48 protein-coding genes are annotated in these 46,681 nt (G+C 72.7%); 19 read left to right on the forward strand and 29 right to left on the reverse strand.

Going from position 1 to position 46,681, the window contains the following annotated elements; translation table 11 throughout:
- The 5 genes from ACFWYW_RS54445 to ACFWYW_RS54465 all read right to left on the reverse strand — a co-directional run.
- Positions 1-87, reverse strand: an 87-nt coding sequence (locus ACFWYW_RS54445; RefSeq protein ID WP_379641383.1) for an RNA repair domain-containing protein, incomplete at its 3' end; no start/stop codon positions are given.
- Positions 87-1,892 carry an RNA ligase family protein gene (locus tag ACFWYW_RS54450; RefSeq protein WP_379624838.1) on the reverse strand — a complete coding sequence of 602 codons (1,806 nt, stop codon included), beginning with the start codon at positions 1,890-1,892 and terminating at the stop codon, positions 87-89. The genes ACFWYW_RS54450 and ACFWYW_RS54445, both read right to left, overlap by 1 nt.
- 66 nt (positions 1,893-1,958) lie before the next feature.
- Positions 1,959-3,134, reverse strand: coding sequence for an RNA polymerase sigma factor (locus ACFWYW_RS54455; RefSeq protein WP_379624840.1), 1,176 nt, complete (start codon positions 3,132-3,134; stop codon positions 1,959-1,961).
- The gene (locus ACFWYW_RS54460; protein WP_379624842.1) at positions 3,131-3,469 is read right to left on the reverse strand and encodes a YciI family protein; all 339 of its coding nucleotides are present in this window, start codon (positions 3,467-3,469) and stop codon (positions 3,131-3,133) included. Before ACFWYW_RS54460 ends, ACFWYW_RS54455 begins: the two co-directional genes overlap by 4 nt.
- Positions 3,470-3,645: 176 nt before the next feature.
- On the reverse strand, positions 3,646-4,539 hold the full coding sequence (locus tag ACFWYW_RS54465; RefSeq protein WP_379624844.1) for an NAD(P)-dependent oxidoreductase: 894 nt from the start codon (positions 4,537-4,539) through the stop codon (positions 3,646-3,648).
- A gap of 44 nt (positions 4,540-4,583) precedes the next feature.
- Here ACFWYW_RS54465 and ACFWYW_RS54470 point away from each other — a divergent pair, with 44 nt between their 5' ends.
- A complete protein-coding gene (locus ACFWYW_RS54470; protein ID WP_379624846.1) occupies positions 4,584-4,973 on the forward strand; it encodes a MerR family transcriptional regulator in 390 nt (129 codons plus the stop codon).
- Here ACFWYW_RS54470 and ACFWYW_RS54475 read toward each other — a convergent pair.
- Positions 4,945-6,921 (reverse strand): PIG-L family deacetylase, encoded by a 1,977-nt coding sequence (locus ACFWYW_RS54475; protein ID WP_379624848.1) that lies wholly within the window; start codon positions 6,919-6,921, stop codon positions 4,945-4,947. The two genes, ACFWYW_RS54470 and ACFWYW_RS54475, sit on opposite strands and share 29 nt — an antisense overlap.
- A 182-nt stretch (positions 6,922-7,103) precedes the next feature.
- The gene (locus ACFWYW_RS54480; protein ID WP_379624850.1) at positions 7,104-7,571 is read right to left on the reverse strand and encodes a MarR family winged helix-turn-helix transcriptional regulator; all 468 of its coding nucleotides are present in this window, start codon (positions 7,569-7,571) and stop codon (positions 7,104-7,106) included.
- Between the two features lie 60 nt (positions 7,572-7,631).
- Between ACFWYW_RS54480 and ACFWYW_RS54485 the strand changes: the two genes are divergently transcribed.
- Positions 7,632-8,159 carry a GNAT family N-acetyltransferase gene (locus ACFWYW_RS54485; protein WP_379624852.1) on the forward strand — a complete coding sequence of 176 codons (528 nt, stop codon included), beginning with the start codon at positions 7,632-7,634 and terminating at the stop codon, positions 8,157-8,159.
- 134 nt (positions 8,160-8,293) lie between these two features.
- On the opposite strand, the gene ACFWYW_RS54490 is transcribed toward ACFWYW_RS54485, so the two are convergent.
- Positions 8,294-8,614 (reverse strand): antibiotic biosynthesis monooxygenase family protein, encoded by a 321-nt coding sequence (locus tag ACFWYW_RS54490; protein ID WP_379624854.1) that lies wholly within the window; start codon positions 8,612-8,614, stop codon positions 8,294-8,296.
- A gap of 58 nt (positions 8,615-8,672) precedes the next feature.
- Here ACFWYW_RS54490 and ACFWYW_RS54495 point away from each other — a divergent pair, with 58 nt between their 5' ends.
- Positions 8,673-9,569 (forward strand): phosphotransferase, encoded by an 897-nt coding sequence (locus ACFWYW_RS54495; RefSeq protein ID WP_379624857.1) that lies wholly within the window; start codon positions 8,673-8,675, stop codon positions 9,567-9,569.
- 60 nt (positions 9,570-9,629) lie between these two features.
- Here the strand turns inward: ACFWYW_RS54495 and ACFWYW_RS54500 are convergent, their stop codons facing one another.
- From ACFWYW_RS54500 to ACFWYW_RS54555, 12 genes are all read right to left on the reverse strand, one after another.
- On the reverse strand, positions 9,630-10,601 hold the full coding sequence (locus ACFWYW_RS54500) for a CU044_5270 family protein (RefSeq protein WP_379624859.1): 972 nt from the start codon (positions 10,599-10,601) through the stop codon (positions 9,630-9,632).
- Positions 10,594-11,154, reverse strand: a complete 561-nt coding sequence (locus ACFWYW_RS54505; RefSeq protein WP_379624862.1) for an RNA polymerase sigma factor — start codon at positions 11,152-11,154, stop codon at positions 10,594-10,596. The genes ACFWYW_RS54500 and ACFWYW_RS54505 overlap by 8 nt, the downstream gene beginning before the upstream one ends.
- 74 nt (positions 11,155-11,228) lie before the next feature.
- Entirely contained in the window at positions 11,229-11,612 is a 384-nt protein-coding gene (locus tag ACFWYW_RS54510; protein ID WP_379624864.1) for a hypothetical protein, read from the reverse strand.
- Positions 11,597-12,451 (reverse strand): hypothetical protein, encoded by an 855-nt coding sequence (locus ACFWYW_RS54515; protein WP_379624866.1) that lies wholly within the window; start codon positions 12,449-12,451, stop codon positions 11,597-11,599. Before ACFWYW_RS54515 ends, ACFWYW_RS54510 begins: the two co-directional genes overlap by 16 nt.
- Positions 12,448-13,869 (reverse strand): amidase, encoded by a 1,422-nt coding sequence (locus ACFWYW_RS54520; RefSeq protein WP_379624868.1) that lies wholly within the window; start codon positions 13,867-13,869, stop codon positions 12,448-12,450. The genes ACFWYW_RS54515 and ACFWYW_RS54520 overlap by 4 nt, the downstream gene beginning before the upstream one ends.
- Positions 13,866-14,918: a C45 family autoproteolytic acyltransferase/hydolase gene (locus ACFWYW_RS54525; RefSeq protein WP_379624870.1), complete on the reverse strand. Its 1,053-nt coding sequence runs from the start codon at positions 14,916-14,918 to the stop codon at positions 13,866-13,868. Before ACFWYW_RS54525 ends, ACFWYW_RS54520 begins: the two co-directional genes overlap by 4 nt.
- The gene (locus ACFWYW_RS54530; protein ID WP_379624872.1) at positions 14,915-15,703 is read right to left on the reverse strand and encodes an ABC transporter ATP-binding protein; all 789 of its coding nucleotides are present in this window, start codon (positions 15,701-15,703) and stop codon (positions 14,915-14,917) included. The genes ACFWYW_RS54525 and ACFWYW_RS54530 overlap by 4 nt, the downstream gene beginning before the upstream one ends.
- Positions 15,700-16,689 carry an ABC transporter ATP-binding protein gene (locus ACFWYW_RS54535; protein ID WP_379624874.1) on the reverse strand — a complete coding sequence of 330 codons (990 nt, stop codon included), beginning with the start codon at positions 16,687-16,689 and terminating at the stop codon, positions 15,700-15,702. The genes ACFWYW_RS54530 and ACFWYW_RS54535 overlap by 4 nt, the downstream gene beginning before the upstream one ends.
- The gene (locus tag ACFWYW_RS54540) at positions 16,686-17,519 is read right to left on the reverse strand and encodes an ABC transporter permease (protein ID WP_379624876.1); all 834 of its coding nucleotides are present in this window, start codon (positions 17,517-17,519) and stop codon (positions 16,686-16,688) included. The genes ACFWYW_RS54535 and ACFWYW_RS54540 overlap by 4 nt, the downstream gene beginning before the upstream one ends.
- Complete coding sequence (locus ACFWYW_RS54545) at positions 17,516-18,457, reverse strand: ABC transporter permease (protein ID WP_379624878.1); 942 nt, start codon at positions 18,455-18,457, stop codon at positions 17,516-17,518. Before ACFWYW_RS54545 ends, ACFWYW_RS54540 begins: the two co-directional genes overlap by 4 nt.
- Before the next feature lie 6 nt (positions 18,458-18,463).
- Complete coding sequence (locus tag ACFWYW_RS54550; protein WP_379624880.1) at positions 18,464-19,996, reverse strand: ABC transporter substrate-binding protein; 1,533 nt, start codon at positions 19,994-19,996, stop codon at positions 18,464-18,466.
- A gap of 10 nt (positions 19,997-20,006) precedes the next feature.
- The gene (locus tag ACFWYW_RS54555; RefSeq protein ID WP_379624882.1) at positions 20,007-20,870 is read right to left on the reverse strand and encodes a serine hydrolase; all 864 of its coding nucleotides are present in this window, start codon (positions 20,868-20,870) and stop codon (positions 20,007-20,009) included.
- A gap of 82 nt (positions 20,871-20,952) precedes the next feature.
- On the opposite strand from ACFWYW_RS54555, the gene ACFWYW_RS54560 reads away from it, so the two are divergent.
- From ACFWYW_RS54560 to ppk2, 4 genes are all read left to right on the forward strand, one after another.
- On the forward strand, positions 20,953-21,993 hold the full coding sequence (locus ACFWYW_RS54560) for a LacI family DNA-binding transcriptional regulator (protein WP_379624884.1): 1,041 nt from the start codon (positions 20,953-20,955) through the stop codon (positions 21,991-21,993).
- 88 nt (positions 21,994-22,081) lie between these two features.
- A complete protein-coding gene (locus ACFWYW_RS54565) occupies positions 22,082-23,500 on the forward strand; it encodes an LCP family protein (protein WP_379624886.1) in 1,419 nt (472 codons plus the stop codon).
- 49 nt (positions 23,501-23,549) lie between these two features.
- Positions 23,550-24,029, forward strand: a complete 480-nt coding sequence (locus ACFWYW_RS54570; protein WP_379624888.1) for a hypothetical protein — start codon at positions 23,550-23,552, stop codon at positions 24,027-24,029.
- Between the two features lie 67 nt (positions 24,030-24,096).
- The gene (ppk2, locus tag ACFWYW_RS54575; protein WP_379624890.1) at positions 24,097-25,050 is read left to right on the forward strand and encodes a polyphosphate kinase 2; all 954 of its coding nucleotides are present in this window, start codon (positions 24,097-24,099) and stop codon (positions 25,048-25,050) included.
- A 6-nt stretch (positions 25,051-25,056) separates the two neighbouring features.
- On the opposite strand, the gene ACFWYW_RS54580 is transcribed toward ppk2, so the two are convergent.
- Positions 25,057-26,091, reverse strand: a complete 1,035-nt coding sequence (locus tag ACFWYW_RS54580) for a dipeptidase (protein WP_379624892.1) — start codon at positions 26,089-26,091, stop codon at positions 25,057-25,059.
- Positions 26,092-26,262: 171 nt separating this feature from the next.
- Between ACFWYW_RS54580 and ACFWYW_RS54585 the strand changes: the two genes are divergently transcribed.
- Genes ACFWYW_RS54585 through ACFWYW_RS54595 form a run of 3 tightly spaced genes read left to right on the forward strand, consistent with a single transcriptional unit; the run spans position 26,263 to position 29,633 of the window.
- The gene (locus tag ACFWYW_RS54585) at positions 26,263-27,792 is read left to right on the forward strand and encodes a gamma-glutamyltransferase (RefSeq protein ID WP_379624894.1); all 1,530 of its coding nucleotides are present in this window, start codon (positions 26,263-26,265) and stop codon (positions 27,790-27,792) included.
- A 16-nt stretch (positions 27,793-27,808) separates the two neighbouring features.
- Positions 27,809-28,480, forward strand: a complete 672-nt coding sequence (locus ACFWYW_RS54590; protein ID WP_379624896.1) for a pyridoxamine 5'-phosphate oxidase family protein — start codon at positions 27,809-27,811, stop codon at positions 28,478-28,480.
- Positions 28,470-29,633 carry a dipeptidase gene (locus ACFWYW_RS54595; RefSeq protein ID WP_379624898.1) on the forward strand — a complete coding sequence of 388 codons (1,164 nt, stop codon included), beginning with the start codon at positions 28,470-28,472 and terminating at the stop codon, positions 29,631-29,633. Before ACFWYW_RS54590 ends, ACFWYW_RS54595 begins: the two co-directional genes overlap by 11 nt.
- On the opposite strand, the gene ACFWYW_RS54600 is transcribed toward ACFWYW_RS54595, so the two are convergent.
- Positions 29,623-30,486, reverse strand: coding sequence for a proline racemase family protein (locus ACFWYW_RS54600; protein ID WP_379624900.1), 864 nt, complete (start codon positions 30,484-30,486; stop codon positions 29,623-29,625). The two genes, ACFWYW_RS54595 and ACFWYW_RS54600, sit on opposite strands and share 11 nt — an antisense overlap.
- Before the next feature lie 220 nt (positions 30,487-30,706).
- Here ACFWYW_RS54600 and ACFWYW_RS54605 point away from each other — a divergent pair, with 220 nt between their 5' ends.
- The 6 genes from ACFWYW_RS54605 to ACFWYW_RS54630 all read left to right on the forward strand — a co-directional run bounded on the left by ACFWYW_RS54605 (position 30,707) and on the right by ACFWYW_RS54630 (position 37,617).
- The gene (locus tag ACFWYW_RS54605; protein ID WP_379624902.1) at positions 30,707-31,936 is read left to right on the forward strand and encodes a PucR family transcriptional regulator; all 1,230 of its coding nucleotides are present in this window, start codon (positions 30,707-30,709) and stop codon (positions 31,934-31,936) included.
- Positions 31,937-32,066: 130 nt separating this feature from the next.
- Entirely contained in the window at positions 32,067-33,650 is a 1,584-nt protein-coding gene (locus tag ACFWYW_RS54610) for an ABC transporter substrate-binding protein (protein WP_379624904.1), read from the forward strand.
- Positions 33,647-34,597, forward strand: coding sequence for an ABC transporter permease (locus ACFWYW_RS54615; RefSeq protein WP_379624906.1), 951 nt, complete (start codon positions 33,647-33,649; stop codon positions 34,595-34,597). The genes ACFWYW_RS54610 and ACFWYW_RS54615 overlap by 4 nt, the downstream gene beginning before the upstream one ends.
- Entirely contained in the window at positions 34,597-36,429 is a 1,833-nt protein-coding gene (locus ACFWYW_RS54620; RefSeq protein WP_379624908.1) for a dipeptide/oligopeptide/nickel ABC transporter permease/ATP-binding protein, read from the forward strand. The genes ACFWYW_RS54615 and ACFWYW_RS54620 overlap by 1 nt, the downstream gene beginning before the upstream one ends.
- Complete coding sequence (locus ACFWYW_RS54625) at positions 36,422-37,147, forward strand: ABC transporter ATP-binding protein (protein ID WP_379624910.1); 726 nt, start codon at positions 36,422-36,424, stop codon at positions 37,145-37,147. The genes ACFWYW_RS54620 and ACFWYW_RS54625 overlap by 8 nt, the downstream gene beginning before the upstream one ends.
- Before the next feature lie 95 nt (positions 37,148-37,242).
- Positions 37,243-37,617 carry a thiol-disulfide oxidoreductase DCC family protein gene (locus tag ACFWYW_RS54630; RefSeq protein WP_379624912.1) on the forward strand — a complete coding sequence of 125 codons (375 nt, stop codon included), beginning with the start codon at positions 37,243-37,245 and terminating at the stop codon, positions 37,615-37,617.
- Here the strand turns inward: ACFWYW_RS54630 and ACFWYW_RS54635 are convergent.
- Together ACFWYW_RS54635 and ACFWYW_RS54640 are read right to left on the reverse strand one after the other, a co-directional pair.
- A complete protein-coding gene (locus ACFWYW_RS54635) occupies positions 37,522-38,421 on the reverse strand; it encodes an HTTM domain-containing protein (RefSeq protein WP_379624914.1) in 900 nt (299 codons plus the stop codon). The genes ACFWYW_RS54630 and ACFWYW_RS54635 overlap by 96 nt on opposite strands.
- Complete coding sequence (locus tag ACFWYW_RS54640; protein ID WP_379624916.1) at positions 38,406-38,819, reverse strand: hypothetical protein; 414 nt, start codon at positions 38,817-38,819, stop codon at positions 38,406-38,408. Before ACFWYW_RS54640 ends, ACFWYW_RS54635 begins: the two co-directional genes overlap by 16 nt.
- Positions 38,820-39,050: 231 nt before the next feature.
- Here ACFWYW_RS54640 and ACFWYW_RS54645 point away from each other — a divergent pair, with 231 nt between their 5' ends.
- On the forward strand, positions 39,051-41,300 hold the full coding sequence (locus ACFWYW_RS54645) for a LuxR C-terminal-related transcriptional regulator (RefSeq protein ID WP_379624918.1): 2,250 nt from the start codon (positions 39,051-39,053) through the stop codon (positions 41,298-41,300).
- Between the two features lie 40 nt (positions 41,301-41,340).
- Here ACFWYW_RS54645 and ACFWYW_RS54650 read toward each other — a convergent pair whose 3' ends face one another.
- The 3 genes from ACFWYW_RS54650 to ACFWYW_RS54660 form a co-directional block, all read right to left on the reverse strand.
- Positions 41,341-42,597 (reverse strand): hypothetical protein, encoded by a 1,257-nt coding sequence (locus ACFWYW_RS54650; protein WP_379624920.1) that lies wholly within the window; start codon positions 42,595-42,597, stop codon positions 41,341-41,343.
- 172 nt (positions 42,598-42,769) lie between these two features.
- On the reverse strand, positions 42,770-43,315 hold the full coding sequence (locus ACFWYW_RS54655; protein ID WP_379624922.1) for a TetR/AcrR family transcriptional regulator: 546 nt from the start codon (positions 43,313-43,315) through the stop codon (positions 42,770-42,772).
- A gap of 36 nt (positions 43,316-43,351) precedes the next feature.
- Positions 43,352-44,572 (reverse strand): MFS transporter, encoded by a 1,221-nt coding sequence (locus ACFWYW_RS54660; protein WP_379624924.1) that lies wholly within the window; start codon positions 44,570-44,572, stop codon positions 43,352-43,354.
- A gap of 90 nt (positions 44,573-44,662) precedes the next feature.
- On the opposite strand from ACFWYW_RS54660, the gene ACFWYW_RS54665 reads away from it, so the two are divergent.
- Complete coding sequence (locus ACFWYW_RS54665) at positions 44,663-45,304, forward strand: TetR/AcrR family transcriptional regulator (protein ID WP_379624926.1); 642 nt, start codon at positions 44,663-44,665, stop codon at positions 45,302-45,304.
- A 7-nt stretch (positions 45,305-45,311) separates the two neighbouring features.
- Positions 45,312-45,863, forward strand: a complete 552-nt coding sequence (locus ACFWYW_RS54670; protein WP_379624928.1) for a hypothetical protein — start codon at positions 45,312-45,314, stop codon at positions 45,861-45,863.
- Here ACFWYW_RS54670 and ACFWYW_RS54675 read toward each other — a convergent pair.
- Both ACFWYW_RS54675 and ACFWYW_RS54680 read right to left on the reverse strand, forming a co-directional pair.
- The gene (locus tag ACFWYW_RS54675; protein WP_379624930.1) at positions 45,838-46,224 is read right to left on the reverse strand and encodes an RrF2 family transcriptional regulator; all 387 of its coding nucleotides are present in this window, start codon (positions 46,222-46,224) and stop codon (positions 45,838-45,840) included. The genes ACFWYW_RS54670 and ACFWYW_RS54675 overlap by 26 nt on opposite strands.
- Positions 46,225-46,330: 106 nt before the next feature.
- On the reverse strand, positions 46,331-46,681 hold a 351-nt coding region (locus tag ACFWYW_RS54680; RefSeq protein WP_379641382.1), incomplete at its 5' end, for a sulfite exporter TauE/SafE family protein.

Genomic DNA, 46,681 nt, shown 5'->3' on the forward strand with positions numbered 1-46,681 from the left:
GCGCTGGCCGACGCCCAGGACGAAACGGGACGGGTCGAAGCGCGGATCCCAGCGGACCCGGTGGTAGATCTCCTCGCTGGTACGCATCACAGGTGCCCGTCCTTGTCGTCCACGGTCCCGCGCTCACCGACGTACCAGGTGCGATGGGCCTGACCCGGATACGGCGGGACGTAGCGCCGCATCTGCGCGTCCAGCACGTGCGCGGGCACCGCGGCGGCGCGGGCGGCGTTGCGCCGGTGCAGCTCGTCCTCCTCCAGCAGGACGACCACGTGCGTCGTCAGCGCGTCGCGGCGGCGCGCCACGGCGTGGACCAGGCTGCGCTGGTGGTGGTTGAGCGAGGTGGCGTCCCACACCACCGTCCCGCCCGCGGCCAGGGCGGCGTCGAGCCGATCCAGCCCCTCCCCGAGCACGGCCCCGTTGTCCCGCTGGTCGGCCCGCGACCCCCGCGCGGCGCGAAGCTCGTCCAGCGACACCCGGACGGCGTCCGCCAGCCCGGCGGCGAACGTGCTCTTCCCGCTGCCCGACGGCCCGACGAGATGCACCAGCCGGGGGAAGGTCCCCGCCCGCCACCGCCACGTCGCGGCCACGGCCTCCTCGGGCGTGACGATCCTTCCCGCCGCCCAGGCGGCGCGGGCCTCGGCCCAGCACCGGCCGGCCGCCTCGTCGTCGAGCCCGGCCAGACGCTCACGCAGCCCGGCCCGCAACGGCTCCAGCGGGTCCGGTCCCAGCAGCCCGGCGTCCTCGGCGTGCAGGGCCGACCAGGCGACCTGCTCCCCGGCCTCCTCCGCCGACCCGGCCGGCACCACCGCGGCGACGGCGTGCAGCACGCCCAGGTCGGCGGCCAGCGCCATCCGGCCCAGCCCCGCCCGCCGCTCCTCATCGGGGTACGGCCGGCGCAACGCGTCCTGCAGCCCGGCCAGGTCCGCGATCCGCCGGGCCAGCGGCATCCCCAGGGGCCGGGCCAGCCGCGCCGCCAGCACGGCCCGGGGCACCGGCCGCAGCGCCACGGCCAGCACCCCCGCCAGCCGCGCGTCCCCGCCTCGGCCGATCGCGTCCAGCCGAGCCGCCACCTCGGCCACCGCCTCCGCAGCCGCGCCTTCCACCGCCCCAGGCCCGAGATCCACCGCCGTCGGTGCCGAGCCTGCCGTTACCCGAGGTCCGGGATCCACCGCCGCCGGGGCCGAGCCTCCGACCGCCCCAGCCCCGAAACCCACCGCTGCCAGCAGCGCCGTGACGTCCGCCTCCGCGCCCGAGCGCACCGACCACAGCGCCGCACGGGGGCCGAGCCCGTTCGGCACCACCGGCGCGTGCATCCAGTGCGTGTCCGTCCGCACGTGGTCGCGGCGCACCCACTTCGCCACCCGCCCCGCGAAGTCCGCCAGCACGAACCCCTCGGCGGCCCGCACCACGTAGCCCTCCTGCCGCTCCGGATCCAGCCGCAGCCCCCGCAGCGCCCGCTCGTCGAAGACCCCGCGCCACAGCACGGGCGGGACGGGAATCCCCAGCTCACGCAGAAAGCCGACCGTGCGATCCCAGCCCAGGCACCGCTCGCCGTCCCACACGGAGAACCCGTAGAACCAGCTCTCCAGCTCCTCGTAGGCGATGGAGTGCCGGGCGTACACGTTCTCCCCGCACACCCGCAGCCCCGCCGGAATCCGCGCCCCGATCCGCCCCTGCAGCCCCTTGACCCAGGCCCGCGAAGGATGGTGGGCGGAGTCCAGCGACCGGGCGTGCAGGCCGTCCGGGTACAGGGTCGTGTTCTCCCCGTCGAGCTTCTCCGTCACCACGACCTCGCGCCCGCGCAGCCCGGACAGCTCGCCCGCGCGCACGTCGTCCGGGGTCACGCCCGGCGACCAGGGCAGGTGAGGGGTACGCGGATAGTGCACGCGCATGATCCCTCCCCCGGTCGGCTGGGGGCCACTGTACAAGCGGGGAGAAAGCGCCCTCCATCCAATAAATCAAGGCCGGGCGAGCCGATCCAGCCGCCGCCGGAGCAGCCGCCGTTCCGCGTCGTCGTGGACGAGGGCGAGCGCGCGCTCGTAGGCCGCGCGGGCCTCCACGGTACGGCCGGCGCGATCCAGCAGCTCGCCACGGGCGGCGTGCAGGTAGTGGAAGTCCTGGAGCGGCAGCCGGTCGATGATCTCGAGCCCGGCCTCCGGCCCCTGCGTCTGGGCGATCGCGATGGCGCGGTTCAGCTCGACCACCGGGGAAGCGGTCAGCCGGGCGAGCTCGCCGTACAGCATGGCGATCTGCGGCCAGTCGGCCGGCTCCTCGGTGTGCAGGGCGGCGATCGCCGCCTGGACGACGTATGGCCCGCGCCCGTGCAGAGCCAGCGCCCGCGCCAGCGTCCGCCGCCCGTCGGCGATCATGGCGGCGTCCCACAGCGACCGGTCCTGCTCGGCCAGCAGCACCAGCTCGCCGTCGCGGAAGCGGGCCCGGCGGCGCGAGTCGTGCAGCAGCATGAGGGCCAGCAGCCCGTGCGCCTCGGCCTCGTCGGGCATGAGCTCGGTCAGGGCCCGGCCGAGCCGGATCGCCTCACCCGCCAGGTCCACCCGCCCCGTGTACCCCTCGTTGAAGATCAGATACGCCACCGCGAGCACCGCCGCCAGCCGGTCGGGCAGCAGATGGTCGGCCGGCACGCGGAACGGGATCCCGGACACCCTGATCTTCCGCTTGGCCCGCACCAGGCGCTGCGCCATCGTCGGCTCCGGCACCAGGAACGCGTGCGCGATGTCGCCGGTGCTGAGCCCGCCGAGCGCCCGCAGCGTCAGGGCGACCTGCGCCTCCATGGACAGCGCGGGATGGCAGCAGGTGAAGATGAGCTCGAGCCGCTCGTCGCGGAACACGGCGTCGTCCATCTCGTCCTCCCGGGACCGCCGGACCGCGAGCAGGCGGGTCTTCTCGGCCAGCGTGCGCTCGCGGCGGACGCGGTTGAGCGCCCGGTTGCGCGCGGTCGTGATCAGCCAGGCGCCCGGATGGGCCGGCGTCCCGTCGCGCGGCCACCGGTCGGCGGCGATCGCGAAGGCCTCCTGCGCGGCCTCCTCGGCGAGGTCGAAGTCGCCGAGGAAGCCGATCAGCGCGGCCAGAACACGTCCCCACTGCTCGCGGAAGACCCGCTCCAGCACATCGGTCACGGGTTCAGCGGGCGTATCTCGACCGCGCCGCCCATGCGGGCCGCCGGGATCCGCCCGGCCAGCTCGATCGCCGCGTCGAGGTCGTCGGCCTCGTAGAACAGGTAGCCGCCGATCGCCTCCTTCATCTCCACGAACGGGCCGTCGGTCGTCAGCGTCCTGCCGTCCTGCACCCGCACCGTGGTGGCGGTGTCCGGCGGCTGCATCCACTGTCCCGGCGTCACCCCCGGGGTGTTCTCGATCGCCTGGTACGCCGCGGGCAGAGCCTTCTGCTCCTCCTCCGACAGGTTCTCCCACGCGGCCGGATCGCCGTGGCTGATCAGCAGCATGTACTTCATCGTGTCCTCCTGGGTTCTCGGGAAGGGTCGTGTCATAGACAAACGGGCCGCGGCGAAATCGACACCCCGGCCCGGCCGGTTTTCTCCCTCGCTCAGGAGTACCCGCTTCCCGGCACACCGGAGCATCATCCCCTCCCAGGGAGGAGCCCGTCAGCCGGCGACCTGGAGCGCGTGCGCTACGCCGGCTCCTGAGGCGGCGTGCGGAACTGCTCGATCATCGCCGCGTAGCCGCTGCCTCCGTGACCGGCGGCCGCGGCCCGGTCGGCCAGGGCCTTGACGAACCTCGGCAGCTCGGCGCTGACGCCCAGCGCGTCGCTCTCCTGGACGATGTGCGCCATCGCCGCCCGCTGGGTGTCGATGGTGGCGTCGAGCGCCGGGTACGCGCCGTCGTCGATCTGCCGCGCGTACCCCTCCAGCCAGCCGGCCACCGCGCCGAGGCCCTCCTTCGCGAACGCGGCGAACGTCGTGGCGTCCACCCCCGCGGTGCCCAGCAGCGCGACGCCCTGCAGGAAGCCGTTCAGGACGCTCCACGACAGGCTCAGCGAGGCCACGTCGTAGAGCGAGGACAGCCCGGGGTCCGTGCCGAGGTAGGTGGCCTGCGCGCCGAGGACGCGCAGCGCGGGCTCGTACCGGTCGAAGAGCGGCCGGGGCCCGCTGTAGAGGATGAGGCCGTCGGCGGTGCCGATGGTCTGGGGCACGGCCAGGATCGCGCCGTCGAGGTAGCCGGCGCCCCGGCCCGCGGCCCAGGAGGCGGCCTCCCGCGCGGCCCGGGAGGTGCCGGAGGTCAGGTTCACCAGGACCCGGCCGTCAAGGACTTCCTCCAGCGGGCCGAGCAGGTCGTGGACGGCGTCGTACCCGGTGAGGCAGACGACCACGAGCGGGCTCGCGGCGACGGCCTCGGCCGCCGAGCCGGCGAGCCGGGCGCCCTCGGCGACGAGGCGGTCCGCCTTGCCGGGTGAACGGTTCCACACGGTCGTGGGGTGGCCGGCGCGCAGGAAGGCGCGGGCCAGAGCTTCGCCCATCAGCCCGAGGCCGAGGACCGTCACGGCGTCCTGCCGGTTGGTGTTCATGGCAGAATCGTCAACGTTCACACCGATATGAATGTCAAGGAGCCGTGACCGTGCACATCGGTGAGCTGAGCCGGCGGACCGGGGTCAACACGCACCAGCTGCGCTACTACGAGTCGCAGGGCCTGCTGGAGCCGGGCCGCGGCGCCAACGGCTACCGCGAGTACCCCGACGCCGCCGTGCTGACCGTGACCCAGATCAGGAGGCTGCTCGCGGCCGGGCTGTCGACGCGGGAGATCGGCTACGTGCTGCCCTGCGCCAGCGGCGCGCGCCCCGACCTCGAGCCCTGCCCCGAGCTGGTGGACGGCCTGCGCGAGCGCCTGACCAGGCTCGACGAGAGCATCGACGCGCTGGTCGGCACCCGCCAGGTCCTCCACGAGTACCTCGACCTCACCGAACGGCGCGTGCTCACCACCCCAGGATCCGCCACGGCGTGAACCGCGCACCGCCCACCTCCTCCTGCCAGCAGGCGAACAGCTGGCCCTTGACGCCGAGGCTGAAGACCATGACGCGGCCGGAGCGGTCGGCGGACACGGCGGGCACGCCGATGATCTTCCCGCCGAGGTCCTGCCAGGGGCCGTAGGCGCCGTTCGCCTCCTGCTGCACGGCCACCGAGACGCCCATGGCCGGGTTGCGGACGGCCAGCACCACCCGGGAGGCGGGGATGGAGGCGTTCGGCCCGCGGGCGGCCTGGACGTTTCCCACGCCGCCGGGAGCCGGGAGGGTGGAGGCCGCGGACCATCCGTAGGAGGGCGGTTCCTGCCGGGTTCTGACGACGTCGCCGACGGTGACCGTACCGGTGTCGAGGTCGCCCTGGCGGTAGAGGAGCTCCAGGCGCGCGTCCGCGTTGAGCACGAGCGTCGGCGGGCTGCCGGGCGTGGTGGAGCCGATGGGGGCCGCGCGGAAGCCGCCGTTGGGCTTGGTCTGCCGCCAGCGCAGGATGCGCGCGGAGTCGCACCGGGTCCTGGCCGGATCCGCGCGGGCGCACAACGTGGCGAACAGCTCGATCCGCCCGAACCGGTCGCGCATGGCGGTGATGCCGCTGCGCAGGCCCCGCTCCGACAGCGTCCACCACGGCGACCACCTGCCGTTGCCGTAGTGGGTCCGGTAGCTGATCTGGTGGGTGCCGGTCTGGACGAAGACGTTGATCCGGCCCAGCTGGTCCAGCGCGAGCGCGGGCGTGCCGGTGCGGTTGCCCCCGTACGGCGGCCGGCCGAGGTCGGTCCATTGGCCGGTCCACGGGCCGCCGGGCCTGCGCTGCGCGGTCGTGATGATCGCGTCGGTCAGCCCGTTCTCGCGCAGCCGGATGGCGAACGCGCGCAGCCTGCCGTCGCGGTCACGCTCGACGGCGACGCCGGGGGCGAGCCACGAACCGGCGTACCCGAGCGAGCTGGGCCCCCGCCAGCGGCCGTCGGCGCCCTGGTCCCAGGAGACCACGCGGCGCCCCTGCACGGACAGGACGCTCAGCCGCTTGTCGGCGTTGGCGGCCACGCGCAGCAGCTCGCCGGTCCAGCGGTAGACCATCCGGTTCATCCGCCAGACGTAGGCCGGATAGTTGAGGTCGGAGTCCCTGGCCAGCGGGTCGTGCGGGGCGTACGCGTCGAAGATCTCCTTCTTCGTGTCCCGCTCGGCCGGGCCCAGGTTGGCCGGCACGTCCTGGATGAAGTAGTCGCGGAAGTTGATCTCGACCAGCCGCGGGTTCGCGTCTCGGTGCTGGCGGGCGGCCTCGGCGGTGAAGCGGGCCGTCTGGACGTGGTCGGGGTGGTCGTGCGTGCGGTAGAGGTCCGGCTGGGGGTCCTGCGTACGGATCGCGTGCGGGGTGAACATCTCCATGAGCCTGCGCAGCGTGCCGACGAGCCCGCCGTAGGTGTAGCACTGTTCGTACGGCGAGCCGCGCTCGGTGAACGTCGGCAGGCAGCCCGCCTTCCCCTGATCGTCCCAGAGCCGGACCAGCGCGCCGCGCCCGCGCGCGTCCTGGCGGCGCTTGTTCCCGCCGTCGGACAGGCGCAGGAACAGCAGGTGCACCCCGGTGCCGCGCAGATGGTTGTGCTCGACGACCTGCGTGCCCACCCGCAGGGCTTCGGTGTCCCAGACCGGCGCGTCCACGCCCGCCATGCGCGCGTACGCCGCCCGCGAGCCCTCCCGCCTGCCCTCGGCGTAGGCGTAGCCCTCCTGCGCCTCGCCCGCGGTGAGGAATACCGACGCGATCGGATATCCGGCGCGAATGGTCTGGTGGATGTCGGGATTGAGAAAGAGGAGGTCGTCATCCTCATGTGCGAGGAAATGCATGAAATGCACATGCTCGATCAGCCTGGACATTGTTGCCTCGGCCGGCAGGACCGCGCCCATAACGGTCATCAGCAGGCTCGCCAGGAAAAGGCGCACACTCTTCTTCAATTCCTCCCCCTCCGTATCAATGAAAGGATCATCGATACAAGAGGGGCAGGCCGGGATTGATGCGCAAAGGCACTGTCAGTGTTCTTCTGTCCTGCGGCAAGCGATTCGTCAGCCGGTGTGGCCTTAGCGGGTGATCCGCTGGGCTGTTTCCGCGCCGGGCGGGAAACCGGTCATTCCTCCGCGTCGTCCTTGCGCAGGCGTTCGGCGTGCCGGGTCTGGTTGAGCAGCGCGAGCCGGAGGAACCGCTCGACCACCTCGAGTTCGGCGACGGTGTAACGGCGCAGCCCGGCCCGGGCCTCGGCGGCGATCGGCCCCCAGACCTCCTCGACGGCCGCCCGGCCCCGCTCGCTCAGGTGCACCAGGACCCGGCGCCGGTCGGCGGTGTCGCGTACCCGCTCGGCCAGCCCCGCCCGCTCCAGCCGGTCGATGGCGGTCGTGGCCGCGCCGCCGGTCAGGCCCGCTCCGGCCGCCAGCTCGCTCGCCGTGAGCGGGCCGCGCGCGGTCAGGCGGCTCAGGCAGCGCACGTCGGTCCGGTTGACGCCGAGCCGCCGGGCCGCCAGCTCGTCGATGAGGTCCGTGGCGTCCTGCAGATCCTGTACGGCCCCGGCCACGGCCTCGATCCTGGATTGCTTTGACAATCTAATCCTTAGATTATTGAATCAATCGGGTGTGACCGGAGTCTAACCCACCAGGAGGCCATGATGGCGACCCTTCCCGTCCACCTGCGACCCGCGGCGCCCGGCGACGTACCGGCCCTGCTGGCCCTAATGGACTCCGTCCACGCCTGGCTCATCACCCAGGACCTGCCCGAACAGTGGGGAACGGTGCCCTTCTCCCGCATCCCCGGCTTCGCCGGCCGGGTGGCCGAATGGACCGGCCTCGGCGTCGTCACCCTGGCCGAACGCGACGGCCGTCAGGTCGGCATGCTGGCCGCGGCCCCGGCGATCCCGCCGCGCATCCCGCCCGCCGCCGTCCCCGGTGGCTCGATGTTCATCCACACCGTGCTGACCGACCGCGGGCCCGCCGGACGGGGCGTCGGCCCGGTCCTGATGGCCGAGGCCGAACGCCTGGCCAGAACACACGGCGCCCCCGCCCTGGCCCTGGACCACTGGGCCGGCAGCCCGGTACTCGGCCGCCTCTACGAGGGGCACGGCTACACCAAGGTCGCCGAGTACGCCGGCGAACACGACGTCCGCACCACCGTCCGCGTCCGCCATCTGAGGTAGCGCCCGCCACCTGAGATGGCGCCCGCCCCGGCGCCGCGGACCGGACGGCCTGCGGGGACGGTCTGCGGGGACGGCCTGCGGGGACGGGCGCGCCGCTGGGCGGCCCGCCCCCGGCGGCCTGGCCGTGAGAACGGTCAGGAGTCGTGGACCGGCAGGTCCACGGCGACCTCGTGGTGGGTGACGCGCTCGTCCCACCGGGTCAGGGCGCGGCGGGCCACGTCCGCGAGTACGGCCTGCCCGGGGTCCTCGCCGGCGAAGGCGCGGATCTCGTCCATGCCGGTGAAGTACGCGATCGAGGTGAACAGCACCTCGTCCCCGTCGTCCTGCCGCAGCAGGCGGGCGCCGAGGAAGCCGTCGATCTTCCGCAGGTTCACGGCCACCTCCGACGCGTAGTGCCGCTGGTAGTCGTCGGCCGTCGCCTTTCCGGCCCATCCACGCCACGTTCGCGCGATCATGCGTTGCACCTGGCCTTCCTTGTCAGAGCCTGATCACGCCACAGCGTAGGCTCTTCCGATGAAGATGCACGCCGACGAACTGGCCGTACCCCTCGAAACGGTCCGCGCGCTGGTCGCCGGGCAGTTCCCCGAGTGGAAGGACCTGCCGGTCAGGCGGGTCGCCGGCCAGGGCACGGTCAACGCCATCTTCCGCATCGGCGAGGATCTCGTGGCCAGGTTCCCCATCGAGGCGCGCGAGCCCGGCGCGGCGCGGCGATGGCTGGAGGCCGAGGCGGCCGCGGCCCGCGAACTGCTGGACGCCACCCGGTTCCGCACCCCGGAGCCGATCGCGCTCGGCGAGCCGGGGGAGGGCTACCCGCTGCCGTGGTCGGTGCAGACCTGGCTGCCGGGCGTCGTGGCCACCGACGAGGACCCGGGGGAGTCGGCGGCGTTCGCGCGCGACCTGGCCGAGCTCATCGCCGGGCTGCGCGCGGTCGCAACGCGCGGCCGCCGGTTCACCGGGGGCGGCAGGGGCGGCGACCTGACGGCGCACGACGAGTGGGTGGAGAGGTGCCTGCGCGAGAGCGAGCACCTGCTGGACGTGCCCCGGCTGCGCGCCACGTGGACCGCCCTGCGGACCCTGCCGCGCGAGGCCGCCGACGTCATGAACCACGGCGACCTGATCCCCGGCAACATCCTCGTCTCTGCGGGCCGGCTGGCCGGGGTGCTCGACGTGGGCGGCTTCGGACCGGCCGACCCCGCGCTCGACCTCGTGGCCGCCTGGCACCTGCTGGAATCCGGGCCGCGGGCGGTGCTGCGCGAGCGGCTCGGCGGCGGCGACCTGGAGTGGGCGCGGGGCAAGGCGTGGGCCTTCGCCCAGGCGATCGGCCTGGTCTGGTACTACCTGGACAGCAACCCGGCGATGAGCGAGATGGGCCGCCGCACCCTGGACCGCGTCCTCGCCGACGCCCCATGACGCCCATCCGCTACGGCGGAGCCGCCCATGGCCTGGGAAGCGGCTCCGCCGTACCGGCGATCAGCAGGGGATTTTCGAGGTGGTGGCGTCCGGGGCGAGCCGCGGGAGCCCGTCGGCCACGTCCACCGCGACCAGCGCGCTGGAGTTGACGGCGATCAGCCACATCTTGGGGTTCGCCGCGGTCCGCTGCTTCGCGTCCAGCACCTCGATCCGGTCGCCGAGGTAGCGGTAGGTCTCCCGGTCGAAGATCATCTCTTGGCGGTAGCCGCCGTCTTCGCGCGCTACCCCGATGCCGGGGCGTCCGGCGGCGTCCACCGTCTCGGGGATCAGCTTGATGCCGGGCACCTCGGCGGCGATCTTGTAGAGCTCCGGGGTGACGCTCGGCCGGACCGCCGCGGTGCGGATCAGCCCGCTGATCGTGTTCCAGACGTCGGGGCCGCCGGCGGCGACCCTCGCGCGCAACTGGGCGGGGGTGACCGAGGCCATCCCGGCATAGGTCAGCGTGTCGCCGGGCGCCTGCTCGCAGTCGGTCTCGTGGAGATTGTCGTTCGGCCGGTTGTCGTAGGGGAACCGGGCATGCGGCAGCCCGGGTACCTCCGCGCGGCGGGTCTCGCGCTCGCGCATCAGCCACCGCTTGGGGCCGACGGCGGGTTCCCAGCGCTCCTCGACTCCGTGCACCACCTCGCCCCTGCCGTTCTGGATCTGGGTCTGCTGGTTCTGGAATCGGGTGTAGACGTACTGCTCGGGTCCGGGCTTCAGGTCGGGCTGCTCGCCGGCGGCCTCGGCGGCCCGTTGCAGCACCTCCTGGGCGCTGGCCGGCGCCGCGCCCTGAAGGAACACGACCACGCCCGCCGACAGCGCCACCGCCAGCCCGCCGGCCAGCGCCAGCCGTGGCATCGCCCGCCCCCGCGAGAGCGCGCCACGGGGTCGCCGTGCGTCCTGAAGCAGGGACGCGCGCAGCGGCGCCAGGTCCTGCCGGTCCGGCTCCGGCTTGTCCGCCCAGAGCTGCCTGACCTGGGTCATCTCATCCATGGCTGGCCTCCAAAGCCTCTCGCACCTGGGTTCTCGCCCGATTGAGCCGCGAACGCACCGTTCCTACGGGGATGGACAGCGCGGCGGCCGTCTCCTCGTAGGTGAACTCCGCCCACGCCACCAGCAGCAGGACGTCGCGATCACCCGCCTTCAGCCCGGCGATCGCCGAGACCAGCGGCCGGTTCACCGCGAGCGTGGTGACCCCGTCCTCCACCAGCCCCGCGGGCAGCGGCCTGGCGCCGTCGCGCAGGCTCGCCTGGTAATGCGAGACCTCCGTACGGCGCCGCCGCCGGATGACGTTCGTCGCGATGCCGTACAGCCAGGGGCGGGCGGTGCCGTACTCGGCGTTGTAGCGGCGCCGGTACTGGAAGGCGTTCAGGAAGGTCTCCGAGACGACGTCGTCGGCCGCCTCGTCACCGAGCCTGCGCGCGGCGAAGCGGTGAAGCGCGGGCGCGTACCGGTCGAAGATCTCGGCGAAGGCGTCCGGCTCCTGCAACGACCGGCTTATCAGGGCCGCGTCCGCGCTGTCCGCGGTCGCTGTCGATCCCTTCATAGAGAGCCTTTCCATGCGAATTCGGGAACACCCGTACTTGCCGGGGGACGCCCGAATGGTTCACGGATGAGGCGTCAGCGCAGCAGGACGGCCACGGCGAGCACCACGTACCCGGTGGACAGGCCGAGGAAGGTGATCGTGTCCACCCAGCGCATGCCCCGGCTGTCGGCCAGGTCGGGGCGGACGGCGGCGGGGAAGAAGGACAGCGGGGCGAGCCAGGAGAAGAACGCGATGAGCGCCAGGGCCACCGCGGGCGGGTCGGGGACGGCGGCGCCGAGCGCGATGAGGATCGTGCCCATCATGAGCAGTTCGATGTGGCCCTGCCGGATCCTACGGGGGTCGCGCAGGCCGCGGCGCAGCCGTTCGGCACGCGGCGTGCGGGTGATGTAGACCATGAACCAGCCCGTCAGGACCCCCACGGTCAGCTCGAGAACCCCCAGCTTCACCAGGAACGGCACGGCCCGCCTCCCATCGTCTTGCCGAAGAAGTCCTGTACGGCGGGCAGCACCTCGTACCCGTTGTGCGCGGCCCCCGGCACGACGTCGAGCCGGGCGTCGATGCCCGCCTCGGCGAAGCCGCGGTGCAGGCTGTTCAGCCGGTCGACCCGGGTGGGCCCGGCCGCGTCGGCTCCTCGCACCCACAGCTCGTCCCGCTCGGTCACGGTGATCTCCCAGGTGTCGGTGTCCTCGGCGCCGATGACCATCTGCACGGCCACCTCGCGCATCGCCTCCAGGTCGGGCCCGGCGCCGAAGCGCTGGGCGAAGTCCTTCGTGCCCGCCCACCACGGCCAGCGCGGGTCGAGCAGCGTGACCAGGCCGGGCGCGCCGATCGACACCGCGCGCAGCCGCCGGGGGTGCAGATAGAAGAACCGGTGCGCGAACTGGCCGCCGCCGGAGAAGCCGTGCATCAGCATCCGGGACCCGTCCACGCGGTACTTGGCGGTCACCTCCTCCACCATCGACAGCAGCACCCGGTCGAACCGGATGCCGCCGTAGTCCAGGAACTTGTAGTCGTGCAGCTCGTCGCGCCGCCCGATGCCGGCGGGGAAGAGCGGCGCCAGCACGACGCAGTCGTGCGCCCGGCAGAACGCGGCGAACCGGTCGCGGTACTCGGCCGCGGTGCGGTCGGTGCCGTGGACGACGACCACGAGGTCGTAGCGCCGCTCGCCGGCCTCGTCGTAGTCCTCGGGCACGTACAGGCAGTAGGAGAAGCGCTGGTCGGCCGCGCAGGCGAAGAAGGGGGTGTGCCCGAGGTCGTAGTAGCTCAGCTCGATGCCGTGGCGGCGGGACGCGGTCACAGGTGCGGCCTCCACGCCGCGTCCGCGTACCAGGGAAGGGCGGCGGTCACGGCCGCCCCGACCTCGAACACCGTGGCGTCGTCGTACGGCCGGCCGACCACCTGCACCCCCGTGGGAACCCCCAGCTCCGAACGGCCGGAGGGCACGCTGAGCACCGGGCACCGGCTGGCGAGGTTGAACGGCACCGTGAGCGGCGCCTCCAGGTTGTGGTCCAGGACGACCCCGTCGACCACGAGCGGCGTGCCGAGATAGTCCTCCCCGGCCAGGAGCGCGGGCGTGCCGGAGGCGGGGCACAGGAGCGCGTCGAAGCGCCCGAAGATCGCGGCCAGGTCCTCGTGCACGCGCGCCTCGATCTTCAGCGCGCCGTAGAAGCCGGTCTCGGCGACCGCCTTCAGGCTGCGCTCCATGAAGTCGCGGGCGTAGCGGGTGAGGCCGTCACCGTGGGCGGCCACCTCCTCGGCCACGATGGGACCGAAGATCGCCCCGTAGTGGGCCCAGGCCGCGCGCATGATCTCGGCCCGCGTCCAGGGCAGCTCGACTTCCTCGACGACGGCGCCCGCGTCGGTGAGGGCGCGCACGGCGTCCCAGGTGGCCGCGACCACCTCGGGTTCGACGGCGTAGTCGCCCAGCCGGACGCAGACGGCCACACGCCGTCCCGCCAGCGAGCCCGAGTAGGGCGGGATCGGCGGCGGCGCGGGCAGCGAGACGTGGTCGCGCGGGTCCTGCCCGGCGATCACGTTCTGCAGCAGCGCGCAGTCGGCGACGGTCCTGGCCATGGGCCCGTCGTGACAGTAATGGTCGAGGTTGTACGGCGGCAGCGCGGGCACCCGCCCATAAGGCGGCTTGTACCCGACGACCCCGTTGAAGGAGGCGGGGATGCGGATCGAGCCGCCGATGTCGGAACCGGTCGCGAGCACCGCCGTCCCCGCCGCGAGCGCGGCGCCCGAGCCGCCGGAGGAGCCGCCGCTGGAGTGCTCAAGGCTCCACGGGTTGCGGGTGACGCCCCACAGGTCGCTGTGGGTGAACCCGGCCGCGCAGAACTCCGGCGTGGTGGTGCGCGCGTGCACGATGCCGCCCGCGGCGACGATGCGATCGACGATCGGGTGCGTGACCTCGGCGACGTTGTCGCGCAGCAGCAGGGAGCCGTCGCGCAGGGGGTGCCCGGCGATGGGCTGCTCCTCCTTCAGCGCCACGGGCAGCCCTTCCAGCGGCCTGGCGGTTCCGCGCAGGTAGCGGTCCGCGGCCTGCCCGGCCTGCTCCATGGCCTGCTCGAACCACCGCTCGGCGAAGGCGTTCACCCGCGGCTCGGCGAGCTCGGCCCGCGCGACGACGGCCTCCAGCAGTTCGACGGGCGACAGCTCGCGGGCGGCGAACCTCGCCAGCGCTTCGGTGGCCGGCAGATAGGCCAGTTCGCTCACCGGGTCTCCTTCAGGTCGTAGACGGCATAGGCGCCCTGGTCGGGCGGCCCGGCGCAGACGTGCAGGCGCCGGGCGCGGATCTCGGCGATCGTGGAGATCACGGTCGCGATGTCGATGCCGGGCGCGTCGGCGGCGTGGTGGCACAGGGCGTCCGGCGCCCCGGTGCGGTCGGCGAGGACCGCGGCCAGCTCCCGGGGGCCGGCGTGCGGGCCGGCCTCGGCCAGCAGGGCGCGCAGCCGTTCCAGCCGGGCCGTGGAGTTGCGCAGCCACGAGGCCGGCGCGTTCTCCTCGTCGGCGCGCTCGGTGAGGAAGTGGTTGGTGTGCAGGAGCGTGCCGCCGGCCGGTTCGAGCCGGCCCACGCCCGACGGCGTGGTCTCGATGTCCAGCGCGCCGTCGTCGTCGGCGATGAGCAGGTTGCGCGGCCCGGTACGCGGCACGGCGGTGACCGCCCGCGCGGCGCGGTGCCGGTCGGTCTGGCCGAGCGCCAGCCGGGTGAGCAGGTAGCGCGGCACACCGATGCCCCACTGGGCGGTGCGCAGGAAGTTGCCGAAGACGGCGACGCCGGCCTCGTTCATGCCGTGGTGGCCGAGCTGCCCGGCCGGGGTGACGGTGAGCAGCGCCGGTCCGTCCGCGGGCCGGCGGCGCAGCGCGACGAACAGGGGAGCGGTCTCCGGCGGCAGGTCGGCGTTCTGCGCGGCGATCGGCCCGCCGGGACGCGACGGGCCGACCAGCGCCAGCGAGCTGCATTCGGGCGCCGCGGTGTTCCAGCCGGTCAGCTCGGCGCGCAGCTGCAGGATCCAGCCGTCGGCCGCGCTCAGGCCCGCGCCCTCGCCCACGCCGTCCACCTCGGCGGCCAGCTCCGGCGCGACGGCGGCGGTGACCTCACGCACGGCCAGCGCGTGCCCGCGGGCGGCGGCCGGGTCCAGGTCGCGGACGATCATCTCGTGGTGGCGCCGCACCAGATCGCGTACGGCCTCGCCGTACGCCTGCCCGGCGGCCCGGCCGGCACCGGGAATCTCGACCTCGATCAGCCGGACGGGAGTGCTCACCCGCCCACCTCCTTCCTGACGGGGCTGCGCCTGGCGTGCAACGAGGGCACGGCCGAGACCAGCTCGCGGGTGTAGTCGTGGCGGGGATCGGAGTAGATCTGCTCGGCCGGGCCGAGCTCGACCAGCTCCCCGCCGCACATCACGCCGATCCGGTCGGCGATGAGCCGGACCACGGCGAGGTCGTGGGAGATGAACACGCAGCCGAAGCCGGTGCTCGCGCGCAGCTCGGCCAGCAGGTCGAGGATCTGCGCCTGGGTGGAGACGTCGAGGGCGGAGACCGGCTCGTCGCAGATCAGCGCGCGCGGGCCGCAGGCGATCGCGCGGGCGATGGCCAGCCGTTGCCGCTGGCCGCCGGAGAACTCGCGCGGCAGCCGTTCGGCGTGCTCGGGGCGCAGCCCCACCTGGGTGAGCAGGCCGGCCACCCGCTCGCGGCGGGCCGCGGCGTCGAGGCCGGTGTGCAGGAGCAGCGGCTCGGCGATGCTCGCGCCGACCCGCATCATCGGGTTCAGCGAGCCGAGCGGGTCCTGGAAGACCATCTGCAGGTCGCGGCGCCTGGCCCGCAGCGCGCGCCCGCGCAGCCGGGCCAGGTCGGCGCCGTCGAGCAGGACCTGGCCGCGGTCCGGCCGCAGCAGACCGGCCAGCATGCGGGCCGTGGTGGACTTGCCCGACCCGCTCTCGCCGACGATCGCGAGCGTCTCGCCGGCCGCCACCGCGAACGACACCTCCCGTACGGCGGGCTTGCCCCGGAACGCCTTGACCAGCCCGCGAGCTTCAAGAACACTCATCGGCGCACCCCCGTCAGCGTGAGCTCCCGGCTGCGGGCGCAGCGCACCCGCCGCGACCCGGTGACCTGGACCTCGACGGGCGTGCCGTCGCAGACCCCCGGCCTGGTGTGCGCGCACCGCGGGCTGAACGGGCAGCCGGACGGCAGCGCGCCCGGCGCCGGCACCACCCCGGGGATGGCCTCGGGCGGGCGGCCGTGCATGGCGTTCTCCGGCGCGGCCGCCAGCAACGCCGCGGTGTACGGGTGGCGCGGCGCGTCGAACACCTCGCCCACCTCGCCCTCCTCGACCAGGCTGCCCGCGTACATCACCGCCAGCCGGTGACAGGTGCCCGCCACCACGCCGAGGTCGTGGGTGACCAGCAGCAGCGCCATGCCCAGCTCTTCCTGCATGCGGACCAGCAGGTCGAGGATGCGCGCCTGCACGGTCACGTCCAGCGCGGTGGTCGGCTCGTCGGCGATCAGGACGGCCGGCTCGCAGGCCACCGCCATGGCGATCATCACGCGCTGCCGCATGCCGCCGCTGAAGGTGTGCGGGTACTCGGCGGCGCGCCGGCCGGGCTCCTTGATGCCCACCGCGCCCAGCAGCTCGACCGCCCGCCGCGCCGCCGGCCCCCGCGCCAGGCCGAGGTGGCGTCTGAGCACCTCGGCGACCTGCTCGCCCACCGCGATCGCGGGGTTGAGGCTGGCCATCGGGTCCTGGAAGACCATCGCGATCCGGCGGCCGCGGATGCCGGCCAGCGTCCCGGGATCGGCGGCCAGCAGGTCGGTCCCGTCCAGGCGGACCGAGCCGGCCGTGACGGTGACGCCGCGCGGCAGCAGGCCGAGCAGCGCGAGCGCGGTCATCGACTTGCCGGACCCCGACTCGCCGACGAGCCCGGCCGCCTCGCCCGCCTCCAGCTTGAAGGACACCTCGCGCACCAGCGGGACGCTCCCGCCGCCCGAGCGCGCGGCGATGGACAGGCCCTCGACCTCCAGCAGCGTGCTCATACGTGCTCCCGATCCCGGCGGGCCAGCGCGTCGCGCAGGCCGTCGCCGACTGTGTTGAACGCCAGCACCGCCACGAGGATGATCACGCCGGGCAGGATGACCAGCAGCGGCGCCTGTTCCAGGTGGCGTACCGCCCGCTTGAGCATCGAGCCCCAGCTGGCCAGCGGCGGCTGCACGCCGAGCCCGAGGAAGCTCAGGCTGGCCTCGGCGAGGATGGCGTAGCCGAAGGTGAGGAAAACCTTGACGATGAGCGGCGTGCTCACGTTGGGCAGGACGTGCCGCAGGATGATCCGCGGCGTCGAGCATCCGCCGACGACGGCCGCCTGGACGTAGGTCTGGCCGCGTACGGCCAGCGCCGAGCCCCTGACCACCCGGTAGAAGCCCGGCGCGTAGACCACGCCGACGGCCAGCATCGCGTTGGTGAGGCTGGGCCCGAGCGCGGTGGCGATGGCGATGGCCAGCACCAGGCCGGGGATCGACAGCACCGCGTCGGCCACGCGGGAGACGACCAGGTCGAAGCCGCCTCCCAGGTAGCCGGCGAGCAGCCCCAGGGGCACCCCGCCCAGCGCGGCCACGGTGACGGCCAGCAGGGAGGCGCCCAGCGAGACGCGGGTGCCGTACATGAGCCTGCTGAGCACGTCGCGGCCGGACTCGTCGGTGCCGAGCCAGTGCGCGGCGCCCGGCCCCTCCAGCCGGCGCAGAAGGTCCTGGTCGAGCGGATCGTAGGGGGCGATGACCGGTGCCGCTACGGCGACCAGCACGAACACCGCCAGCGCGGCGACGGCGAGCATGACGTCCGCGCGCCCGGACAGGCGCCGCCACACGGTCATGCCGCCTCCCCGGGGGTGAGCCAGCGGTAGGCGAGGTCGACCGCGAGGTTGGCGGCGACCACGACCAGCGTGCTCGCGATCACGATGCCCTGCAGCACGGGCAGGTCCTGGCGGGTCACGGTGGACTCGGCGAGCGTGCCGAGGCCCGGCAGCCCGAACACCGTCTCCACCACGACCGCGCCGCCGAGCAACTGGCCCGTCTCCAGCCCGATCACCGTCACGTACGGCACGGCCGCGTTGCGCAGCGCGTGTTTGCGCAGCACGGTGACCGCGAGCAGCCCCTTGGCCCGCGCGGTCCGCACGTAGTCGGTCTCCAGCACGTCGGCCAGCGCCGCCCGGAGCTGGCGGGTCGGCTCGACCGCGGCGGCCAGCCCCAGCGTCAGCGCGGGCAGCGCCAGATGCGCGGCGAAGGCGCCGAACCCGTCGCCGATCGGCCGGTAGCCCGTGGCGGGGAAGAGCGGATAGGTGATCGCGAGGGCGAGGATCAGCAGCAGCCCCAGCCAGAACGACGGCGTCGCCACGGCCAGCGCGGTGCCGGAGGAGATGACCCGGTCGAGCCGGCCGCCGGGCCGCAGCGCCGCCAGCGTGCCCAGCGGGATGGAGATGAGCACGGCGACGGCCATCGCGGCGAGTGCCAGCGACAGCGTCACCGGCAGCCGCTCGGCGAGGATCTCGGTGACCGGCTGCGAGTTGTACAGCGAGGTGCCGAGGTCGCCGGAGAGCGCCGCCGCGGCCCAGCTCACGTACCGCACCGCCACCGGCTGGTCGAGCCCCAGCCCGGCGCGGACGGCGGCGATCTCCTCGCGCGTGGCGTGCTCACCGGCGATGTGGATGGCCGGATCGCCGGGCACCAGCAGGGACAGGCCGAAGGTGATGATCGAGACCACGAACAGCACCACCGCCGCGCCGGCGAGCCGTTTGAGCAGGAAGACGGGCATGACGGCTCAGCCCATGCCGACGACGCGGATGTCGTCGTATCCGGTCAGCAGCCGCTCGAAGTCGCGCACCTTGTCGTTGGTGGCGAAGTACAGCTTGCGATTGCAGATGGGGACGTTGTAGGCGTGCTCGGACGCCAGCTTGACGATCTCCCGGTAGCCGCTCTCCCGCTCGGAGGGCTCGGTCGCGCTCCGCGCCCGCTCGGCGAGCTCCTCGATGCGCGCGACGCTCAGGTCGCCCGGGTTGTTGAGCCCGCCCTTCAGGTAGTCCTGCTGGGTGATGAGGCCGGGGTCGGGCGCCGCGGCGCCGATCTGGCTGAGCAGGGCGTCGGCCTCGCCGCGGTTCTGGTAGAGGTCGATGGACTGGTCGGCGCTCATCGGCCGCAGCTTCATGTCGACGCCGACCTGCTTGAACTGATCCTGTACGGCCTCGCCCACCTGCACGTACGCGGTGTTGTTCCACACCAGCGCGGTGAAGGAGAAACCGCCGGCCAGGCCCGCCTCGGCCAGCAGCTTCCTGGCCTTGTCCGGGTCGTAGGGGTAGGCGCCGTCGAGCGTCGCCTCGTGCGCCCAGTGGCCGGCGGGGGCGGGCTGCACGGTGGGCAGGCAGGAGTTCAGCAGGAGCTTCTCGGAGATGGTGCGCCGGTCGACGGCGTGGTTGAGCGCCTGCCGTACGCGGGGGTCGGCGAACTTGGAGCGGGCGGTGTTGATGTTGATCTGGTAGACGAGCCCGGTCAGGAACTCGTTCACCTTCAGCCCGGACTCGCGGGCGGTGTCCACCTGTTCCGGGCGGATGAGCGTGGCGTCGTACTGGCCGGAGCGCACGCCGTTCAGCCGGGTGTCGTCCTCGTTGACGAACGACATCTCCAGGCCCTTCATGCGCTGGGCCTTGGGGTCGTGGTAGCCGGTGAACGGCTGGTAGACCACGCGGTCGTCGCGCCGGTAGGAGGTGACCCGGTAGGGGCCCGAGCCCACCGGGGCCCGGTCCAGGTCCGGCTTGTCGAAGGCCGCGGGGCTGATGAGCGCGCCGCCGCGATGGGCGAGGGCGTTCAGCAGGGCGCTCTCGGCGCCGGTGAAGGAGACGACCACCTTGCCGTCCGCGACCTCGACAGCGGTGATCATCTTGAGCAGCGCCTTGGCCGTGGAGCCCTGGGCGTTCCTGGCGCGCTCCAGGTTCGCCCGCACGGCCTCGGCGTCCAGGGCGCTCCCGTCGTGGAAGCGGGCTCCGGAGCGGAGCGTGAAGGTCGTCTTCTTGCCCTCGCGGCTCCAGGACTCGGCCACCATGGGGCCGATCCGGCCGTCGGGGCCAACCGTGACCAGGCGGTCGTAGATCGGGAAGAGGTAGAGCTCGTCCCAGGCGGTGGAGGCCTTGTGCGGGTCGAGGGTCGAGGGGAAGGCGGTGTAGGCGAAGCGCAGGACCCCGCCGCCGCCCGCGGCGGAGCGGGCGGGTTCCCCGCCGCCGCGCGCACATCCCGCGCCAAGGGCGCAGGCGGTGAGCACGGCCAGGGAGGCCGCTGCGACGCGGCCGGTCAGACGTGACATCTGAGCCTCCTTACGGATGCAACTCCTCCCAGCACGCACGGCTGAGATTGGCAATGTGGCCCCGTGCCCCCGCGACTCCCGGCAGCCCGCCGGGCAGGATCGCGGGTACCTCGTCGGTGTAGACCGCCAGGACGTAGCGGGGCTCCCCGCCCGCGAAGAAGACACCGGCGTCGCTGACGTCCCGCCAGCCGGCGCCGCTTTTGTGCGCGACCGGCGTGCCGTACGGCAGCAGCGCCGGCAGCGCGTCCCTGAACTGCTGGCGGCGCAGCACGTCGAGCGCGAACGCGCACAGGCCGGGCGGGCACCCGAGGCGCTCGGCGGCCGCCTCCTCCCCGGCGGCACCGCGCGCGATGAGCTCCAGCAGGCGTGCCTGGTCGTCCGGCGTCGTCGCGTTCGTCGCCTCCACCGGATGGTCGGGCGCGAGCGGGGGGATCAGCGCGTGCCGGTGGCGGGTGGCGGTGAGCCCGGCCGTCTCGCACCATTCGTTGACCGCGTCGAGCCCGATCCGGTCCAGGACGTGCGCGGTGGACAGGTTGTCGCTGAGGATGATCATGAGGGTGATCGTGTCGCGCAGCGACAGGGACAGCCCGGTGTCCAGGTGTTGCAGGAGGCCGGTGAACACGCGGTCGCGGTAGCGCCCGTCGATGGTGACGCGGTCCTCCAGGTCCAGCTCGCCCCGGTGGACCGCGCGCAGGACCGTCATCATGACCGCGACCTTGCGGGTGCTGGCCGCGGGGAACGGCCGGGACCCGTGCCGTGAGGCGGCCCCCGCCTCCTCGCCCCGGCCGAGGCCGATGAGCGACCAGCCCGTGACGAAGTCCTGAGCCTCGCACAGCTCGTCGAGACGCCTGGCCGCTCGTTCCAACTGATGCATGACGGGGACTCTAGGCCAAATCGATTTGGCATCACAAGGGTCGATGACAAATCGATTTGGCAGAAGGGCTTAAGGTGGCCCCATGAAGACCTCAAGGGCGCGCCCGAGGATCCGTGACGTCGCCGAGGCGGCCGGTGTGTCGGAGACGACGGTTTCCCACGTGCTCAACAACAAGGGAAGGGTCGACGCCGCGACGCGGGCCAGGGTGGCGGAGGTGGCCGAGCGGCTCGGTTACCGGCCCAACAGCAACGCCAAGAGCCTGCGCTCCGGGCGCACCGACACGATCGCCCTGCTGCTGCCGGTCGGCGTGGACACCACCAACAGCCACCACATCCTCGCCGTGGACTTCTACCTCTCCCTCACCATGAACTGTGTGGAGGCCGCCTTCGACCGCGACCAGGCCCTGCTGCAACTGCCCCCGCTGCGCAAGCTCGGCGACCTGCGCAGGTTCAGCATCGACGGCGGGATCGTCGTGGACCCCGTGCCGCAAGATCCGCGGGTCGCCATGTTCCACCAGCTCAACGTGCCGGTGGTCACCATCGGCAGGGACATCGCCCGCCCCGGGGATCCGTGGTGGGTGGCGGCCGACAGCGCGGCCAGCACCACGGCGGTGCTCGACCATCTCGCCGCCGCCGGGGCCGAGCGCGTCGCGATGCTCTCCGTCGACATCGAGTGGTCGTGGTTCACCGACGCCGAGCGCGCCTACGCCGAGTGGTCGCGGACGCGCGGGCGCGACCCGCTGCTCGTGCTCGCCAAGCCCGACAAGCTCCCCGGCAGCGCGGCCGAGGCCGCGAACGCGCTGCTCGACCTGCGGCCCGACGCGGTCTACGCGCCGCCGCAATGGCTGGCGACCGGGCTGCTGCGCGCGGCGCGCGAACGCGGCGTACGCGTGCCCGGCGACCTGCTCGTCTCGGTCGGTGTCGACAGCCACCTCGCCCGCACCAGCGAACCGCCGCTGACCGCCGTCGACCTCGACCCCGCCCGCACCGCCAGGGAGGCCGTCGACCTGCTCGTCCGCCGGATCGAGGACGGCGAGCCCGCCGGTCCCCGCCTCATCCCGGCCGGCCTGCGCCCCCGCGCCTCCACCCTCGGGCGGGAAGGAGCCGGAACCGTCGTCTCGTGAGGGGTGAAACCCCTGCTAGCTTATTTGCCCACATATGTACGTTTGTCGGGAAAGCCGAGGCGGCGTGGGCAAGTCGAGCGTTCTGTCAGTGATCGGCTGGACGCTGCTGTCCGTTCTCGTGCCGGGTGCCGCGCATCTGCGCGCCGGCAGGCGGCGCACCGGAATCGTGATCCTCGTGGTCTACGCCCTGGTGCTGGCGACGCTGACGACGGTCGTCCTGGTCAACGGCAAGCAGCTCGCCGGACTGGTGGCGGACCCGTCGATGCTGACCGGCCTGATCGCCGGCTGCGTGGTCGCGGGACTGGCCTGGTCGGCCGTGGTGGTCGCCTCGTACGTGGCGATGCGGCCGGGCAGCCTGCCGCGCCGGGCGCAGGCCGCCACCGGGGCGGTCGCCGGGGTGCTGGCCGTGGCGGTGGCGGTGCCGTTCACCTTCGTGGCGGCGACCGCGCGCACCTCCAACGAGGCGATCGGCGAGGTGTTCAAGGAGACCGCCACCAAGCCGATCGACCCCAAGGACCCCTTCGACGGGCGCCGGCGCCTCAACATCGCCCTGCTCGGCGGTGACGGCGCCGCCTCCCGGCAGGGCGTGGGCATCAGGACCGACAGCATCAACGTCGTCAGCATCGATGTGAAGACCGGGAACTCGGTCCTGTTCGCGCTGCCCAGGGAGATGGAGAACGCCCCGTTCCCGCCGGGAAGCGCCATGGCCAAGCGGTTCCCGCCGCCCAAGAACTTCTGGCTGCCCCCCGGTCAGGGCCGGGGCAGCGCCGACCTGCTCAACGGCGTGTGGGCGTACGCCGACACCCACCCCGAGGTCGCCGGCCACGCGCGCACCCGCGCCGGAGACGCGCTCAAGGGCGCGCTCGGCCAGATCCTCGGCATCAAGGTCGACTACTACATGATGGTCAACATGTGGGGCGTGGCCCGGCTGATCGACGCGCTGGGCGGCGTCACCATCAACGTCGAGCGCGACATCTGCTACGGCGTCGGCCGCAGCGACGGCGGCGTGGTCAAGGCCGGCACCCACAAGCTCAACGGCGAGCAGGCCCTCTGGTACGGCAGGGCCCGCGACCACCCCGGCAGCACCTGCGCCGGAGGCGACAACAGCACCCGGATGAAGCGCCAGCAGTGCGTCATGAACGCGATGCTCAGCCAGCTCCAGCCGGCCAACGTGCTGCTGAAGTTCAACGCGCTGGCCCGCGCCGCCAAGAGCACGTTCGTCACCGACATCCCCCGCGACCTGCTGGGCGAGCTCGTCCCGCTGGCCGACCGGGTCAAGTCGGGGCGGGTCTCGACGATGAACTTCGTGCCTCCCGCCTACAACCCGGCCTACCCGGACTTCCCGCGCATCCGCCGGGCCGTACGGACCGCCACCACCGGCGCGACCACGCCCCGGCCCACACCGTCGTCCACGGGCACGTCCACGCCGTCGCCCTCGGCGGGTGTCACCAAGAAGCCCAAGCCGACCGGCGGGGTGTCCAGGCTTGGCTCCACCTGCGCGGCCTGACCCTCGGGAGGGGGTCATTTTGTCGCCGCGCCCGGCTACTCTCCGGGTTGTGGATGCTGTCGAACCGCTCCAGATGCCGCCGATGGTTCTGTACCAGGGCAAGACTCCCGCGTTCCTGCTCGCCTGGCGACGCGGCGCCGGCCACTGGGAGGCCCGCCTGGCCGTCCCGCAGTCGCAGGTCGACGTGCGCGGCGAGCCGGTGCACGGGCTCAACTACCGCTGGGCGCCGGCCGCGGAGCTGAACAACCTGCCCCGCGTCGACTACTCGGCCGTGCCGCGCCCCGGTCCCGGCGAGGCGGAGCCGCGGCCGTTGCGGATGCCGCCGATGGTGCTGGTCAAGGGCGGCGACCCGGCCTTCCTGCTGGCCTGGCGGCGCGGGACGGACCACTGGGAGGGCTTCCTGGCGGTGCCGCCCGGCGCCGGAGCCCAGGGTGAGGGCGTCGTCCACGTGCGCGTGGGCGCCGGGGCCATCACCAAGCTGCCGGAGGTCGACTACAGCGAGGTGCCCGCCCCGCCCCGGGAGGCCTGAGCGGTGTTTGCCCAACGTTCGCCTGGTTCGCCGGAAGGTCTTGGGCGTACGCGGGTACCTGGGTGACATGGGAAACACTGAGGCCGGAGAAGGGGTCGTCGATCCGCAGGCCGCCGCCGAGGACAGCCACCTGCTGGAGATCACCCCCGGGCTGAGCGTGGACAGCTCCGACGACGACGACCCGGTCCTGATCCGCCCCGACGGCCAGGCGGTGTCCACCTGGCGCGAGCACTATCCGTACGCCGAACGGATGGACCGCGCGCGCTACGACCACGACAAGCGGCTGCTGCAGATCGAGCTGCTCAAGCTCCAGTACTGGATCAAGCACACCGGCGGCCGGCTGGTGATCCTGTTCGAGGGGCGTGACGCCGCGGGCAAGGGCGGCACGATCAAGAGGTTCACCGAGCACCTCAACCCGCGCGGCGCCACGGTCGTCGCCCTGGAGAAACCCAGCGAGCGCGAGCGGACCCAGTGGTACTTCCAGCGCTACGTCGCCCACCTGCCGTCCGCGGGGGAGATCGTGCTGTTCGACCGCTCCTGGTACAACCGCGCCGGGGTGGAGCGGGTGATGGGTTTCTGCACGGATGAGCAGTACCTCGAGTTCGTCGAGCAGGCGCCGCTGTTCGAGCGGATGCTGGTCGAGTCGGGCATTCACCTGGTCAAGCTGTGGTTCTCGGTCTCGCGCGCCGAGCAGCGCACCCGGTTCATCATCCGGCAGGTCGACCCGGTCCGGCAGTGGAAGCTGTCGCCCATGGACCTGGAGTCGCTGGACCGGTGGAACGAGTACACGGCCGCCAAAGAGGACATGTTCCTGCACACCGACACCGAGATCGCCCCCTGGACGGTGATCAAGAGCAACGACAAGAAGCGCGCCAGGACCGAGGCGATGCGCCACGTCCTGAGCCTGTTCGGCTACGAGGACAAGGACGAGAGCGTGGTCAAGACCCCCGACCCGCGCATCGTGATCTCCGCGGCCGACATCGTCGACGAGGACCACACCGGCATGAACGGCTCCCGCTGACCCCGATCAGAGCGGGCGGCCCATCACCTCGCGCAGGACCCGCATGACGTTCCCGCCGAGGATCTTCCTGATGTCGGCCTCGGCGAAGCCCCGGCGCACCATCGTCTCGGTGAGCTTGGGCAGGTCGGCGGGGCGTTCGATCTCGGCGGGGGTGAAGCCGTCCCCGATGCCGGGCGTCTGCGCCGGCCAGCCGCCGAAGACCTGCCGGAAGTAGTCCTCGATGAAGTCGGGGCCGAGGCCGACGTGGTCGGCGCCGGCCACGTTCACCAGGTGTTCGATGTGGTCGACGACCCGCTCGGCGCTGGAGTCGGCGGGGTCGATGAACATGGGGATCGCCGCCGCGACGCTGATGACGCCGCCGCGTCCGGCGATGGCCCGCAGCTGGGAGTCGCCGAGGTTGCGATGGATCTTGGTGATCTCCAGGCAGGCGGAGTGGGTGGCCAGGAACGGGCGCGTGAGCACGTCCAGCACCTCGTCCACGCCGTTGGCGCCGAGGTGGCTGATGTCGAAGACGACGCCGAGCCGTTCCATCTCGCGCAGCACGTCGATGCCCTGCGGGGTCAGTCTGCTGCCGGAGCTGTCGTCGAGACCGCTGCCGTCGGCCAGGAAGGTGCGGCCGTAGTGGGCCAGGGAGACGACGCGTACCCCGGTCCTGGCCAGGGCGTTGATCAGGCGCGGGTCCTGGCCGATGGCGTGCGCGCCCTCCAGCGCGATGATCAGCGCGATCCTGCCCGCGGCCACCGCCGCGTCGACGTCGGCGCCGGTCAGGCAGACGGCGACCTCGTCGCGGTGCTCCTCGGCGAGTTCGTGGATGCGCTCGATCAGCAACAGGGTACGGCGCAGCGCCCCCTCCGACTGGAACTGCTCCTCGATGCAGATGGGCAGCACCTGGACGTTCACCCCGCCGGCCCGCAACTGGGGCAGCCAGTATTCGGCGAAGTGATCCCGGTCGCCGCGCCGGTCGTGGTGGTCGACGAGGAGGATCAGGTCGTTGTGCGTGTCGGCGACGGTGGCGTGCCGGTGCAGGGCCATGGCGTCCATGCGGGGAATCTCCTCGGCCGGTGGGATTTCGACCGAGGCTACGCCGGCGCCCGCCGGGGGCGTCATCGGCAGGTGTAGCAGATCGCGGGCCGTATTTCCGACCACCGTCCATCGGAACCGCACCGGCGCCGAATCAGACTCGGACAGCACCGAGCTTGAGGAGGAGACCAGATGAGTGGGGTTCCGGCGCGTCCCGCGCTACCCGATCCGGAGCACATCTCCGCCACGGGCCGCCACGGGATGATCTCGACGTCGCATCCGGCGGCGACGCGGGCGGGCGTGGCGGCGCTGCGAAGGGGCGGCAGCGCCGTCGACGCCTACCTGGCGGCGGCGGCCGTGCAGACGGTGGTCGAGCCCACGATGACGACGCTTGCGGGCACGATGTTCATCTCGGTCTACGACCCGGCCGACGGCCGCAGCCGCTTCCTCGGCCATCTGGGCACGATCCCGGCGGCCGAGGACGGCGACCTGGACGAGGCGGCCCGCCTGTCGGGCCGCACCGTGGTGGCACCCGGATGGCCCCGCGCCGCGCACGAGGCGTGGTCGCGCTGGGGCCGGCTGCCGTGGGCGGAGCTGTTCGGCGAGGCGCGGGTGGCGGCGCGCGAGGGGTTCGTGGCCGACGAGCTCCTGTGGGGATGGGCCTTCGAGTTCCGGCGGGCGGCGGGCCGCTTCGAGGCCGGGCGCGACATCTGGTTCCCGGGCGGCCGGCTCTTCCGGGTGGGCGAGGTACTGCGTCAGCCCGCGCTGGGCCGTACCATCGAGCAGCTCGCCGAGCAGGGGCCCGGCTACATCTACGAGGGCGAGTTCGCCAGGAGGTACGTGGAGACGGCCAGAAGGGCCGGCGGCCGGATCACGCTCGACGACATGGCCGCGAGCACGGTCACCGAGGGCGACCTGACGCCGCTGCCCGTGGCCGGCGGGCTGGAGCTCCACACCAGCGGCCCGCTGTACGCCCTCCTGCTCAGCCTGTCGGAGCTGGCCGGAACCGACGACCTGTACACGCGGATGCGCATCGTCGAGGAGGCCTGGCACCACGGCCTGGCCGACGTCTCGGCGGGCTACCGCGTACGCGAGCCCGGCGACATGGCCGCAGCGGTCTCACCCGAGACGGCGGAACGGCTGCTGCCCCAGGTGCTCAAGGGAGAGCCGAGGCCGTTCGAGGCCATGAACCTGGGCACCAACGCCATCGTCGCCGTCGACGAGCGCGGCATGATCGCGCACGGCACCCATTCGGCGACCTCGACCCCGTTCGGCGCCGGGCTGACGGTGGACGGGGTGATCGTGCCGCGCCCGATGTTCATGTGCGCGGACCCGGTGGTGCCGATCCCGGACGGCTGGTCGACGTCCCTGCTGGCCCTGCGCGACGGGCGGCCGGTGTACGCGGCGGCCTCGCCCAGCATCTCCGCGCTGCAGAACGTCTTCCAGAACGCGGCGAACGTGCTGCGGCACGGCATGTCGCCGAAGGAGTCGGTGCTGCGGCCGATGTTCGGCGCGTCGATGTACCCGAGCAGGCGGCCGATGGTGGAGGCCACGATCGGCGAGGACGTCATCGCCGAGGTGGAACGGCGGGGGCTCGGCGTCACCCGCGTCTCGCCGTGGGAGGTGGAGATGGGCAGCTGCCAGGCCGTCGCCATCGACGAGGACGGCACCTTGCACGGCGTCGCCGACCCGCGCCGGCTCGGCAGCGCGGCAGGTCACTGATGGGAAAGGAAGGCCCGTGACGAGTAACGACGAGGTTCCAGGACCGGCGAGCCCGAGGGTACGGGTCCGGCGCAAGGCGGATCGGGGATCGTACGATCCGGAGCTGGTGCGGCGGATCCTCGACGAGGCGCTGATGTGCCGGGTCGCCTTCGCCGACGGCGGGCAGCCGTACGTGCTGCCGACCCTGCACACGCGCGTCGGCGACCTGCTCTACTTCCACGGCTCCCAGCGCAACCGGATGCTGGAGCGCATGCTGGGCGAGCCCATCTGCGTCGAGGCGACCGTGGTCGACTCGCTGGTGCTGGGCCGCTCGGTGATGGAGAACTCCATGAACTACCGCTCCGTGGTGGTGCTCGGCGCCGCCCACGAGGTGCTGGAGCGGCAGGAGAAGCTGGAGGCGATGCACGCGCTGGTGGAGCGGATCGCGCCGGGCCGCATCCCGGAGCTGCGCCCGCTGACCGACGCCGAGCTGAACAGCACCCGTGTGCTGGCGGTGCCGCTGACGGAGTGCTCGGCCAAGGTGCGCACCGGCCCGCCGATGGACCGGGCCGGCGACTACGACCTGGACGTGTGGGCGGGCGAGGTGCTCCTGCGGGTGTCCGCGACCACACTGGTGCCCGACCCGCGGCTGAAGGCGGGCATCGAACCCCAGCCGGCTTTGGTGGAGTGGAGGCGTGATGGGCTCTGAGGAACGCGTGTACGGCCGCTTCGACTTCGGCCTGACACCGGAACAGGAGGAGCGGGCACGGCGGCTGCACCACGACGGCGTCGTCATCGACCTGCTCTACCAGGGCCCCTGCTCACCCGACGTGTGGACCGCCGAGCTCGTCGCCGAACTGGACGCGCTCGGCTCCGACGACCTGTTCACGGTCGCCTTCTTCCTGCAGAAGAAGGCGCTGGCCGGTCAGTTCCCGAGGTACAAGGAGCTGATGGACGCCTCCGGGGTCACCGCCCCGGCCACCGGCGGTTACGTGCTCCGTGACAAGGCGTCGATCCTGGACGCCGCGCACCTGGCCGCCCGCGCGCTGGAGGCCTTCCCGTGGATGCGCCGCGCCCGTACGGCGGGCGACATCCGGGCCGCGCACGCCGCCGGCGGCCAGGCGATCTGGGGCCTGGTCCAGACGAACATGCTCGCCCCCGGCGACCTCGACCTCATCGACATCGCCCACGACCTGGGCGTGCTCAACACCGTCGACTGCGCCTACAACAGCATGAACTTCATCGGGGCGGGCTGCACCGAGCGCTACGACCCCGGGCTGAGCCACTTCGGGCTGCGGTTCGTGCGCCGCTGCGACGACGTCGGCGTGATCGTCGACACCGCGCACTCGGGCCGCCAGACCACCCTCGACGCCTGCGCCGCCTCCCGCAAGCCGGTCATCGCCACCCACACCTCCGCCGCCGCCGTCTTCGCCCACGACCGCGCCAAGAGCGATGACGAGCTGCGCGCGATCGCCGGGACGGGCGGGGTGATCGGCGTCTACGTCGTGCCGTTCTTCCTGGCCGCGCCGGACGACCCGAATCCGACCATCGAGCTGTTCCTCGACCACGTCGACCACATCAGCGACCTCGTCGGCTGGGAGCACGTGGCCATCGGCACGGACTGGCCGCTGGCGCTGCCCTCTCACGTGATGGAGGCGGCCTTCGCCGGAAAGCAGGCCGACTTCGGGTTCCGGCCCGAGCACGGCATCGACAAGGTGACCAGGACGCTGGACGGCTTCCGCGACTACCGCGACCTGGTCAACCTCACCCGCGGCCTGGTCTCGCGCGGCTACGACGACGACCAGGTCCGCGGCATCATCGGGGAGAACTTCCTGCGCGTGTTCGAGGCGGTCAACGGCTGAGGTCCACCCGGCCGCGCAGCAGGATGCTCCAGCCGGAGGCCCGGTCCAGCCGGGCCTCGAAGGCGCTGCCGTACGGGCTGAAGTGGCGCAGTGTCTCGTTCTCGGCCAGCTCGCCGTCGGCGAGCGCGAGGACGAGACGGGCGCAGGTGCCGGTCCCGCACGGTCCGACGTTGACGATCCGCTCGCCCCAGACGACCGCGCTGCGGGTGGCGCCGTCCACGACGGGCTCGGTCAGCAGCAGCAGGCCGGGCCGCTCGCCGGTCCGCGCGGCCAGCTCCGCGCCCGCCTCGTGCAGGAACGCGTCGCCGGGACCCGCCAGCTCGTCCGGGCGGTCCAGGTCCAGGCCCGCCGCGGCGGCGGGCAGCGCGAGGAAGGAGTTGCCCGCGACGCTCACCGCCCGCACCGTGTACGGCCGCCCGCCCACCTCGACCACGTACGTGCCCGGCGGCCGCGCCGCCGCCGGCATGCGCAGCGTCATCGTGCCGTCACCCCGGTCGGTGGCGCGGATCAGCCCGCCCGCGGTGTCGAAGACGACCGTGGCCCCGTCGCCGGGGGAGCGCACCGCACCGGCGAACATCGACGCCTCGCCGCACCCGCCGAGCGGCCCGTCGGCCGCCACGAACAGCAGCCCGTCGTCGGCGTCGGGACGCGGCGGGCGGGTCACCACCGCCACGATCGCGCCCGGATCGCCCGCCATCGCGGTGAAGAACTGCGCCCGCACCTCCTCCAGAGCCGGGCCGAGCGCCGCCCCGACCCCGGCCATCGAGTCGGCCCCGTGGGCGATCGAGGTGAGGTCGGCGCAGGCGACGGGCTGACCGGATGTCGAACCGCTGGCCAGGAACCTGTGAGTCATGCCGCCCATCGTCGGCTCGCGCGGGCCCGCCGCTCGACGGACGGACGCAGGAAAGAGCGGGGCCCGGTTGCGACGGGCGGCGGTTGCTTGGACAGCCGTCGAAAGCGGGTCACGCGGGCTTCGTCCGGGCGCGGAGGAAGCCGGGGCCCGGCGCGCGTATCGTGCGGAAATGAGCGTACTTCCAGCGGGCAGTGGTGTTTCGGGTTATAGGCTCACCGCTGTGACCAGCGAGTTGCAGCGTCTCGTGGACGGCCTGGGCCGGCGGCTGCAGCGCAACGTCACGGTCGACGACCGGCGGCTGCGGCAACTGGCCTTCTCCTCGCACGAGTACGGCGAGATCGACCGGCTGCGCGAGCAGTCCATCTTCCGGCGCGACGTCCCGGACGGGGCGCTGGAGTGGACGTTCGGCGCCGGCGCCCGCTCAGCGCCGGGGCCCTTCCGCCCGCCGGTGGCGCCCGAGATCGGCGCCACGATCCAGCGCCTGTGCGTGCCGATCCGGCAGGAGGGAGCGCTCCTGGGGTTCATCTGGGTCCTGGAAGGCGACGACCCGCTGTCGGAGGAGGCACTCGGGAGCGTCCTGGCCACGCTCGACACGATCGCCATCGTCATCCAGCGCGACCAGCTCGCCCAGGAGCTGTACCGGAGCCGGGCCAGGGAACTCGTACGCGACCTGGTTGTGGGCGACGACGCCCGGCTGCGCGAGCACGCCGCCGAAGAGCTGATCGACGCCGACCTCTTCGTGGCCGCCGAGCCCGTCGTGGCCATCGTCGTCACCGTCCACGCCGGCGAGCAGGCGCTGACCGACATCGAGCGCTCCACGCTGGAGGGCTGGCTCGAACGCGTCAGCGGCCGCCTGTCCGACCGCCGCCACATCAGCCTGGTCCGCCGCGACCACGGCCTGCTCCTGCTGTCGGACAAGGACCCGCTGGTCAGCGGTGACGCCAAACGCCACCTCGCGCAAGAGCTCCTGGACCACCTCGACCGCGACCTGTCGGGCGCCGACGTGGCCGCCGGCATCGGCGAGCCCGTGAGCGAGCTGTCGGCCTTCTTCCAGTCCTACGGCCAGGCCCGGCGGGCCGCCCGGGTCACCCGCCTGGTGGAGGGGTTCGGCCGGGTCGCCGGCTTCGACCGGCTGGGCGTCTACGGCCTGCTGGTCCGCATCCCGCTCGACGAGCTCACTCCCCAGGCCCTCCCGCCGGGCCTGCGCCGCCTGCTGGACGCCGGAGCCAAGGGCGAGCAGCTCGCCGACACCCTCGAAGCCTTCCTCGACCACGCGGGCGACGTGCAGGCCGCCGCCGAGCAGCTGTACGTGCACCGCACCACGCTCTACTACCGGCTGCAGCGGATCGAGGAGTACACCGGCGCGCACCTGGCCGACGGCGAGGACCGCCTGGCACTCCACCTCGGCCTGAAGATCGCCCGCCTGATGGGCCTGCGCCACCACCTCTGACAGTTCCGACAATCTGCCGAAGCGCCGGGTTCATTCTTGCGACTGCTGTCGTTAGGACGGCGGCCTCCGCTGTATGAAACTGAGCCGCAACCAGCTCAGACCGGGGGACGCCGGCCGATTGGAACCACCCATGCGCAAACCGCTCACCCTCCTTGTCTCCATCGCCCTGGCCACCGGTTGCGCCGGCGCGTCGCCGCCGGGCGGCGGCGGGCTCCCCTTGGCCAAGGACGGCACCTTCACCTTCGCCATCCCCGCCGACCAGGGCATCCTCGACCCCTACCGCAACCTGCTCCCGCTCGGCGAGATGGGCAGCCTGGCCTACGACCCGCTCGTCAACGTCACCCCCGAGGGCAAGGTCGTCTCCGGGCTGGCCACGTCCTGGAAGGCCGACGCCGAGACCGCCACCTTCACCCTCAGGAAGGGCATCACCTGCTCCGACGGATCCCCGCTCACCCCGAGCACCGTCGCGCGCGTCTTCGGCTTCCTCAAGGACCCGAAGAACCAGTCGCCCATGTACGGCCTGCTGGTGCCGACCACACCCTTCGAGGTCAGCGCCGACGACGCCGCGGGCACGGTGAAGGTGACGATGAAGAAGCCCTTCGCCCTCCTGGTCGAGACGCTGGGCCGCGTCCCCATCGTCTGCGACAAGGGCCTGGACAACCCCGAACTTCTGGGGACGACCTCGGCCGGCAGCGGCCCCTACGTCCTCACCAAGGTCGTCCGCGGCGACCACTACATCTTCACCCGCCGCGACGGCTACACCTGGGGCCCGGACGGCGCCGCAGGCAACGCCCCCGGCAGCCCGGCCACGATCGTGGTCAAGGTCGTGCCGAACGAGACCACCCGCGCCAACCTGCTGCTGTCCGGCGAGATCAACATGGCCGGCGTCGGCGGCCCGGACCGCGACCGTCTCCAGGCCCGCAAGCTGGAACGTTACGACGTGTCGACCATCCTCGGCGAGCTCTGGTACAACCAGCGCGACGGCCGCCCCGGCGCCGACCCGCTCGTCCGCCAGGCGCTCACCGCCGCCCTCGACCTCGACGAGCTGACCAGGGTCTCCACCACCGGCACCGGCAGACGGGCGGGCAGCCTGGTCGCCAACCTCGCCCAGCCGTGCGCCGCCGACTCCGCGACCGGCCACCTGCCCGCCGCCGACCCCGTACGGGCCGCCGCCCTGCTCGACCAGGCCGGATGGGCCAAGGGCGCCGACGGCACCCGCGCCAAGAACGGCAGGAAGCTCCTCATGGACCTGCACTACAGCCCCAGCGAGGGCGAGGGCAGCGTGGCCGCCACCGAACTCGTGGCCAAACGCTGGCAGGCGGCCGGCGTCACCGTGAAGCTCACCGCCGACGACCCGGCCGCGCTGTCCAGGACCATGTTCGAGACCGGCGACTTCGACGCCTACTGGGCCGGGTTCAAGTTCGACCTGCCCACCCACATCCTGCCGTGGGCCTCCGGCGAGGTCCCGCCCAAGGGCCAGAACTTCGCCGGCATCGACAACCCCGACTTCGTCAGGCTGGCCGCCGAGGCCGCCGCCACCCCCGGCGCCGCGGGCTGCAAGCTCTGGAACGAGGCCGAGCGGGCCCTGTTCAAGGCGGCCGACGTCGTCCCGATCTCCATCGCCCAGCAGCCCTACTACTTCCACAAGGCCAAGGCCGCGACGGAGGGCTGGCTGCAGCAGCCGATCCCGACCAGCATCAGGGTGCTGCGGTGAGGAGCCCCTGGGTGGCCTTCGCGCTGCGCAGGACACGCCGGTTCGCCGTCTCGCTCTGGGTCCTCGTCACCGCCGCGTTCCTCATGATCCACCTCATTCCCGGCGACCCGGTGCGCGGCGCGCTCGGGCTGACCGCGCCGGTCGAGCTCATCCGCGAACGCCGCGCCGCCCTCGGCCTGGACGACCCGCTCTGGACGCAGTACCTCGACTTCCTGCGCGGCCTGGTCACCGGCGACCTCGGCACGTCGATGGTGAGCAACATGCCCGTGGCCCAGACCATCGGCGAGCGGCTGCCCGAGACCGTCAAGCTCGCGCTGCCCGCGTTCGCCCTGGTGCTCGCCACGGCCATCCCCATCGGGCTGGTCATGGCCGTCCTCACCAGGGGCGGGCGGCGCCGGGCCGGGGAACTGGCCTTCACCTCCGGCAGCGTCTTCCTGGCCGCCATCCCCGAGTTTCTGCTGGCCGTGGGGCTCGTCTACGCCTTCGCCGTACAGCTGCCGTGGTTTCCCGTGGCCGGGCGGGACGGGCTCATCTCCTACGTCCTGCCCGTACTGGCCCTCGCGATCGCGCCCGCGGCCATCCTGTCCAGGATCGTGCGGGTCGAGCTGCTGTCGGTCCTGGGCGACGACTACATCCGTACGGCCCGCGCCAAGCGCCTGACCGCCCGCCTGGTCTACCTCCGGCACGCATTGCCGAACGCGCTCACCGCCACCCTCACCGTCGCCGGCCTCACGCTGACCGGGATGGTCGTCGGCACCGTGCTCGTGGAGAACGTCTTCGCCTGGCCGGGGATGGGCTCCACGATCGTCGAGTCGATCCTGCAGAAGGACTACCCGATGGTCCAGGGCGTCGTCCTCGTCTACGGGGCCGGCGTGCTGCTGGTGAACCTGCTGGTCGACGTGCTCCTCGCGGTGCTCGACCCCCGATCCGCGATCAAGGAGGGCTGATGGCCCGCAAATGGCTCGCCGCCGCCCGCACCCCGATCGGGGCCTGCTCCGCCGTCCTGCTGGTCCTCGTCGGCGCGCTCGCCGTACTCGCGCCCGTCCTCTGGGGCGAGGCCGCGGAGCTCACCGACACCAACGCCATCCAACAGGGCCCCTCCGCGGCCCACCTGCTGGGCACCGACTCCCTGGGCCGCGACCTGTTCCTGCGCGTCGTCGTCGCCACCCGGCTGTCGGTCTCGCTCGCGCTCGCCTCCACCGCCATCGGCCTGGTCGCCGGCGTCATCCTGGGCCTGGCGCCGTCGGTGCTGCCCCGGCGGGCCGGACGCCTGGTCACCGCCGCCGTCGACATCGCCGTCGCCTTCCCCGCCCTCCTGCTCGCCCTGTTCCTCGCCGTCATCTTCGGGGTCGGCGTCAAGGGCGCCGTGCTCGCCATCGGCCTGGCCGGCGCCCCGGCCTTCGCCCGCCTCACCCAGACCCTCGCCGCCTCCGTCTCCGGCCGCGACTTCGTCTCGGCCGCCAAAGTGGCCGGAGTCGGCAGGATCCGGCTGATGACCCGGCACATCCTGCCGAACATCGGCGAACCCCTCGTCGTCAACGCCACCATCGGCGCCGGCGCCGCCCTGCTCGCCTTCGCCGGGCTCTCCTTCCTCGGCATCGGCGTGCAGGCGCCCGGCTACGACTGGGGCCGGCTGCTCGTCGAAGGACTCGACCGCATCTACACCAACCCCGCCGCCGCCCTGGCGCCCGGGATCGCCGTCGTCGTCATCGGGCTGGCGTTCAACCTCTTCGGCGAGACGGCCGCCGCCGTGATCGGCATCCGCGTGCCCAGGACCCGGGTGCGGGAACGGCCGCCGCCCGCCCCGGCGACCACCGCCCGCGGCGAGGACGAACTGCTCGTGGCCGACAACCTCGAGGTCGCCTTCCCCGGCGTCACCCCCGTCCGCGGCGTCAGCTTCACCATCGCCCCCGGCGAGGCGGTCGGCATCGTGGGGGAGTCGGGCTCCGGCAAGAGCCTGACCGCGCTGGCCGTCTCCCACCTGATCGAGGCGCCCGGCGAAGTGCGGGCGGACCGCCTCGACTTCCTCGGCGTCCCCCTGCTGTCGGCCCGCCCGGGGGAGTTGCGTACGCTCCTCGGACCCTCGCTGTCCATGGTCTTCCAGGACCCGATGACCTCCTTCAACCCGGCCCAGCGGATCGGCCGCCAGCTCGCCGAGGTGGCCGAGGCCCACCAGGGGCTGTCACGGCGGGCCGCCATGGAACGCGCCGTCGACCGGCTGCGCGCCGTCCACGTGGGGGAGCCGGAACGCCGCGCCCGCCAGTACCCGCACGAGTTCTCCGGCGGGATGCGGCAGCGCGCGATGATCGGCATGGGGCTGATGGCACGCCCGCGCCTGGTCGTGGCCGACGAACCCACCACCGCGCTGGACGTCAGGGTCCAGCGCGAGGTGCTCCGCCTGCTGTCGCGCATCCGGGCGGACGGCGCCGCCGTCCTGCTGATCAGCCACGACATCTCCGTGGTCAGGAAGACCTGCTCGCGGCTGCTGGTCATGTACGCGGGACGCGTGGTCGAGGACCTGCCCGTCACCGCCACCCCGCGCCACCCCTACACCCGGGCCCTGCTCGCCACCGTCCCCGACCTGGACACCGACCTGGACCGGCCGCTGGCGACCATCCCCGGCCGCCCGCCCGGCCCGCACGAGGTCCCGCCGGGCTGCGCCTTCGCCCCGCGCTGCGCCCTCGCCGCCGAGCGGTGCGTCCGCGAGGATCCCGCCCTGGCGCAGACGGCGCCCGGCCACCTCCTCGCCTGCTGGAACCCGGAGCCGCCCCATGAGTGACCTGCTCTTCGACGACGTGACCGTCCACTTCGGCGCCGCCCGCGCCGTGCACGGGGTCACGCTCGCGGTGCCGTCCGGCACGACCGTCGGCCTCGTCGGCGAGTCCGGCTCCGGCAAGTCCACCCTCGCCCGCGCCGCCGTGGGCCTGTCGCCGATCACCTCCGGCCGCGTCCTCCTGGACGGCGCCGACGTGACGGCCGCCCGCAGGCGCCCGCTGCAGATGGTCTTCCAGGACCCCTACTCCGCGCTCAACCCCCGGATGACCGTCGGCGAGTCCATCGCCGAGCCCATGCCACGCGAGACCTACAAGGGCGCCGCGGCCAGGCGCGCCGCCGTCGCCGACCTGCTCGCGCGGGTCAGCCTCGACCCCGGCCGCGCGTCCATGCTGCCCGGCCAGCTCTCGGGCGGCCAGCGCCAGCGCGTGGCGCTGGCCCGCGCCCTCGCCGGCCGCCCCAAGGTCGTCATCGCCGACGAGATCACCTCGGCCCTGGACGTCTCGGTGCAGGGCGCGATCCTCAACACGATCAGGGACCTGCGCCAGGAGCTGAAGCTCACGATGCTGTTCATCTCCCACAACCTGGCCGTCGTCCGGTACGTCAGCGACCACATCGCCGTCATGTACCAGGGCGCCATCGTGGAGTCCGGCCCCACCGACCAGATCATCACCGCCCCCGCCCACCCCTACACCCAGGACCTCCTCGACGCCGCCCGCCTGTGACGTGACCCACCCGGCCCGCCATCACCACCGCCCCCGCCTGTGACGCGCCCGGTCCCCGTGACCCACCCGGTCCGGTACGGGGCTAGGTTGGATCCATGACAGCCGTGCTCGTCTACGACGGAGACTGCGGGTTCTGCACGACGTGCGTGCGCTTCATCGAGCGGCGCATGCGCGTCCGGGCGCGGATCACCGCCTGGCAGGCGGCCGACCTGGCCGCCCTCGGCGTCACGGAGCGGCGGGCCCGCTACGAGCTGCTGTGGGTGTCCGGCACCGGCGTGTACGGCGGCGCCCAGGCCGTGGCCAAGCTCCTCCTCCACGCGGGCCTGCCCTGGAGCCCGCTCGGCGCGATCCTGCGGCTGCCGCCGATCCGCTGGCTAGCCCACGGCGTCTACCGCCTTGTCGCCGGCAACCGGCACCGGCTGCCCGGCGGCACCGCGGCGTGCGCGCTGGAAGATCCGCTCAAGAGGTAGGAACGCGGCCAGGCAGATCACGTGCGGCAGGAAGTGGATCGTGATGGCCGCCCAGGTGAAGAAGTGGAAGGCGAGAAAGAACGCCACCCCGGCGTACAGCGCCCTGCCGCGCAGGAACAGCAGGATCGGCGAGGCCGTCTCGGCCAGCAGCACCACCCACTGTCCGATGAGCAGCGCGCCGGGGATGCCCGCCACGAAGTGCCCGAAGAACGTCCCCCGCCGGGTGACCGCCCACTGGAAGGTGGCGCCGTTGGGCCACTCCCACCCGCCGTGCCGGATCTTCGCGTAGGCGGACAGGAAGTAGGTGGCCACGACGGCGATCTGCACGCACCGCAACGCCCACCCCGCCGCCTGCCCGCTCCGCGCCGCCCCGGCCATACCCGCCCCGGCCGTACCTGCCCCGGCGGTACGTCCCACGGTGGGCAGGACGAACAGTGTGACGATCAGGGCCAGGTGGTCGTGGTCGACCTTGCCGTACGACATCGCGAGCACGGCCCAGTAGGTGTAGCCGAGCGCGACGACGTACCCCGCCGCCCTCGGCAGCCGGCCGGCGGCGGCGATGAGCGCGCCGAGCACGACGAGCGCGAACAGCGTGTACACCAGCGCCGTACTGGCCCCGGGCAGGTGGAGCAGGCGTGCCACCAGGACCGGCCGGTAGATGGACGAGCCGTGCGCGTGCCCCCACACCCCGCCGGTGAACAGCATCATGTCCACCGGCAGGAACAGGTAGACGATGACCCCCAGGACACGGACCCGCCGCAGCGGCTCCTGCGGGAACCACCACCTTGTCAGCGGACCTGCCATGTCACCCTCTCCACGTGGTGCGTCGACGCCGGGCGCCGGTCCTTCAACGTGATGACCTTGGTGATCACGTAGATCTTGGTCAGCCGCGGGTCATCCGGGCGGATCCTGGCGTGGTTGCCGGCCAGTTCCTGCAGCAGCGACGGATCGGCGACGTAGCGCCCGAGCTGGCCTTCGAGCTCGGCGCGGCGGATGCCGACGTAGTACGGCTCGATCGGGATCTCCACGCGCGTGCCCGCGGCGGTGTCGGCCTCCATGATCAGCGATCTGATCTCGCCGTCGGGCGGGATGCTGAACGCGTACTGCACCATAGGCCCGAAAGGGAAAAGGTCGTCGTCACCGGCGACCGTGCCATAACCGAGCGCCACGAGCACGGCAGTAGCCGCGACCAGGCGCCACATTCTTCTCCCCCGGGTAAGAATTGCCCCCATGCGCCCAGGAAACTATCAGGATCAATCACCGATATCCCGAAAAATACAAATATGTCAACCAAAGGCGACGTTCAGCGGGTGGTTCACCGAAGGTTCAATCGGGAAATTCGGCCTTCCCATTCAGAGCCGTTCGATACCCTATCCGGCCCGTGACCGGCCGGTTACGATCCCGGAGTGATGATTTCGGGGACAGAGCGGCGAATGGGGCGGCTGCCTGCGGAATTCACGAGCTTCATCGGCAGGAATGCCGAGCTGCGCGAGATTCTCCGGCTGTTCGGTCAATCCCGGCTGATTACGCTGGCCGGACCGGGTGGCGTCGGCAAAACGCGGCTGGCCGTCCAGGCGGTCGCGCAGACGGCCGACAACTACGCCGACGGCATCTGCTTCATCGACCTCGGCGCCCTGCACGAGGCCGACCTGATCGCCGCCACGGTTTGCGAGTCGCTGGGCCTGAGCGCGCAGAACGTCGGCGCCCCCGGCACGATCCTGGTCGAGTACCTGGCCGGCCGGCACCTGCTCCTGATCCTCGACACCTGCGAGCACCTCGTCGACGCCTGCGCCGACCTCACCGAGCACCTCCTGCGCGCCGCCCCCCGCCTGACCATCCTGACCACCACCCGCATCCCGCTGAACATCCCCGGCGAGCACGTCCTCGGCATCGGCCCGCTGACCTGCGTGCCGCCCGCGGCCGACGACGAGCCCGAGCTGTCGGAGGCGGCCAGGCTGTTCGCCGACCGCGCCACCGCCGTCGCCCACGACTGGCGGCTGACCACCACCAACCTGCAGCCGGTGCACCGGCTCTGCGAGCGCCTCGACGGCATCCCGCTCGCCCTCGAACTGGCCGCCGCCCACGTACGCACCCTGTCGGCCGAGCAGATCCTGGCCAGGCTCGACCACCGGATCCTGGAGGTGCCCGGCAGGCGCGGCCGCCGCGGCCGCCACCAGACCCTCGACGCCACGATCGGCTGGAGCTTCGAGCTGTGCTCGCCCCGCGAGAAGCTCCTGTGGGCCCGGCTGTCCGCGCTGACCGGCGACTTCGACCTCGACATCGTCGAACGTGTCTGCGCCGACGAGCACCTGCCGCTCCACGACGTCGTCGCGACGCTGTCCAGCCTCGTCGACCAGTCCATCGTGCTGCGCACCGGCAGCCAGGACGACGCCCGCTTCCGCCTGCTGGACACCGTCAGGGAGTTCGGCGCCCGCGAGCTCGAACGGCGCGGCGAGCGCGACACGCTGCGCACCAGGATCGCCGGCTGGCTGGTCGAGAACGCCGGACAGGCCCGGCGGGACCTGCCGACCGGCGCGCAGGTGGGCTGGCTGGACTGGTACGCACGCGAGCAGCACCAGATCCGCGAGGCCTGCGACCACCTGCTGCGCGGCGGCCGGCACGAGGAGGTGTTCCTCACCGTCGCCCGGCTCATCGCGATGCACGGGCTCATCGGCGAGGCCCGCTACTGGGCCGGGCGGGCCTTCCCCGGCGCCACCGCCTCCGGCGAGGGCCTGGTGATGCACGCGCTGTTCATCGTCATGCACGACGAGGCCGACGCCGCCCGGCCGCTGCTCGACCGGGCCGCCGCCCTCGCCGAGTCGACCGGCGACGAGCCGCTCAAGGGCTACATCGCCCTGGTCGACGGCATCGCCGGCCTGTTCGCCGGTCAGCTGGCCGAGGCGCGTACCCGGCTGGAGGAAGGCAGCGCGATCCACGCGCGCCTGGACACCCGCGACGTCCTCGTCCCGCTCGGGCCGGTGTTCATCGCGGTGGTCGCCGCCCTGCAGGGCGACTTCGACGGCGCCGTCGAGCGGGCCGCCGCGGTCGTGGCAGCGGGGGCGGAGGCCGGCGAGCTGTGGGCCCGCTCCTACGCCGAGGCGGTGTGGGGCATGACGCTCATGCTCAGCGGCGAACCGTCGGCGGGCCTGCTGCGGCTGCGCGAGGCCCTGCGCGTCAAGCACGACCTCGACGACATGCTCGGCATCGCCCTGGCCCTGGAGTTCTACGGCGGCTGCCTGCTCAACCTCGGCACCCCGGAGGCGGCCGCGCGCCTGATCGGCTCCGTCGAGGACGCGCGCACCGTCAGCGGCGTCTCCATGTTCGGCCCCCAGCACACGCTCATCAGGGAGATCATGGAGCAGCAGTGCAGGGACGCGCTGGGCGAGGAGATCTTCGACGCCCAGCGCCGCATCGGCCACCAGATCGGCCTCGAACGCACCCTGGCCGGCATCCTCGCCGAATCCGACCCGTCCGCACCCGCGCGGAGCGTCCAGGAGCCGCTGACCAAGCGTGAGTACGAGATCGCCCGGCTGGTGTCCGAGGGCCTGACCAACCGGCAGATCGCCGAGCGGCTCGGCATCGCCAAGCGCACCGTGGACACCCACATGGAGAACATCCTCACCAAGCTCGCCATCTCCTCCCGGGTCCAGATCGGCGCCTGGATCCAGCGCGACGCGCCTTGACGGCTCCCGCCGGCGGGAGCCGTACCGGAGAGAAGGGGGGTCAGGCGCAGGTGGCGAGCAGGACGGTGACGACCGTGCAGGGGGCGGCGTCGCTGTCGTTGGCCGGGTCGGGGTCGGCGGGGGACGAGGCGGTGCGGGTCGCGGTGACGGTCACGTTGCCGAGGCTGAGCAGGCCGAGCGGGAGCCGGAAGGTGGCGGTCGCCGAGGCGCCGGCCGCGAGCGCGGTGTAGGAGCAGGTGACGGTGCCGGGGACCGAGGTGCAGCCGGGGGAGAGGTGGGTGGCGGTCCGGCCGGGCGGCAGCGTCGCGGTCAGCGTGGCCGAGGTGAGCGGGCCGGGACCGGCGTTGCGCGCGGTCATGCGGTAGCTCAGGTAGGGGACCAGCAGGCCGAGGCGCGGCTGCGCGGCCAGGTCCACGGCCACGTCGGTGGCGCCGGCGGGGGCCCAGTCGATCGTGAACTGGAAGCCGGGGACGACGGCCAGCGCGCTCTTGCCGGTGCCGTCGGTGTTCATGGTGAACAGGTCGTTGTCGGAGGTGTAGGCGATCTTGGTGCCGTCGGGCGACCAGCGGGGCGCGCCGCTGAAGGTGGCGTCGTTGGAGAGGTTGGCCTGGCCGCTGCCGTCGGCGTTCATCACGTAGATCTGGGCGAGGTTGGGGGCGAAGCGCGTCCAGCCGTAGGTGATCTTGCTGCCGTCGGGCGACCAGTCGGGCAGCCCGGCGCCGTCGTTGCCGCTGTAGGCGGTGAGCTGGGTCTCGCCGGAGCCGTCGGCGTTCATGACGGAGATGTTGCGGGTGGGGTCGCGGAAGGCGATGCGGTCGCCGCCCGGCGACCACGCGGGGGCGTCGCCGTACACGCCGAGCGAGGTACGGCCGGAGCCGTCCGGGCCGATCACGGTCAGGGTGCTGTCGCCCGCCCGGTAGATGATCTTCGTGCCGTCCGGCGACCAGTCGACGGGCGCGTCCACGACGGGGCCGCCGGTGTCGACCTGGGTCTGCCCGGTGCCGTCCGGGTTCATCGTCCAGAGCTGGTGGGAGCCGCCGGCGGAGCGGGTGAAGGCCACGCGCGTGTTGCCGGCATTGGCCGCGGCGTTGGAGTCGGCGACGTCGTTGTCGGTGAGCTTGGTCAGGCCGCCGCCGTCCGGGTTGATCCGGTAGATCTCCTTGTCCGGGTCGGTCGTCTGGTCGACGAAGTAGATGGGGCCGTTGGCGCCGGGGAAGGCGGCGTGGGCGGGCGCGGCCAGCACCGCCGACACCAGCGCGACCACGCCGGCGAGCACCGGTAACGGATGACGGAGCATGCATACCTCCAGGCAGGACGAGACCGTCGGTGGACCCAGCGATGACGGCGGCCTGCTGGAGCACCCGATCCGGGACCGGGGAAGCCCACCCAGCGACCTTTTCCCGTCAGGAGCGCCGGTCAACCGCCGTCACCTGGCCGACAGCGGACACCTCGGCCCCACCGGTGGAGGTCTAGAGCGTGACGAGGGCGCGGCACAGGCGCGCGGCCTCGGCCATCAGCCGGTCCCGGTCCCCGGGGAAGTGGTAGACGTGGTCGGCGCTGCCGTGCATCACGTGGTAGAGCACGATCGCCGTCGCCTCCGGATCGGGTACGGCCGCGCCCGCCTCGGCCAGCAGCGCGACGATCGCGTCCACGGCCGGGTTGGGCCCCGGCCGCTCCGGCCGGGCGGAGCTGTGGAACAGCACGTCGTGCAGCCGGAGGTCGCCGAGATACTCCGCGATGCCGGCCAGCATCCATCGTTCGATCCGCTCGACCCCGTCCGCCGAGCCCGCGACCTGGCTCTGCCGGGCGGCGAACCGCTCCACGTAACGGTCCCTGAGCGCGCCGACCAGGTCGTCCTTGCTGGAGAAGTGCAGGTAGAAGGTGCCCTTCGCGACACCGGCCCCGGCGGTGACGTCATCGACGGTCAGCGACCCGACCCCTGCCCTGAGGACCAGCGCCTCCGCCGCGTCGAGTAACTGCGCGCGCCGTTGTCCCGCCGGCCTGGTCCGAGCCACCCGCGTCCCCTCACTCTCGGTCGTCGGCCAGCCACTTTATCCCTGCCGCGCCGCCGCGGGCTCCTCGGGCCGGGCCTCGTCCCGCCGGAAGAGCGGGTGGGTGTAGAGCAGGACGATCACCAGGCACATGATGGCGACGGCGGTGACGAGCGGGACCAGGGGCGACAGCGCGTACAGGGAGGTGGCGAGGGTGGGCGCGAGGACGAACGTGAGCGCGTTGTTCGCGGCCACCACCCCGGCCAGGCCGCCCTGCTCCTCCTTCGTCATCGCGAACGTCGGGCCCGCCGTGTAGCCGGGGATGGCCAGCCCGAGCCCGAGCCCGATGATCAGCACGGCGGCGACGAACACCGGCAGGCCGAGGTCGGGCAGCAGCAGCGCCAGTCCGCCCAGCGCGACCAGGGCGCCGACGCGCATCAGCCGCCGCGCGGGCCAGCCGACCCTGGGCACGATGACCACCTGCGCGAGCAGCATGCCGACCCCGGCGGCGAGCAGGGTGCCGCCCGTGGCGCCCGCGGTCTGGGTGGCCGACAGGCCGTTGCGGTCCTGGAGCAGGAAGCCGATGAGGATGTGCACGAAACCGAGCGCGGTGAACATCCCGAACCCGGTCAGCAGGTACGGCCACACCCGCCGGTCCAGCGGGTGCACGCGGGGCGGCGCGGCCACGAGTTCGCGGGCGCCCTGCGGCTTGACCAGGACCGCGACGAGCACGGCGCCGACGGCGAGGATCAGCGGGACGGCGTAGAGCGGGGTCAGCATGCCGAAACCGCCGAGCAGCCCGCCCACACCCGCTCCGGCGATCATCGCGATGCCCTGGGCGGCCCCGATCGCCGCCATCGCGGCCAGGCGGTCGCGCTCGGTCTCGGTGGCGTCGGCGGCGTACGCCTGGGCGGTGGGCGGCACCGCGGCGAACGCGACGCCGAACAGCACGCCCCTGGTCAGCACGAGCAGGCCGAACAGCAGCGCGCCCGAGAGCAGCGCGGCGATCCCGAGGTGAGCGAGGACGGCGAAGGCCAGCATCGCCACCGTGGCCCCGGTCAGGGCGCCGACCAGCACCGGCTTGCGGCCCCACTGGGCGGACTTGCGGCCCCAGAACTGGCTGGTGAGCACGACGACGACGGCCGAGGTGCTGATCATGACGCCGACCTGCCAGTCGGCCAGGCCGACCTCGCGGGCCAGCGGCGCGATCAGCGGGTTCAGGGTCTGCTGGCCCAGGAAGATGATGAAGACGCTCAGGTAGAGCACGCGTAGCCGCGCCATGACACTCCTCGGGGGACTTAGGTAAGCCTTACCGTAGTGGCGGCTCGCGTTGTTTTGCAACGGCATTCGCAAAACCTTCATACTGGACCCATGCGCGAACCGACCAGAAAGGGCGGCCGCCCCCGGGTGGTCGACCGGGAGGCCGTGGCCAGGGCCGTCGTCGAGCACGGGTTCGTCGAGCTGTCCGTGAGCGCGATCGCCCAGCGGCTCGGGGTCAACCAGGCGACCCTCTACCGTCACATCGGCGGCCAGGACGACCTCGTCGACACCGGCGTGACGCTGCTGATCAGGCAGGCCGCGTGGCCGGCCGGGGGCGCCCACTGGCGCGACCTGCTGGAAGGCGCCGCCTGGACGGTCTGGGGCATCCTGCGCGACAACCCGGGCCTCATGATGGCGGCGGGCCGGCGCCTGCTGGCCAACGACGAGCTCATCGCCGCGTTCAACCGGCTGTGCCTCGACCTGATCAAGCAGGGGCTGCCGCCGGACAAGGCCACGCTCGCCGTCGACTTCGTCCTGGATCTGGCCTGCAACACCGTCCTGTCACGGGACTTCATGCTGGCCGGCGCGCTGGAGGGCGACCGCGAGCCGCCGCGCGCCTGGACCGGCAACTTCGACCCGCGGGTGCTGGAGATCATCACCCGGGCCGCCGGTCCGGGCCACGAGGAGTGGTTTGCCGGCAAGCTGAAGATCGCTTTGGATGGGATCGAGCGGATGTTCGTGGATATGAGATAGTCGCCCGGTGAAAGTGATCATCCGGTGGGTCATGCCCGCTCTGGTCCTGCTGGGCTTCGCGATCTTCTTCAACGACCGGGGCGGCAAGAGCGAGCCGGACTTCACCATGGCCGAGGTCAAGGTGGTCGAGGGGATCGTCGCCACCTTCGACGTCTCCAGGACCCAGGCCGGCAGCGGCAACCGCCAGTCCAGCCGCGTCGACTACCTGCTCACGCTGACCGGCCGCCCGCGGAACGTCGCGTTCCGGCTGGACACGACTCCGGCGGGCGGGGTCAAGGCGGGCATGCGCGTACGCCTGGAGATCCTCGAGGACGCCGAGGCGGCCTTCACCTCGGCCACCCGCTACCCGGACGGGAGCAACCGGATCCACGCGGTCGGGGCCGTGGTCGACGGCAGGCCGGTCTACACCGCCGCGGAGTACGTCGCCAGGAGCGAGTCGGCGGCGTCGGGCAACGGCCGGATCGCGCTGGTCTTCCTCCTGCTGGCCCTGGCCTGGGGCGCGGTGGTGTACTTCGTCAAGATCCGGCCGTACGTCAGGAGCGGGAAGGCCGCTTGGTGACGTCGGCCAGCGTGACCTCGCCCAGCAGCGCCGTCTCGTAGTCGTGCAGCCGCTCCCACACCTCGGCCAGCGGGGCGGCGGCGCCGGGGAAGCGGGCGGCGGGCGGCTCGGCCCCCTCCGTCACGGCGATCACGTCGGCCAGGGTGATGTCCCCGGCCGGGCGGGCCAGCCAGTAGCCGCCCTCGGGGCCGCGCTGGCTGCGGATCAGCCCGGCGCGGCGCAGGTGCAGGAGGATGCTGTCGCAGAAGCGGCGCGGAATGTCCTGGCCGGCGGCGATCTGGTGGGCGTGCACCGGGGCCGGGGCGGTGGCCAGGGCGCACATGGCGCGCAGCGCGTACCGGGTTCTGGCGGAGATCCGCATCAGCGTTCCCCGCGGCGGTGAGCTGATCTCAAGGAGGCACTCCTTCGGAAAAAGCGCGATGCCCCCGGCTCGCGTCCGGGGGCATCGTGGGCGAATCACGGGTGGCTCAGGCCGGGGTGGGCTCGTCCTGCCGCTCCAGCTCGGAGTCCACGGCTTCCACCGACTCGTTCGCCTTGTCGCGGCGGTACTCGCGTACCGAGTAGACGATGGCGCCGACCCAGAGGAGCGCGATGAGGACGTAGGCGATGGCCTGCACGTTGCCGGGCGCGTCGATCCAGTCGCTGCGCAGCAGGGTACGCACGTTCGTCAGGATGATCACACCGCCGACCGCCGAGCCCAGGATGCGCGGCGGGATGTGGCGCACCAGCCAGGCGGCGATGGGTGCGGCGATCACGCCGCCGAGCAGCAGGACGCCGACCCAGGCGAAGTTGATGTTCTCCGAGCCGATGCCGATCAG

It is taken from the genome of Nonomuraea sp. NPDC059023, from assembly GCF_042740095.1.
Taxonomy (GTDB): domain Bacteria; phylum Actinomycetota; class Actinomycetes; order Streptosporangiales; family Streptosporangiaceae; genus Nonomuraea.

What these genes read in the sequence shown, in the direction of transcription:
- ACFWYW_RS54625 (WP_379624910.1), top strand. Translation starts at nt 36,422, where the DNA reads ATGAGTGACCTGCTCTTCGACGACGTGACCGTCCACTTCGGCGCCGCC.
- ACFWYW_RS54550 (WP_379624880.1), bottom strand. Translation starts at nt 19,996, where the DNA reads ATGTCACGTCTGACCGGCCGCGTCGCAGCGGCCTCCCTGGCCGTGCTC.
- ACFWYW_RS54450 (WP_379624838.1), bottom strand. Translation starts at nt 1,892, where the DNA reads ATGCGCGTGCACTATCCGCGTACCCCTCACCTGCCCTGGTCGCCGGGC.
- ACFWYW_RS54645 (WP_379624918.1), top strand. Translation starts at nt 39,051, where the DNA reads ATGGGGCGGCTGCCTGCGGAATTCACGAGCTTCATCGGCAGGAATGCC.
- ACFWYW_RS54660 (WP_379624924.1), bottom strand. Translation starts at nt 44,572, where the DNA reads ATGGCGCGGCTACGCGTGCTCTACCTGAGCGTCTTCATCATCTTCCTG.
- ACFWYW_RS54535 (WP_379624874.1), bottom strand. Translation starts at nt 16,689, where the DNA reads ATGAGCACGCTGCTGGAGGTCGAGGGCCTGTCCATCGCCGCGCGCTCG.
- ACFWYW_RS54620 (WP_379624908.1), top strand. Translation starts at nt 34,597, where the DNA reads ATGGCCCGCAAATGGCTCGCCGCCGCCCGCACCCCGATCGGGGCCTGC.
- ACFWYW_RS54600 (WP_379624900.1), bottom strand. Translation starts at nt 30,486, where the DNA reads ATGACTCACAGGTTCCTGGCCAGCGGTTCGACATCCGGTCAGCCCGTC.
- ACFWYW_RS54555 (WP_379624882.1), bottom strand. Translation starts at nt 20,870, where the DNA reads ATGCATCAGTTGGAACGAGCGGCCAGGCGTCTCGACGAGCTGTGCGAG.
- ACFWYW_RS54460 (WP_379624842.1), bottom strand. Translation starts at nt 3,469, where the DNA reads ATGAAGTACATGCTGCTGATCAGCCACGGCGATCCGGCCGCGTGGGAG.
- ACFWYW_RS54530 (WP_379624872.1), bottom strand. Translation starts at nt 15,703, where the DNA reads ATGAGTGTTCTTGAAGCTCGCGGGCTGGTCAAGGCGTTCCGGGGCAAG.
- ACFWYW_RS54500 (WP_379624859.1), bottom strand. Translation starts at nt 10,601, where the DNA reads ATGGATGAGATGACCCAGGTCAGGCAGCTCTGGGCGGACAAGCCGGAG.
- ACFWYW_RS54560 (WP_379624884.1), top strand. Translation starts at nt 20,953, where the DNA reads ATGAAGACCTCAAGGGCGCGCCCGAGGATCCGTGACGTCGCCGAGGCG.
- ACFWYW_RS54505 (WP_379624862.1), bottom strand. Translation starts at nt 11,154, where the DNA reads ATGAAGGGATCGACAGCGACCGCGGACAGCGCGGACGCGGCCCTGATA.
- ACFWYW_RS54640 (WP_379624916.1), bottom strand. Translation starts at nt 38,819, where the DNA reads ATGTGGCGCCTGGTCGCGGCTACTGCCGTGCTCGTGGCGCTCGGTTAT.
- ACFWYW_RS54585 (WP_379624894.1), top strand. Translation starts at nt 26,263, where the DNA reads ATGAGTGGGGTTCCGGCGCGTCCCGCGCTACCCGATCCGGAGCACATC.
- ACFWYW_RS54540 (WP_379624876.1), bottom strand. Translation starts at nt 17,519, where the DNA reads ATGACCGTGTGGCGGCGCCTGTCCGGGCGCGCGGACGTCATGCTCGCC.
- ACFWYW_RS54610 (WP_379624904.1), top strand. Translation starts at nt 32,067, where the DNA reads ATGCGCAAACCGCTCACCCTCCTTGTCTCCATCGCCCTGGCCACCGGT.
- ppk2 (WP_379624890.1), top strand. Translation starts at nt 24,097, where the DNA reads ATGGGAAACACTGAGGCCGGAGAAGGGGTCGTCGATCCGCAGGCCGCC.
- ACFWYW_RS54630 (WP_379624912.1), top strand. Translation starts at nt 37,243, where the DNA reads ATGACAGCCGTGCTCGTCTACGACGGAGACTGCGGGTTCTGCACGACG.
- ACFWYW_RS54485 (WP_379624852.1), top strand. Translation starts at nt 7,632, where the DNA reads ATGATGGCGACCCTTCCCGTCCACCTGCGACCCGCGGCGCCCGGCGAC.
- ACFWYW_RS54580 (WP_379624892.1), bottom strand. Translation starts at nt 26,091, where the DNA reads ATGGACGCCATGGCCCTGCACCGGCACGCCACCGTCGCCGACACGCAC.
- ACFWYW_RS54675 (WP_379624930.1), bottom strand. Translation starts at nt 46,224, where the DNA reads ATGCGGATCTCCGCCAGAACCCGGTACGCGCTGCGCGCCATGTGCGCC.
- ACFWYW_RS54465 (WP_379624844.1), bottom strand. Translation starts at nt 4,539, where the DNA reads ATGAACACCAACCGGCAGGACGCCGTGACGGTCCTCGGCCTCGGGCTG.
- ACFWYW_RS54490 (WP_379624854.1), bottom strand. Translation starts at nt 8,614, where the DNA reads ATGATCGCGCGAACGTGGCGTGGATGGGCCGGAAAGGCGACGGCCGAC.
- ACFWYW_RS54495 (WP_379624857.1), top strand. Translation starts at nt 8,673, where the DNA reads ATGAAGATGCACGCCGACGAACTGGCCGTACCCCTCGAAACGGTCCGC.
- ACFWYW_RS54595 (WP_379624898.1), top strand. Translation starts at nt 28,470, where the DNA reads ATGGGCTCTGAGGAACGCGTGTACGGCCGCTTCGACTTCGGCCTGACA.
- ACFWYW_RS54635 (WP_379624914.1), bottom strand. Translation starts at nt 38,421, where the DNA reads ATGGCAGGTCCGCTGACAAGGTGGTGGTTCCCGCAGGAGCCGCTGCGG.
- ACFWYW_RS54545 (WP_379624878.1), bottom strand. Translation starts at nt 18,457, where the DNA reads ATGCCCGTCTTCCTGCTCAAACGGCTCGCCGGCGCGGCGGTGGTGCTG.
- ACFWYW_RS54650 (WP_379624920.1), bottom strand. Translation starts at nt 42,597, where the DNA reads ATGCTCCGTCATCCGTTACCGGTGCTCGCCGGCGTGGTCGCGCTGGTG.
- ACFWYW_RS54665 (WP_379624926.1), top strand. Translation starts at nt 44,663, where the DNA reads ATGCGCGAACCGACCAGAAAGGGCGGCCGCCCCCGGGTGGTCGACCGG.